The 57,021-nt window shown below is 67.7% G+C and carries 49 protein-coding genes; 34 read left to right on the forward strand and 15 right to left on the reverse strand.

Features of this window, described 5'->3' with window-relative positions; genetic code table 11:
* From AC1RQK_RS29560 to AC1RQK_RS29675, 24 genes are all read left to right on the forward strand, one after another.
* Nucleotides 1–498, forward strand: a 498-nt coding sequence (locus AC1RQK_RS29560) for an acyl-CoA dehydrogenase family protein (protein ID WP_492812821.1), incomplete at its 5' end; no start/stop codon positions are given.
* A 161-nt stretch (nt 499–659) separates the two neighbouring features.
* Nucleotides 660–2,504 carry a bifunctional isocitrate dehydrogenase kinase/phosphatase gene (gene aceK, locus AC1RQK_RS29565; protein WP_492812823.1) on the forward strand — a complete coding sequence of 615 codons (1,845 nt, stop codon included), beginning with the start codon at nt 660–662 and terminating at the stop codon, nt 2,502–2,504.
* Nucleotides 2,501–3,172: a carbonate dehydratase gene (gene can, locus AC1RQK_RS29570; protein ID WP_416050198.1), complete on the forward strand. Its 672-nt coding sequence runs from the start codon at nt 2,501–2,503 to the stop codon at nt 3,170–3,172. The genes aceK and can overlap by 4 nt, the downstream gene beginning before the upstream one ends.
* Before the next feature lie 92 nt (nt 3,173–3,264).
* The gene (locus AC1RQK_RS29575; RefSeq protein WP_492812825.1) at nt 3,265–4,461 is read left to right on the forward strand and encodes an acetyl-CoA C-acetyltransferase; all 1,197 of its coding nucleotides are present in this window, start codon (nt 3,265–3,267) and stop codon (nt 4,459–4,461) included.
* An 84-nt stretch (nt 4,462–4,545) separates the two neighbouring features.
* Nucleotides 4,546–5,226, forward strand: a complete 681-nt coding sequence (locus AC1RQK_RS29580) for an SDR family oxidoreductase (protein ID WP_416050200.1) — start codon at nt 4,546–4,548, stop codon at nt 5,224–5,226.
* Nucleotides 5,227–5,274: 48 nt separating this feature from the next.
* A complete protein-coding gene (locus AC1RQK_RS29585) occupies nt 5,275–6,405 on the forward strand; it encodes an acyl-CoA dehydrogenase family protein (RefSeq protein WP_492812827.1) in 1,131 nt (376 codons plus the stop codon).
* Nucleotides 6,406–6,502: 97 nt separating this feature from the next.
* Nucleotides 6,503–7,213 (forward strand): 2-hydroxychromene-2-carboxylate isomerase, encoded by a 711-nt coding sequence (locus AC1RQK_RS29590; RefSeq protein WP_492812829.1) that lies wholly within the window; start codon nt 6,503–6,505, stop codon nt 7,211–7,213.
* Nucleotides 7,210–7,899, forward strand: coding sequence for an HAD family hydrolase (locus AC1RQK_RS29595; protein ID WP_492812831.1), 690 nt, complete (start codon nt 7,210–7,212; stop codon nt 7,897–7,899). The genes AC1RQK_RS29590 and AC1RQK_RS29595 overlap by 4 nt, the downstream gene beginning before the upstream one ends.
* The gene (locus AC1RQK_RS29600; protein WP_492812833.1) at nt 7,896–8,321 is read left to right on the forward strand and encodes a YchJ family metal-binding protein; all 426 of its coding nucleotides are present in this window, start codon (nt 7,896–7,898) and stop codon (nt 8,319–8,321) included. The genes AC1RQK_RS29595 and AC1RQK_RS29600 overlap by 4 nt, the downstream gene beginning before the upstream one ends.
* Nucleotides 8,318–9,013 (forward strand): glutathione S-transferase family protein, encoded by a 696-nt coding sequence (locus AC1RQK_RS29605; RefSeq protein ID WP_492812835.1) that lies wholly within the window; start codon nt 8,318–8,320, stop codon nt 9,011–9,013. The genes AC1RQK_RS29600 and AC1RQK_RS29605 overlap by 4 nt, the downstream gene beginning before the upstream one ends.
* A gap of 62 nt (nt 9,014–9,075) precedes the next feature.
* On the forward strand, nt 9,076–9,978 hold the full coding sequence (locus tag AC1RQK_RS29610; protein ID WP_492812837.1) for a dienelactone hydrolase family protein: 903 nt from the start codon (nt 9,076–9,078) through the stop codon (nt 9,976–9,978).
* A gap of 273 nt (nt 9,979–10,251) precedes the next feature.
* On the forward strand, nt 10,252–11,739 hold the full coding sequence (gene bioA, locus AC1RQK_RS29615) for an adenosylmethionine--8-amino-7-oxononanoate transaminase (protein WP_492812839.1): 1,488 nt from the start codon (nt 10,252–10,254) through the stop codon (nt 11,737–11,739).
* The gene (bioF, locus tag AC1RQK_RS29620) at nt 11,729–12,946 is read left to right on the forward strand and encodes an 8-amino-7-oxononanoate synthase (RefSeq protein ID WP_492812841.1); all 1,218 of its coding nucleotides are present in this window, start codon (nt 11,729–11,731) and stop codon (nt 12,944–12,946) included. Before bioA ends, bioF begins: the two co-directional genes overlap by 11 nt.
* Entirely contained in the window at nt 12,943–13,665 is a 723-nt protein-coding gene (gene bioD, locus AC1RQK_RS29625) for a dethiobiotin synthase (protein ID WP_492812842.1), read from the forward strand. Before bioF ends, bioD begins: the two co-directional genes overlap by 4 nt.
* A 57-nt stretch (nt 13,666–13,722) precedes the next feature.
* A complete protein-coding gene (gene bioB / locus AC1RQK_RS29630; RefSeq protein ID WP_183032148.1) occupies nt 13,723–14,769 on the forward strand; it encodes a biotin synthase BioB in 1,047 nt (348 codons plus the stop codon).
* 97 nt (nt 14,770–14,866) lie between these two features.
* The gene (locus AC1RQK_RS29635) at nt 14,867–16,903 is read left to right on the forward strand and encodes an acetyl/propionyl/methylcrotonyl-CoA carboxylase subunit alpha (protein ID WP_492812844.1); all 2,037 of its coding nucleotides are present in this window, start codon (nt 14,867–14,869) and stop codon (nt 16,901–16,903) included.
* A gap of 95 nt (nt 16,904–16,998) precedes the next feature.
* Nucleotides 16,999–17,940 (forward strand): 2-hydroxyacid dehydrogenase, encoded by a 942-nt coding sequence (locus AC1RQK_RS29640; protein WP_492374279.1) that lies wholly within the window; start codon nt 16,999–17,001, stop codon nt 17,938–17,940.
* 117 nt (nt 17,941–18,057) lie between these two features.
* Nucleotides 18,058–18,993 carry a hydroxymethylglutaryl-CoA lyase gene (locus AC1RQK_RS29645; protein WP_492374280.1) on the forward strand — a complete coding sequence of 312 codons (936 nt, stop codon included), beginning with the start codon at nt 18,058–18,060 and terminating at the stop codon, nt 18,991–18,993.
* 25 nt (nt 18,994–19,018) lie between these two features.
* Complete coding sequence (locus tag AC1RQK_RS29650) at nt 19,019–19,546, forward strand: YbaK/EbsC family protein (protein WP_492812846.1); 528 nt, start codon at nt 19,019–19,021, stop codon at nt 19,544–19,546.
* Nucleotides 19,547–19,597: 51 nt separating this feature from the next.
* A complete protein-coding gene (locus tag AC1RQK_RS29655) occupies nt 19,598–19,846 on the forward strand; it encodes a DUF1289 domain-containing protein (RefSeq protein ID WP_492812848.1) in 249 nt (82 codons plus the stop codon).
* A gap of 33 nt (nt 19,847–19,879) precedes the next feature.
* Complete coding sequence (locus AC1RQK_RS29660) at nt 19,880–20,566, forward strand: 2-hydroxychromene-2-carboxylate isomerase (RefSeq protein WP_492812850.1); 687 nt, start codon at nt 19,880–19,882, stop codon at nt 20,564–20,566.
* Nucleotides 20,567–20,585: 19 nt separating this feature from the next.
* Nucleotides 20,586–21,518: an MBL fold metallo-hydrolase gene (locus AC1RQK_RS29665; protein ID WP_492374284.1), complete on the forward strand. Its 933-nt coding sequence runs from the start codon at nt 20,586–20,588 to the stop codon at nt 21,516–21,518.
* 72 nt (nt 21,519–21,590) lie between these two features.
* Nucleotides 21,591–22,187 carry a GatB/YqeY domain-containing protein gene (locus AC1RQK_RS29670; RefSeq protein WP_492374285.1) on the forward strand — a complete coding sequence of 199 codons (597 nt, stop codon included), beginning with the start codon at nt 21,591–21,593 and terminating at the stop codon, nt 22,185–22,187.
* Nucleotides 22,188–22,296: 109 nt separating this feature from the next.
* The gene (locus AC1RQK_RS29675) at nt 22,297–22,917 is read left to right on the forward strand and encodes a GNAT family N-acetyltransferase (RefSeq protein WP_492812852.1); all 621 of its coding nucleotides are present in this window, start codon (nt 22,297–22,299) and stop codon (nt 22,915–22,917) included.
* 10 nt (nt 22,918–22,927) lie between these two features.
* Here AC1RQK_RS29675 and AC1RQK_RS29680 read toward each other — a convergent pair whose 3' ends face one another.
* Nucleotides 22,928–23,665: a GntR family transcriptional regulator gene (locus AC1RQK_RS29680; protein ID WP_492374287.1), complete on the reverse strand. Its 738-nt coding sequence runs from the start codon at nt 23,663–23,665 to the stop codon at nt 22,928–22,930.
* Nucleotides 23,666–23,823: 158 nt separating this feature from the next.
* Between AC1RQK_RS29680 and AC1RQK_RS29685 the strand changes: the two genes are divergently transcribed.
* Nucleotides 23,824–25,353, forward strand: a complete 1,530-nt coding sequence (locus AC1RQK_RS29685; RefSeq protein ID WP_492374288.1) for an SLC13 family permease — start codon at nt 23,824–23,826, stop codon at nt 25,351–25,353.
* Between the two features lie 17 nt (nt 25,354–25,370).
* Nucleotides 25,371–27,779, forward strand: coding sequence for a hypothetical protein (locus AC1RQK_RS29690; protein WP_492812855.1), 2,409 nt, complete (start codon nt 25,371–25,373; stop codon nt 27,777–27,779).
* 68 nt (nt 27,780–27,847) lie between these two features.
* Here the strand turns inward: AC1RQK_RS29690 and AC1RQK_RS29695 are convergent, their stop codons facing one another.
* The gene (locus tag AC1RQK_RS29695; protein WP_492374290.1) at nt 27,848–29,434 is read right to left on the reverse strand and encodes an ABC transporter substrate-binding protein; all 1,587 of its coding nucleotides are present in this window, start codon (nt 29,432–29,434) and stop codon (nt 27,848–27,850) included.
* Between the two features lie 291 nt (nt 29,435–29,725).
* Here AC1RQK_RS29695 and AC1RQK_RS29700 point away from each other — a divergent pair, with 291 nt between their 5' ends.
* Nucleotides 29,726–30,355, forward strand: coding sequence for a glutathione S-transferase family protein (locus AC1RQK_RS29700; RefSeq protein ID WP_492374291.1), 630 nt, complete (start codon nt 29,726–29,728; stop codon nt 30,353–30,355).
* A 7-nt stretch (nt 30,356–30,362) separates the two neighbouring features.
* Here AC1RQK_RS29700 and AC1RQK_RS29705 read toward each other — a convergent pair whose 3' ends face one another.
* The 10 genes from AC1RQK_RS29705 to AC1RQK_RS29750 all read right to left on the reverse strand — a co-directional run bounded on the left by AC1RQK_RS29705 (nt 30,363) and on the right by AC1RQK_RS29750 (nt 47,965).
* Complete coding sequence (locus AC1RQK_RS29705) at nt 30,363–31,760, reverse strand: hypothetical protein (protein WP_492374292.1); 1,398 nt, start codon at nt 31,758–31,760, stop codon at nt 30,363–30,365.
* A complete protein-coding gene (locus AC1RQK_RS29710; protein WP_492812857.1) occupies nt 31,757–38,173 on the reverse strand; it encodes an AAA domain-containing protein in 6,417 nt (2,138 codons plus the stop codon). Before AC1RQK_RS29710 ends, AC1RQK_RS29705 begins: the two co-directional genes overlap by 4 nt.
* The gene (locus AC1RQK_RS29715; protein ID WP_492374294.1) at nt 38,170–38,859 is read right to left on the reverse strand and encodes a 4Fe-4S single cluster domain-containing protein; all 690 of its coding nucleotides are present in this window, start codon (nt 38,857–38,859) and stop codon (nt 38,170–38,172) included. Before AC1RQK_RS29715 ends, AC1RQK_RS29710 begins: the two co-directional genes overlap by 4 nt.
* Nucleotides 38,856–40,736, reverse strand: coding sequence for an AAA family ATPase (locus tag AC1RQK_RS29720; protein WP_492374295.1), 1,881 nt, complete (start codon nt 40,734–40,736; stop codon nt 38,856–38,858). Before AC1RQK_RS29720 ends, AC1RQK_RS29715 begins: the two co-directional genes overlap by 4 nt.
* 144 nt (nt 40,737–40,880) lie before the next feature.
* The gene (locus AC1RQK_RS29725) at nt 40,881–43,046 is read right to left on the reverse strand and encodes a TonB-dependent receptor (protein WP_492812860.1); all 2,166 of its coding nucleotides are present in this window, start codon (nt 43,044–43,046) and stop codon (nt 40,881–40,883) included.
* A 167-nt stretch (nt 43,047–43,213) separates the two neighbouring features.
* The gene (locus tag AC1RQK_RS29730; protein WP_492374297.1) at nt 43,214–43,681 is read right to left on the reverse strand and encodes a hypothetical protein; all 468 of its coding nucleotides are present in this window, start codon (nt 43,679–43,681) and stop codon (nt 43,214–43,216) included.
* The gene (gene zigA, locus AC1RQK_RS29735) at nt 43,671–44,966 is read right to left on the reverse strand and encodes a zinc metallochaperone GTPase ZigA (protein ID WP_492812862.1); all 1,296 of its coding nucleotides are present in this window, start codon (nt 44,964–44,966) and stop codon (nt 43,671–43,673) included. The genes AC1RQK_RS29730 and zigA overlap by 11 nt, the downstream gene beginning before the upstream one ends.
* Before the next feature lie 267 nt (nt 44,967–45,233).
* Nucleotides 45,234–45,653, reverse strand: a complete 420-nt coding sequence (gene dksA / locus AC1RQK_RS29740) for an RNA polymerase-binding protein DksA (RefSeq protein WP_006164034.1) — start codon at nt 45,651–45,653, stop codon at nt 45,234–45,236.
* Nucleotides 45,654–46,244: 591 nt separating this feature from the next.
* On the reverse strand, nt 46,245–47,342 hold the full coding sequence (locus tag AC1RQK_RS29745; RefSeq protein ID WP_492812865.1) for a CobW family GTP-binding protein: 1,098 nt from the start codon (nt 47,340–47,342) through the stop codon (nt 46,245–46,247).
* A gap of 101 nt (nt 47,343–47,443) precedes the next feature.
* Nucleotides 47,444–47,965 (reverse strand): Fur family transcriptional regulator, encoded by a 522-nt coding sequence (locus tag AC1RQK_RS29750; RefSeq protein ID WP_492374300.1) that lies wholly within the window; start codon nt 47,963–47,965, stop codon nt 47,444–47,446.
* 147 nt (nt 47,966–48,112) lie between these two features.
* Between AC1RQK_RS29750 and AC1RQK_RS29755 the strand changes: the two genes are divergently transcribed.
* The 4 genes from AC1RQK_RS29755 (at nt 48,113) to hslU (ending at nt 52,541) form a co-directional block, all read left to right on the forward strand.
* Complete coding sequence (locus AC1RQK_RS29755) at nt 48,113–49,012, forward strand: alpha/beta fold hydrolase (protein WP_492812867.1); 900 nt, start codon at nt 48,113–48,115, stop codon at nt 49,010–49,012.
* A 339-nt stretch (nt 49,013–49,351) separates the two neighbouring features.
* Nucleotides 49,352–50,338, forward strand: a complete 987-nt coding sequence (locus AC1RQK_RS29760; RefSeq protein ID WP_492374302.1) for a tripartite tricarboxylate transporter substrate-binding protein — start codon at nt 49,352–49,354, stop codon at nt 50,336–50,338.
* A 242-nt stretch (nt 50,339–50,580) separates the two neighbouring features.
* The gene (gene hslV / locus AC1RQK_RS29765) at nt 50,581–51,117 is read left to right on the forward strand and encodes an ATP-dependent protease subunit HslV (RefSeq protein WP_006162714.1); all 537 of its coding nucleotides are present in this window, start codon (nt 50,581–50,583) and stop codon (nt 51,115–51,117) included.
* Between the two features lie 92 nt (nt 51,118–51,209).
* Nucleotides 51,210–52,541: an ATP-dependent protease ATPase subunit HslU gene (hslU, locus tag AC1RQK_RS29770; protein WP_150989789.1), complete on the forward strand. Its 1,332-nt coding sequence runs from the start codon at nt 51,210–51,212 to the stop codon at nt 52,539–52,541.
* An 88-nt stretch (nt 52,542–52,629) separates the two neighbouring features.
* On the opposite strand, the gene AC1RQK_RS29775 is transcribed toward hslU, so the two are convergent.
* The gene (locus tag AC1RQK_RS29775; RefSeq protein WP_492812870.1) at nt 52,630–53,181 is read right to left on the reverse strand and encodes a YcnI family copper-binding membrane protein; all 552 of its coding nucleotides are present in this window, start codon (nt 53,179–53,181) and stop codon (nt 52,630–52,632) included.
* Nucleotides 53,182–53,436: 255 nt separating this feature from the next.
* Between AC1RQK_RS29775 and AC1RQK_RS29780 the strand changes: the two genes are divergently transcribed.
* The 3 genes from AC1RQK_RS29780 to AC1RQK_RS29790 all read left to right on the forward strand — a co-directional run bounded on the left by AC1RQK_RS29780 (nt 53,437) and on the right by AC1RQK_RS29790 (nt 54,779).
* A complete protein-coding gene (locus AC1RQK_RS29780; RefSeq protein WP_492374304.1) occupies nt 53,437–54,018 on the forward strand; it encodes a hypothetical protein in 582 nt (193 codons plus the stop codon).
* 88 nt (nt 54,019–54,106) lie between these two features.
* A complete protein-coding gene (locus AC1RQK_RS29785; RefSeq protein ID WP_150989795.1) occupies nt 54,107–54,310 on the forward strand; it encodes a CsbD family protein in 204 nt (67 codons plus the stop codon).
* A 172-nt stretch (nt 54,311–54,482) separates the two neighbouring features.
* Entirely contained in the window at nt 54,483–54,779 is a 297-nt protein-coding gene (locus AC1RQK_RS29790; protein ID WP_492374305.1) for a hypothetical protein, read from the forward strand.
* 23 nt (nt 54,780–54,802) lie between these two features.
* Here the strand turns inward: AC1RQK_RS29790 and AC1RQK_RS29795 are convergent, their stop codons facing one another.
* Nucleotides 54,803–55,426: a response regulator transcription factor gene (locus AC1RQK_RS29795; protein ID WP_492374306.1), complete on the reverse strand. Its 624-nt coding sequence runs from the start codon at nt 55,424–55,426 to the stop codon at nt 54,803–54,805.
* Nucleotides 55,423–56,826 carry an ATP-binding protein gene (locus tag AC1RQK_RS29800; protein WP_492812873.1) on the reverse strand — a complete coding sequence of 468 codons (1,404 nt, stop codon included), beginning with the start codon at nt 56,824–56,826 and terminating at the stop codon, nt 55,423–55,425. Before AC1RQK_RS29800 ends, AC1RQK_RS29795 begins: the two co-directional genes overlap by 4 nt.
* Nucleotides 56,827–57,021: the final 195 nt, after the last annotated feature.

A 57,021-nucleotide genomic window follows, 5' to 3' on the forward strand; every position in this document is an offset into this window, starting at 1 on the left:
AACATCCTCGGCGGCGAGAACCTGGGCGCCAAGGTGCTGATGAGCGGCCTGGACTATGAGCGCGCCGTGCTCTCCGGCGGCCCGGTGGGCATCATGCAAGCGTGCATGGATGTCATCACGCCCTACATCCACGACCGCAAGCAGTTCGGCCAGAGCATCGGCGAGTTCCAGCTGATCCAGGGCAAGGTGGCCGACATGTACACCACCTTGCAGGCAGCGCGCAGCTACCTGTACACGGTGGGCAAGAACCTGGATTCCCTGGGCAAGGAACACGTGCGCCAGGTGCGCAAGGACTGCGCCGCGGTGATTCTCTATACCGCCGAGAAGGCCACCTGGATGGCCGGCGAATCCGTGCAGATCCTGGGCGGCAACGGCTATATCAACGAATACCCGGTGGGCCGCCTGTGGCGCGACGCCAAGCTGTACGAGATCGGCGCGGGCACCTCGGAAATCCGCCGCATGCTGATCGGGCGCGAGCTGTTCTCGCAAACCATGTGATGCCGGCGCAGCACGCGGCCGGGCGCGGCGCCGCAAGGCGGCAGCGCCAGCCTAAGTGCCCCACCGCCCACGCCGAATTGACCGAAAGAGCACTCGCCCGGCCGCCGAACCAATTTACAATCTCCGGAAACCACCTCCAGCCTTAGTCACCGGTCTGCGACATGTCCCACTTCCCCAAGCTGCTGTCCTCGCAGATCGCCTACGACGTGGCCCGGACCATGCTGGACGGGTTTGACAAGCATTACCGGCTGTTCCGCGAAGTCAGCCACCTGGCCAAGCTGAAGTTCGAAGCGGCCGACTGGCTCGGCCTGCAGCAACTGCAGCGCGACCGCATCGACTTCTACAACGAGCGGGTGCGCGAAACCAGCGTGATCCTGGAAGACGAATACGACGCGGAAAATATCGAGGACGAGATCTGGCAGCAGATCAAGCTGCACTACATCGGGCTGCTGACCAACCATCACCAGCCGGAACTGGCCGAGACCTTCTTCAACTCGGTGTGCACGCGCATCCTGCACCGTTCGTACTTCAACAACGACTTCATCTTCGTGCGCCCGGCCATCTCGACCGAGTACATCGAGAACGAGGAGTCGCCCACCCGGCCGACCTTTCGCGCCTACTATCCGGGCAGCCGCAAGGGCATGGCGGCGTGCTTCGAACGCATCGTCCATAACTTCCAGCTCGAGCGGCCGTTTGACGATCTCACGCGCGATATCGGCTATGTGGTGCGCGCCGTCACCGAGTATTTCGGTGACTTCCGCATTGCGCCGAATTTCCAGATCCATGTGCTGTCGTCGCTGTTCTTCCGCAACAAGTCGGCGTTCATCATCGGCCGTATCCTGAATGCCGATCGCACCTTCCCGCTGGCGATTCCCATCGTGCACACGCCCGATGGCAAGCTGTCGCTCGATACGGTGCTGCTCAAGAAGGTGCAACTGCTGATCCTGTTCTCCTTCACGCACTCGTACTTCATGGTCGACATGGAGATCCCGTCGGCGTACGTGACCTTCCTGCGCGACATCATGCCGCGCAAGCCGCGCGCGGAGATCTATACCTCGCTGGGCTTGCAGAAGCAGGGCAAGAACCTGTTCTACCGGGACTTCCTGCATCACCTGCAGCATTCGTCGGACAAGTTCATCAGCGCACCCGGCATCAAGGGCCTGGTGATGCTGGTGTTCACGCTGCCGTCGTACCCTTACGTGTTCAAGGTGATCAAGGACTACTACCCGGCGCCGAAGGAGACCACGCGCGAGCTGGTCAAGTCGAAGTACCAGCTGGTCAAGCAGCACGACCGCGTCGGGCGCATGGCCGATACGCTGGAGTACTCCGACGTGGCCTTCCCGCTGTCTCGCTTCGACGATGCGCTGGTGCGCGAGCTGGAGCTGCATGCGCCGTCGATGATCGAATACCAGCGCGGCAAGGATGGTGGCGAGGAAATTGTCGTGCGCCACGTGTATATTGAGCGCCGCATGACGCCGCTGAACATCTGGCTGCAGGAAGGCTCGGATGCGCAGGTCGAGCACGGCATCGTCGAGTACGGCAACGCCATCAAGGAGCTGATCGCCGCCAATATCTTTCCCGGCGACATGCTCTACAAGAATTTCGGCGTGACGCGCCACGGGCGCGTGGTGTTCTACGACTACGACGAGATCGAGTACATGACGGACACCAATGTCCGCCACGTGCCGCAGCCGCGCAACGAGGAGGAGGAACTGTCGGGCGAGGTCTGGTACAGCGTCGGGCGGCACGACATCTTCCCCGAGACCTATCGCACCTTCCTGCTCGGCGACGCGCGCGTGCGTGCTGCCTTCCTGCGGCACCACGAAGATTTTTTCGATCCTGCCATGTGGCAGGCTCACAAGGACCGGCTGCTGGCCGGGCAAATCCATGATTTCTATGCCTATGATGTTTCTGAACGCTTTATCCATCGCTATGCCGCCGGCGGCGGCGACGCCGAAGCGCGCGCGCACGGCAACGATCCCGCACCCGCAAGGAGAGTCGCATGAGTGACGCTATCGCCCAGCTTTTCCGCAACAACCGCGAGTGGGTGGACCGCGTCAATGCGGAAGACCCGAGCTTCTTCATGCGCCTGGCCAACCAGCAGGCGCCCGAGTACCTGTGGATCGGCTGCTCGGATTCGCGCGTGCCGGCCAACCAGATCCTCGGGCTGGCACCGGGCGAGGTGTTCGTCCACCGCAATATCGCCAACGTCATCGCCCATAGCGACCTCAACGCGCTGTCCGTGATCCAGTTCGCGGTGGAAGTGCTCAAGGTGCGCCACATCACCGTGGTGGGCCATTATGGCTGCGGCGGCGTCAAGGTGGCGCTCAAGCGCCAGCGCATCGGCCTGGCCGACAACTGGCTGCGCCATGTGCGCGACGTGGCCGACAAGCACGGCGCCTACCTTGGCACCATCACCCGCGAGGAAGATGCGCATACGCGCCTGTGCGAGCTCAACGTGATCGAGCAGGTCAACAACGTGTGCCAGACCACGGTGCTGCAGGACGCGTGGGACCGCGGGCAGCCGGTCACGGTGCATGGCTGGGTCTACGGCGTGTCCGACGGCCTGCTGCGCGACCTGGGCATGGCCGCCAGCAGCAACGACGAGCTGCACGCACAGCTTGAGGCCGCCTACCGCCAGTTCGGCGATCCGCCGCAAGCGTCGATCCGCTGAACATCGGTCATCAGTCGTCGGCAAGTACAGAGAGATTCCCGGAAGAGCCAACAATCGCCGCCAGCCAGCGCCCCAATCATTGGAGACACACCATGCATGATCCCGTAGTCATCGTATCCGCCGCCCGCACCCCCATGGCGGCTTTCCAGGGCGAGTTCGCCACGCTGACGGCGCCGCAGCTCGGCGCCGCCGCCATCCGCGCGGCGGTCGAACGCGCGGGCCTCGCGCCGGAGCAGATTGAGGAAGTGGTGTTCGGCTGCGTGCTGCCCGCGGGCCTGGGCCAGGCGCCCGCCCGGCAGGCAGCGCTGGGCGCTGGCCTGCCGCTTGGCGTGGCTTGCACCACCGTCAACAAGATGTGCGGCTCCGGCATGCGCGCCGCCATGAATGTGCATGACGCGCTGATCGCGGGCGCGTTCGAGATCGGCATCGCGGGCGGCATGGAGAGCATGACCAATGCGCCGTACCTGGTGCCCAAGGGCCGCGGCGGCTACCGCATCGGCCACGGCATGATCTTCGACCACATGATGCTCGACGGTCTGGAAGACGCCTACATCAAGGACGAAAAAGGCGGTGGCCGCTCGATGGGCACCTTCGGCGAGGACTGCGCGGCCAAGTACGACTTCACCCGCGCGGCGCAGGACGAGTTCGCCATGGAGAGCGTGCGGCGCGCCCAGCAGGCCACCGAGCGTGGCGACTTCCGCTGGGAGATCGCGCCGGTGACGGTGCCGGGGCGTGGTGGCGACACCATCATCGATACCGACGAAGGCCCGCGCCGCATCAAGGTCGACAAGATCCCATCGCTCAAGCCCGCTTTTGCCAAGGACGGCACCATCACCGCCGCCTCGTCGTCATCGATCAACGACGGCGCCGCCGCGCTGGTGATGATGCGCGAATCCACCGCCAAGCGGCTCGGCCTGGAACCGCTGGCCCGCCTGCTCGGCCACACCTCGCATGCGCAGGCGCCCGGCTGGTTCACCACCGCGCCGGTGGAAGCGATGAACAAGCTCTACCGCAAGCTCGGCTGGACTACCGACAGCGTCGACCTGTTCGAGATCAACGAAGCGTTCGCCGTGGTGCCGATGGCCGCCATGCACGACCTTAAGATCCCGCGCGACAAGGTCAACATCCACGGCGGCGCCTGCGCGCTGGGCCACCCGATCGGCGCCTCGGGCGCGCGCATCATGGCTACGCTGATCGGTGCACTGCGCAAGACCGGCGGCAAGCGCGGCGTGGCCAGCCTGTGCATCGGCGGCGGCGAAGCCACCGCGGTGGGGCTGGAGATCGTCTGAACCCGCGGCATCGACCGCAACTGAGCAGCTGCCGCCACCGCGCGGCAGCCAGGCCGCAAACGATATAGAAGAAGGAGTACTGCCTTGCCAACCGCTCTCATCCTTGGTGCCTCGCGTGGCATCGGTCTCGAATTTGTGCGCCAGTACCGTGCCGATGGCTGGCGGGTGCTGGCCGTCGCGCGCAGCGATGACGGCATCAAGGCCATCGAAGCGCTTGGCGCGGAGGCGTTGCGCGCCGACCTGACCGACGCGGGCCAGGTCGCCGGGCTGGGTTGGAAGCTGGACGGCGAGTCCATCGACGTAGCGATCTACAACGCCGGCGTGATCGGCCCGCGCACCGAAGGCGCGCAGCCGGTCACCCGCGAAGACTTCGACAAGGTGATGCACGTCAATGTGCTGGGGCCGATGATGGCGCTGCCGTTGCTGCTGCCGCTGGTCGAGGCCGGGCGTTCGGGCAAGGGTGGCGTGCTGGCGGTGCTGGCTTCGCGCATGGGCAGCATCGGCACCATGGACAGCAACCGCAGCTGGCTCTACCGGGTCAGCAAGGCGGCGGCCAACGCGGCGCTCAAGGCCGCCTCGCTCGACGCGCGCCACGCTACCTGCCTGGCCTTCCACCCGGGCTGGGTGCAGACCGAGATGGGCGGCAAGGAAGCCGACCTCACGCCGCAGCAAAGCGTATCCGGCATGCGCGGCGTGATCGCCGGCGCGACGCGCCAGGATAACGGTGGTTTTCGCAACTACGATGGCAGCGTGATCCCGTGGTGAGCACGGCATTCATGGTTCCCGACTCCGCTACCACCTTGGTGAATTGACATGCTGCTCACGCCAGAACAGGAAATGATCCGCGATGCCGTGCGCCAGTTCGCGCGGCAGGAGATCGCGCCGCACGCCGCCGCGTGGGATCGCGACAAGACCTTCCCGCAGGCGGTGCACCGCGAGCTGGCCGCGCTCGGCGCCTACGGCGTGGCCGTGCCCGAGCAATACGGCGGCGCCGGGCTCGACTATCTCTCGCTGGCGCTGATCCTGGAAGAAATCGCCGCCGGCGATGGCGGCACCTCGACCGTCATCAGCGTCAACAACTGCCCGGTGTGCAGCATGTTGATGGCTTTCGCCAGCGAGGCGCAGAAGCAGCAGTGGCTGGTGCCTCTCGCGCGCGGCGAGATGCTCGGCGCTTTCTGCCTGACCGAGCCGCACGTGGGCTCGGATGCCGCCGCGCTGCGCACCAGCGCGGTGAGGGATGGCGACGACTACGTGCTCAATGGCGTCAAGCAGTTCATCACCAGCGGCAAGAACGCCGACGTGGCCATCGTGCTCGCGGTCACCGACAAGGCCGCGGGCAAGCGCGGCATCAGTGCCTTCCTGGTGCCCACCGCCACCCCCGGCTATATCGTCGCGCGGCTGGAGGAAAAACTCGGCCAGCATTCGTCGGACACCGCGCAGATCCTGTTCGAGGATTGCCGCGTGCCGGCGGCCAATATGCTGGGCGAGGAGGGCGCCGGCTACAAGATGGCGCTGTCCGGCCTGGAGGGCGGACGCATCGGCATCGCCTCGCAAAGCATCGGCATGGCACGCGCGGCGTTCGACGCGGCGCTGGCGTATGCCAAGGAACGCGAGAGCTTCGGCCAGCCGCTGTTCGCGCACCAGGCCGTGCAGTTCCGCCTGGCCGACATGGCGACCAAGATAGAGGTGGCGCGGCAGATGGTGTGGCATGCCGCGTCGCTCAAGGATGCGGGCCGGCCTTGCCTGAAGGAGGCCGCCATGGCTAAGCTGTATGCCAGCGAGATGGCCGAGGAGGTCTGCTCGGCCGCCATCCAGGTCTTTGGGGGCTACGGCTATGTCAGCGATTTCCCGGTCGAGCGCATCTACCGGGATGTGCGCGTCTGCCAGATCTACGAGGGCACCAGCGACATTCAGAAGATACTGATCGCTCGGGCGCTGGCCTGAGGGCGGCTCGCGCGCAGCACGGAACCAACCTGTTGGCGCATCATCGAATCACCGAAGCATTGAACCCAAACGGCCAGAAGCCAGGAGCCCCCAGACAATGACTGCTGCCATCGATTTCTACTTCGATTTTTCCTCGCCATACGGCTACTTCGCCAGCACGCGCATCGACGAGCTGGCGCAGAAGTACGGGCGCATCGTCGCCTGGCATCCGATCCTGCTCGGCGTGGTGTTCAAGACCACCGGCAGCTCGCCGCTGCCGCAGGTGCCGCTCAAGGGCGACTATTCCTGGCGCGATTTCGAGCGCACCGCGCGCTTCCACGATATCGAGTACAAGCGTCCGACGCACTTCCCGCTGCCCACCACGCAGGCCGCGCGCGCCGTGCTGTGGCTGCAGAACCATCACGGCGATGATATCGCCACCGCGTTTGCCAAGTCGGTCTATCACGCCCTGTTCGTGGATGACATCAACATCGCCGAGCCGGCCGAACTGGTGAAGCTGGCCGAGCCGCTCGGCATCGACGCGCATGCCATGGATGCCGGCGCGAGCAGCTTCCAGATCAAGGACCAGCTCAAGGCCGAGATCGACGTGGCGATGGCCAAGGGCGTGTTCGGCTCGCCTTTTGTGATCATCGACGGCGAGCCGTTCTGGGGCTTCGACCGCTTCGACCAGATCGAGGCACACCTCAAGAGCAAGCGCCCGATGGCGCTGCGTGCCGTGCCGGGCATGGACAACAACACAAGCAGCACGAGCAATACAAGCAACACAGATAACAGCACAGACAGCAGCAAGGAAAAGAAACCCGCATGAATGCCAGCATCAAGCCGATCCGCCATCCCCGTTTCGACTGCGTGATTTTCGATTGCGACGGCGTGCTCGTCGACAGCGAGCCCATCGTCAACCGCGTGCTCAACGAGATGCTCAACGAGCTTGGCATCCGCATCTCGATCGAGGAATCCACTAAGTGGTTTCTCGGCCGCGCGGTGCGCGAAGAGCTCGACAACATCGCCAGCCGGCGTGGCGCGCCGCTGCCGGAAAACTGGCTGTCGGAATGGTTCGTGCGTCGCAACGCAGTCCTTGAGGCGCAAGTGCAAGCGGTGCCGCATGTGCGTGAGGCGGTGCGCGCGATCGTCGCGACTGGCTTGCCGGTCTGCGTGGCCTCGGGCGCGGATCGCATCAAGGTCAAGCTGCAACTGACGCGCACCGGCCTGGTGGAGCTATTCCAGCAGGACGAGCGCGAGCATATCTTCTCGTCGACCGAGGTCGAGCGCAGCAAGCCGGCGCCCGACGTGTACCTGCTGGCGGCGCGCACCATGGATGTGGAGCCTGCGCGCTGCGTGGTGATCGAGGATAGTCCGACGGGCGTGACCGCAGGCGTTGCCGCGGGCATGACGGTGCTCGGCTACGCTGCGCGCAACGCGGCGCAATCGCTGCTGGCAGCCGGCGCAGTCACTACCTTCACCGATATGCGCGAGCTGCCGGGGCTGATCGGATGAAAGCGCGCGCGTCCGGCGCCGGCACCGGCGGCTGCCCATGCGGCGGGGGCGACTACGCCACCTGCTGCGGGCGCTTTCATCGCGGCGAGGCGCTGCCGTTCAACGCCGAGCAATTGATGCGCTCGCGCTATAGCGCCTATGTGCTGGGCGACGTGGACTGGCTGCGCCATACCTGGCATCCATCTACCTGCCCGGCCGACCTTGCCGCGGACACGGACACGCGCTGGCTCGGGCTGGCGGTCAAGGCGCATGCGCAGCAGGACGAGACGCATGCCCAGGTGGAGTTCGTGGCGCGCTACAAGGTGGGCGGGCGCGCCTGGCGGCTGCACGAGCGCAGCCGCTTTGTACGCGAGCCGCGCAGCGCCGGCGAGGCGCCGCGCTGGCTTTATGTCGATGGCGAAATGCTGGGGGAGACACCATGACGGAATCGATGGCTGCTGCTGCTGCTGCTGCGCGGGACACGGAGTACTTGCTGTATGGCTTCGCACAATCCGGCAACACCTACAAGGTGGCATTGCTGCTGGAAACCGTCGGCGTGCAGCGTGGCCGCACGCTGTGGACGCCGCGCTTCGTCGACTACTTCAACGGCGAGACGCATACGCTCGAGTATCGTGCCATCAACGAAATGGGCGAGGCGCCGGTGCTGGAGTTCGATGGACAGCGGTTGTCGCAATCGGGCGCGATCCTGGACCTGCTCGCGCAGCGCCTCGACATCTACGGGCCCGCCAGCGAGGCCGAACGCTCCGAGGTCTTGCGCTGGCTGCTGTTCGATAACCACAAGTTCACGTCGTACACCGCAACCTACCGCTTCCTGCGCACCTTCACCAAGGCGCCGGACCCGGCAGTGCTGCAGTTCCTGAGGCAGCGCTGCGAGAGCGCGTGGAACGTGCTCAACACGCATTTGTCCGGGCGAGCCTACGTGCTGGGCGAGCGCCTGAGCATTGCGGATTTTTCGCTGGCCGGCTACGTGTTCTACGACGACGAGATCGGCGTGCACTGGCGCAAGGAGTATCCGCAACTCCACGCCTGGACCGAGCGGTTGCGTGCGCTGCCTGGCTGGCGCCATCCGTACGACCTGCTGCCGGGGCATCCGTTGCCCAGGCGCACGGCCTGAGGCGGCGGGCAGCAGGCAAGCGGCGCCTCGCGCGGCAGGGGCAACCAAGGAGCAGGCAAATCATGAGGTGGATGCAACGACTGGCCCTGGCCCTGCTGCTGACCCTGCCATTCACCGGGCCGATGGCGCGCACGCCATCCGCGAATCAGGCCACGCAGGCACCAGGGGCGATCACCGCCATCATCCCCGGCTCGTCTGAGCAGGTCGCAATGGTTCCCAAGCCCGGCGTCATGTTCTCGCTGGAGCTGGAGACCACCATCTTCAAGCCACCCGGCGACGGCCCGTTTCCGCTGGTCGTGATCAATCACGGCAAGGCGCTGGGCAAGCCAGCTTTCCAGTCGCGCGCACGCTACCTCTTGCAGAGCGCGGAATTCGTCAAGCGCGGCTACGTTGTGGCGCTGCCGATGCGCCAGGGCTTTTCCAAATCCGGCGGCGCCTATATCGGCGGCGGCTGCAATGTCGAGAGCAACGGCCTGGTGCAGGCCGAAGACGTGGTGGCCACACTCGAATACATGATCAAGCAGCCCTATGTGGACAAGTCGCACATCGTCGTGATCGGCCAGTCGCATGGCGGGCTGACCACCATGGCATTCAGCACCATCGCCTATCCGGGCGTGCTGGGCGTGATCAATTTTGCCGGCGGACTGCGCGACGAGTCTTGCAGCCGCTGGGAATTCAACCTGGTGGACGCGTTCGGCGACTACGGCAAACAGGCGCGCTATCCCTCGCTGTGGCTGTACGGCGATAACGACAGCTACTGGCCGCAGCCCCTGCCGGCAAAATTCTTCGAGGCCTATACCGCGCGGGCGCATGGCCCTGCCGCTAACGCCCGCATGGTGGACTACGGCACATTCGCGGGCGACTCCCATACGCTGTTCGGCGCCCGCGCGGGCGTGCCGATCTGGCTGCCGGAGGTCGAGCGGTTCTTCAAGGAGATCGGGCTTTCGTTCGATCCGCAGCCATGATGCGTGATTTTTTTCGATAGACGGATGGAATCGCGCGCCGCATCCGGCTGCGCAGGGTGGAGATAGGCGCACGCAAGCATCGGGATACGAGGCGGTTAGGTGCTTCTTCGTGCTTTGTCGTTCAACGTGTCGTCAACGTGTAAATCCGGCGCTGTTTGCCAATTCACCAGGTAGCTCCCTACCATGACTCTCCCCAACCCGCACGCAAGTGCCGCCACGCCAGGCTTCGCCGGCCTGGGCCGGCCAGCGCGCGGTCAACAAAGGAGGGTTTCCTTGGAAGACCAGTCCAATTCCGCGTCCCTGGCGCCGAGCGCGCATCTTGCCCAGCCCACGCTCGGCGAGCGCAGCTTGCGCGCGGTATGGCATCCGTGCACGCCGCTGCGGCCCGATGCCGGCGAGCCGCCGCTCGCCATCGCCCGCGGCGAGGGCCCCTGGCTGCACGACACCGACGGCCAGCGCTATTTCGACGCCACCAGCTCCTGGTGGGTCAATCTGTTTGGCCACGCCAACCCGGACATCAACGCCGCGCTGCGCGAGCAGCTCGACATGCTTGAGCACGTGATGCTGGCCGGCTGCACGCACGCGCCGGCGGTAGAGCTTGCCGAGCGCCTGTCGGCGCTGACCGGCGGCGCGCTCGGCCATGCGTTCTATGCCAGCGACGGCGCGTCCGCCGTGGAGATTGCGCTGAAGATGAGCTTCCACTACTGGCGCAACACCGGCCTGGGCGGCAAGCGCGAATTCGTCTGCCTGCGCCACGGCTACCACGGCGAGACCGTGGGCGCGCTGGCGGTGACCGATGTGGCGATCTTCCGCGATGCCTACGATCCGATGCTGATGAGCTCGCACGTGGTGATGTCGCCGGATGCGCGCCAGGCCGCGCCGGGCGAGAGCGCCGCGCAGGTTGCGCAGCGCGCGCTGGATGCGCTGGAGGCGCTGCTGCAGGCGCGCGGCGGCCAGATTGCCGCGCTCATCATCGAGCCGCTGGTGCAGTGCGCCGCGGGCATGGCCATGCATGATCCGCTCTACCTGGAAGGCGTGCGCGCGCTGTGCGACCGCTACCGCGTGCATTTGATCGCCGACGAGATCGCGGTGGGGTGCGGGCGTACCGGCACCTTTTTCGCGTGGGAGCAGGCACGCGGCGCGGCCGAGCCCGGCGCACCGCTGCCGGCGCACCTGTGGCCGGATTTTCTGTGCTTGTCCAAAGGCATCAGCGGTGGCTACCTGCCGCTCTCGCTGGTGCTGTCGCGCAGCGCGATCCAGCAGGCCTTCGTGGCCGAGGCGCGCGACCCGGACCGCGCCCGCAGCTTCCTGCACTCGCATTCCTATACCGGCAACCCGCTGGCCTGCCGCGCCGCGCTGGCCACGCTCGACCTGTTCGCCAAGCAAGACGTGGTGGCGCAGAACCGCCAGCGCGCGCAGTGGCTCACGCAGGCCATGGCAGGGCTGGCGGCGGATGCCCGGCTGCATCACGTACGCCAGCGCGGCCTGATCTGGGCCGCCGATGTGCGCGAAGAATACGCGGCCGACGCGGGCGAGTTCGCCGCGCGCTTCCATCATGCCGCGCGCAAGCACGGCGTGCTGATCCGGCCGATCGGCCGCACGCTTTACATCATGCCCCCGTACGTGTTCGACGCGGCGCTTGCGCAATGGCTGGCAGGCCAGCTGCAAGCCACGCTCGACACGGTACTCGCCGGCATGGACCAGAACGACAGCGCTGGCAACGGTACCGGCGCACCCACGGAGATACGCGATGCTGCTTGAGCACTTGACCCTGGCCGCCGCCGAGCGCGACGAAAAGGCACTGACGCGGCGCCGCCGCACCGCGTACTCCGCCTGTGCGCCGCAGCAAGCCGTGAGCGATGCCTGCGGCGGCGAGATGCACTCGTTGCTGACGTTCTGCAGCAACGACTACCTGGGCCTGGCCAACCATCCCGCGCTGATCGCGGCCATGGCCGAGGGCGCGCGCCAGTTCGGCGCGGGCAGCGGGGCCTCCCACCTGGTGAGCGGCCATTCGCTGGCCCACCACCGGCTCGAAGGGGAACTGGCGGCGTGGTTCGCGCCGAACATTCCGCACGCGGCCGCGCTCTACTTCAGCACCGGCTATATGGCCAACATGGCGGTGCTGACCGCGCTAGGCAGCGCCGATGCCACGCTCTTCTGCGAAGCGCTCAACCATGCCTCGCTGATCGACGGCGCGCGCCTGGCGCGGGCCGAGGTCCGCCGCTACGCGCATCGCAACGTGGCCGAGCTCGAAGGCTTGCTGGCCGCCAGCACCAGCCCGCTCAAGCTGATCGTCACCGACAGCGTGTTCAGCATGGACGGCGACTTTGCGCCGCTGGCCGAGCTGCTGACGCTGGCCGAGCGGCACGATGCCTGGATCATCCTGGATGACGCACATGGCTTCGGCGTGCTGGGCGAGCAAGGCCACGGCGTGCTGGAGCACCTCGCGCTGACGTCGCCGCGCTTTATCTATATCGGCACGCTGGGCAAGGCCGCCGGCGTGGCGGGCGCGTTCGTGGCCGCGCACGAGACCATCATCGATCATCTCGTCAACACCGCGCGGCAGTACATCTACACCACGGCCTCGCCGCCGGCGGTGGCGCACGCCCTGTCCGCCAGCCTGGCGTTGATCGCCGGCGACGAAGGGCGGCTACGCCGCGCGCAGCTGGATAAGCTGATCCATACGCTGCGCAGCGGCCTGGCCGGCCTGACGCGGGCGGCTGGCTGGCGCCTGGGTGAGAGCTCGACGGCGATCCAGCCGGTGATCGTGGGCGACAACGTGGCGGCGCTGGCACTGTCCGCGGCGCTGGAGGCCGACGGCATCCGCGTCGGCGCGATCCGCCCGCCCACCGTGCCCGTTGGTACCGCGCGCCTGCGCATCACGCTGTCGGCCTCGCATACCGTGGCCGATGTCGAGCGCCTGCTGGCCAGCCTGGCCAGCGTGGTGCCGCGCAAGGAGGCGTCATGATCGCCTGTTTTGTCACGGGCACCGACACCGGCATCGGCAAGACGCACGCCAGCGCCACCTTGCTGCACGCGCTGCGCGCCGCCGGCCACCAGGCCGTTGGCATGAAGCCAGTGGCAAGCGGCAGCGAATGGCGCAACGGCTATTGGCACAACGATGACGTGGCGCAACTGCGCGCAGCCAGCGCGGTGGCCGTTGCGCAGGCGCAGACGTGCCCGTTTTTGCTGCGCACGCCGGCTTCGCCGCACCTGGCCGCCGCCATCGAGGGCACGCGCATCACGCGCGAGCCGATCCGCGCCGCGTTTGCCGCGCTGCAGGCGCGGGCCGGCGCGGTGGTGGTGGAAGGCGTCGGCGGCTTTTGCGTGCCACTGGACGGCGCGCCGCGCGACCAAGGCGGCTGGGACACGGCCGACCTTGCCGTGATGCTCGGCCTGCCGGTGGTGCTGGTGGTCGGCATCCGCCTGGGCTGCATCAGCCATGCGCTGCTTACCGCCGAAGCCGTGCGCGCGCGCGGCCTGCACTTGGCCGGCTGGATCGCCAACCGCATCGATCCCGGCATGCAGCTCGCCGACGAGAACATCGACACGCTGCGCGCGGCGCTGGGCGCGCCCTGGCTCGGCACGCTGCCGTGGCAGGTCGCGCCGGCCGAAGCCGCCAGCCAGCTCGCGCTGGCGCCGCTGCTTGCCGCTTGCCATGCCGCAGGCGATGGTGTCGCCGCCTGAGCGCGCACCGGACCAAGACTGAAAACACTGAACGAATTACCGGAACAGATCGCAAACATGACCGCAACCACCCACGCCGGCGAAACCGTCGCCACCATTTCCGCCGACACCCTGCGCCAGACCGCCCGCCGCTTTACCGAGTCTGCCCCCGCCACCAAGCCGGGCGACTGGACCGTCGCCGAGGTCGCCGCGCTGTACGCGCTGCCGTTCAACGATCTGCTGTTCCGCGCCCAGCAGGTGCACCGCGAGCATTTCGATGCCAACGCCGTGCAGCTCTCGACGCTGCTGTCGATCAAGACCGGCGGCTGCGAAGAGGATTGCGGCTATTGCCCGCAGAGCGCGCACCATGATGCCGGCGTCACCGCGGGCAAGCTGATGGCGCTCGACGAAGTGCTGGAAGCCGCGCGCGCCGCCAAGGCCAGCGGCGCTGGCCGCTTCTGCATGGGCGCCGCCTGGCGCAGCCCGAAGGACCGCCACCTTGAGCCAGTCATCGAAATGGTGAAAGAGGTCAAGGCCATGGGCCTGGAGACCTGCGTCACGCTGGGCATGCTGGAAGCCGAGCAGGCGCAGCGCCTGAAGGACGCGGGGCTGGACTACTACAACCACAACCTCGATACCTCGCCCGAGTTCTACGGCGAGATCATCGGCACCCGCACCTACCAGGACCGCCTGGACACCATTGGCCATGTGCGCGGGGCCGGCATCAACGTGTGCAGCGGCGGCATCGTCGGCATGGGCGAATCGCGCGAGGCGCGCGCCGGGCTGATCGCGCAGCTCGCCAACCTCGACCCGTATCCCGAGTCGGTGCCCATCAACAACCTGGTGGCGGTCAAGGGCACGCCGCTGGCCGACACCGCGCCGATCGACCCGTTCGAGTTCGTGCGCACCATCGCGGTGGCGCGCATCACCATGCCCAGCGCCATGGTGCGCCTGTCCGCCGGCCGCGAGACCATGGACGACGCGCTGCAGGCCCTGTGCTTCATGGCCGGCGCCAATTCCATCTTCTACGGCGACCGCCTGCTGACCACCGCCAACCCCCAGGCCGATCGCGATCGCGCGCTGCTGGCACGGCTGGATATCCGCACCGAGGGCTACGCAGGGTAAGCTGGCGGCAATGGCGGCGGCCAAGGGCCCATGGTCAATGGCCGCCGTCCCCGCAACCACACTGGCTGCGGGCAGAGGTTCATCAGGGGAGGGCGCCATGTTCAACAAGATCCTGATCGCCAATCGCGGCGAAATCGCCTGCCGCGTGGCAGCCACCTGCCGCCGCCTCGGCATCCGCACGGTAGCCGTCTACTCCGACGCCGACGCCAACGCGCGCCACGTGGCGTTGTGCGACGAGGCCGTGCATATCGGCGGCGCGGCAGCGCGCGACAGCTACCTGCGCGGCGACCACATCATCGAGATGGCCAAGGCCACCGGCGCGCAGGCCATCCATCCCGGCTACGGCTTCCTTTCCGAGAACGACGGCTTCGCAGAAGCTTGCGCAGAAGCCGGCCTCGTCTTTATCGGGCCGCCGGCATCCAGCATCCGCGCCATGGGCAGCAAGAGCGCGGCCAAGCGCCTGATGGAGGCGGCCGCGGTGCCGCTGGTGCCCGGCTACCACGGCGAGGATCAGGATGCCGCCCTGCTGCGCCGCGAGGCCGACCGCATCGGCTACCCCGTGCTGCTCAAGGCCAGCGCCGGCGGCGGCGGCAAGGGCATGCGCGTGGTGGAAGCCAGCGACGGCTTCGAAGCCGCGCTGGCGTCCGTGCAGCGCGAGGCCAGCGCCAGCTTCGGCGACGACCGCGTGCTGGTCGAGAAATACCTGACCCGCCCCCGCCATATCGAGATCCAGGTCTTTGCCGACACGCACGGCAACTGCGTCTACCTGTTCGAGCGCGACTGCTCCGTGCAGCGCCGCCACCAGAAGGTGCTGGAGGAAGCGCCGGCCCCTGGCATGAGCGAGGAACGCCGGCGCGCCATGGGCGAAGCCGCTGTTGCCGCCGCGCAGGCCGTGGGCTACGTCGGCGCTGGCACGGTGGAATTCATCGCCAACCAGGACGGCTCGTTCTACTTCATGGAGATGAACACCCGCCTGCAGGTAGAGCACCCGGTCACCGAGATGATCACCGGGCAGGACCTGGTGGAATGGCAACTGCGCGTAGCCTCGGGCGAGCCGCTGCCGCTGAAGCAGGAACAACTGCGCATCCACGGCCATGCACTGGAAGCCCGCGTCTACGCCGAAAACCCCGACAAGGGCTTCCTGCCCTCCACCGGCACGCTGCGCTACCTGCGCACACCGGCAGCGGTCACATTCGCGCTGGGCCAGGACGGCAACGGCCCGGCTGGCGTGCGCATCGACTCCGGCGTGCGCGAGGGCGACACCATCAGCCCGTACTATGACCCCATGATCGCCAAGCTGATCGTGTGGGGCCGCGACCGCGAGGAGGCATTGGCGCGCATGGCGCAGGCGCTGGCCGAATACCGTGTGGTGGGCCTGTCCACCAATGTGGCTTTCCTGCGGCGGCTGGTGACCTCGCAAGCGTTCCGCACGGCGGACCTCGACACCGGCCTGATCGAGCGCAACCAGGCGGCGTTGTTCCCGCCGCCCGCGCCGGTCGGCATGGAAGTGATCGCGCTGGCCGTAGCGGCGTTGCTGGATGCGCAAGCCCGCGCGCGCCGCGTGGACCCGGCCGACGCGCATTCGCCCTGGCAGCATGCGGGCGCATGGCGGTTGAATGGCGGGGAGCGGCGCGCCCTGCGCTTCTCGGTGGGTGGCCTGGCGGGCAGCCACATCGCCGACGTGACGCTCGCCACCGATGCGCGCGGCAGTACGCTGTTCTTCGCCGACCAGGCCGCGCCCTTCCGGGCGCAGTGCGCGGCGGACGATATCCGTGTCGATCTCGGCACGCGGCGCGCCCGTGGGCAGGTCCACGCGGAAGGTGATACCTTCCATGTATTCAGCGGCCACCGTCATGTGGCCCTCACCTGGATCGACCCGCTCGCGCATGCTGCCGAGGGCGAAGGCGAGGGCGGCAAGCTCACCGCGCCCATGCCCGGCAAGGTCATCGCGGTCATGGTCCAGGCCGGCAGCCGGGTTGCGCGCGGCGCGCCGTTGCTGGTGATGGAGGCCATGAAGATGGAGCACACCATCAGTGCGCCGGCCGACGGCGTGGTGGGCGAGGTGCTGTATGGCGTGGGCGAGCAGGTCGGCGAAGGCGCGCAATTGCTGTCCTTCGAAGCCGGCAACGGCTGAGCCGCCCCTTCAGGCGGCGCCCGCTGCAAGAAAACCGCAGGCCACGCCTATCCTCTGCGAAAATAGAAGAGAAAGAAGACCAGAGTGGAGATGAGATGAAGTTGCAGTTGTATGTACCGGACGGCCGTTACCAGCCCTGGATCGACGGCTTTGCCGAGGCCCTGCCCGAAGCGCAATGCCTGACCTGGGAAGACAGCAAGAACGAGCAGGTCGACTACGCCGTGGTGTGGCGCCCGCCGCTCGAGATGCTGCGCGGGCGTACCGACCTGAAAGCCGTGTTCAACCTGGGCGCCGGCGTGGACGGCATCTTGAGCCTGCGCGACACCGACCCGGACGCGCTGCCGGCCGGCGTGCCCATCGTGCGCCTGGACGATGCCGGCATGGCCGCGCAGATGATCGACTACGTGACGCACGCGGTACTGCGTTATTTCCGCCGCCTGGACGAGTACGCGCTGGCCCAGCAGGCCGGCACCTGGCGCTTTCTCAAGCCGCATCGCCGCGCCGATTTCACCGTGGGCGTGATGGGCGTGGGCACGCTCGGCGCGCAGATCGCGCAGGCGCTGGCCGGCTTCGGGTTCCCGGTGCGCGGCTGGAGCCGCACGGCGCGCGATATCGAAGGCGTGCAGGGCTTTGCCGGCGAGGCTGGCCAGGCGCCGTTCCTGGATGGCCTGCGCGTGCTGGTCAACGTGCTGCCGCTCACGCCGGAAACCGAGAACATCCTGGATGCCGGGCTGCTGGGCAAGCTCGCCAAGGGGGCCTACCTGGTCAACGTGGCGCGCGGCCCGCACCTGGTTGAGCAAGACCTGCTGGCCGCCGTGCAGTCGGGACAGATTGCCGGCGCCACGCTCGACGTGTTCCGCACTGAGCCGCTGCCCGCCGAGCATCCGTTCTGGGCCGAGCCGCGCATCACCATCACGCCGCATATCGCGGCACTGACGCTGCGCGAAGACAGCGTCGCCCAGATCGCGGCCAAGATCCGCGCGCTGGGCGCGGGCCAGCCGATCGCCGGCGTGGTCGACCTGCAACGCGGCTATTGAGCAAGCCGGGCGCCGGGGCGGAGCGTTTGCGCCGGGAGCCCGAGCCCAATGTCCGCACATTAGTTAAATCGCGCACGCTCCGACGCGTGCGCAGCAACCAGACAGCGAGGAGACATCGTGACCCTGCCCCACTATGTAAAAGTCGTAGAAGTTGGCCCGCGCGACGGCCTGCAAAACGAGAAGGCGATGGTGCCGACCGAGGTCAAGGTCGACCTGATCAACCGTCTCAGCGACGCCGGCTTCGTCAATATCGAGGCCGCCTCCTTCGTCTCGCCCAAATGGGTGCCACAGATGGCCGATGGCGCCGAGGTGATGGCGCGCATCCAGCGCCGGCCGGGCACGCTGTACTCCGTGCTCACGCCCAATATGAAGGGCTTCGAAGGCGCGGTGGCCGCGTCGGCGGACGAGGTCGTGATCTTCGGCGCCGCCAGCGAGGCGTTCTCGCAAAAGAACATCAACTGCTCCATCGCCGAATCCATCGAGCGCTTCGCGCCTGTCGCCGCCGCCGCCAAGGAAAAAGGCCTGCGCCTGCGCGCCAGCATCTCCTGCGCGCTGGGCTGCCCCTACCAGGGCGAGGTGCCGGTGCACGCGGTGGTGGACGTGGTGCGCCGCATGCGCGATCTCGGCTGCGACGAGATCGACATCGCCGACACCATCGGCGTGGGTACGCCGGGCCGGGTGCAGGAGGTGATGCACGCGGTCGCCGCCGAATTCCCCATCGACCGGCTCTCCGGCCATTTCCACGATACCTACGGCCAGGCGCTGTCCAATATCCTGGCCAGCCTGCAGGTCGGCATCTCGATCTTCCACGCCTCGGTGGCAGGACTCGGCGGCTGTCCTTACGCCAAGGGCGCCACCGGCAATGTGGCCACCGAAGACGTGCTGTACATGCTGCACGGCATGGGCATCCACACCGGGGTGGACCTGGAGCAGGTGGTGCGCGCGGGCGATTTCATCTCGCAGTCGATCGGCCGCGCCAACAGCTCGCGCGTGGGACGCGCGCTGCTGACCAAGTGGGGCGCCGCCGCGGACGCCGCGCCTGCCTGCGTATAAGGCCTTTCATCCGAACCCTATCGACATGAACGCTCACTCTCCCGACAACGCCAACGCCAACGACACCGCCGCGCTGCCCGAAGCGGCGCAGCGCGTGGCCGGCCTGCTGGCCGGCCTTGGCCACGACAAGCCCGTGGTCATGCTGCCCGCCACCGGCAAGACCTCGGCCGAGGCAGCGGCCGGCCTCGGCTGTTCGGTGGCCGAGATCGCCAAGTCCATCATCTTTCGCCGCGTCGCCGACGACGCACCGGTGCTGGTGATCGCCAGCGGCAGCAACCGCGTCGACGAAGCCAAGGTCGCCGCCGTGGTGGGCCCGCTCGGCAAGGCCGACGCCAGGTTCGTGCGCGAGAAGACGGGCTACGCCATTGGCGGCGTCTGCCCGATCGGCCACGCGGTGGCGCCCGTCATGCTGCTCGACAGCGACCTGTTCCGCTACGACAGCCTGTGGGCGGCCGCCGGCCATCCGCACGCCGTGTTCAACCTCACGCCCCAGGATCTGCAGCGCATGACCGGGGCCGAGGTGGCCGACGTGGCGCAGCGCCAATCGGCATGAAGCCGCTGCTTGCACGCGTCATGCGCGGCACCCGGGGCGAGGGCTGAGGCGATGTCGCAAGCCACCCGCCTCGCCGCCGAGCTCACGCGCGGCGCGCAAGCCGCCCAGCACGCGCAGCCCGTGCCGTCGCCGTGCCGCAACGTGTGCCGCATGGACGCCGCGAGCGGCTATTGCGAAGGCTGCCTGCGCACCATCGACGAGATCGCCGCATGGTCCGGCAGCGACGAGGCCGGGCGGCGCAGGATCTGGCTGCTGCTGCCGCAGCGCGCCGCGGCGTTGGCCGCAAGAGCGGCGCCATGATGCATCGCACCCACAACACAGCGTGACCCGGCCATGACAACCGCCATCGACTGGTACTTCGACCCGATCTCGCCGTTCGCCTACCTGGCGTTCGAGCGCTTGCCCCGGGCCTTGCCAGCCGATGTCTCGGTGCGCTACGTGCCGCTGCTGTTTGCCGGGCTGCTGCGCCATTGGGGCAACGTCGGCCCGGCGGAGATCGCGCCCAAGCGCCGCTTTACCTTCGAGCACGTTACCTGGATCGCGCACCGCGACGGCACGCCGCTCGCCATGCCCGCCGTGCACCTGTTCAATCCGCTGCCCTTGCTGCGCCTGGCGGTCGCGCTGGAGCTCGAAGGCCGGCTCTCGCACGCCACGCTGGCACCGGTTTTCCGCTTCGTCTGGCAGCAAGGCCACGTGCCCCAGCAGCAGGCCGAGTTCGACGCGCTATGCGGTGCGCTGGGCGTACCTACCGCTGCGCTGGCGCAAGATGCGGTCAAGGCGCGCCTGCGGGAAAACGGGGACGAAGCGCTGGCGCGCGGCGTGTTCGGCGTACCTACCGCTGCGCTGCAGGGGGATGCCGAGGGGCAGTTGTTCTGGGGCCTGGATGCGCTCGACATGCTCACCGCGCGGCTTGCCCAGGATCCTTTCTTTGCCTCGGACGCATTCCGTGCCGCCGCCGCATCGCCGGTTGGCGCGGGGCGAGCCGATGCACCGCCACCTCCCACGCCGCGCGCTGACTAGCTGATTTGCCGACACCCCAATGCCAACCACTTTCACGCCTCCAAACCTGCCCGGCACCATGCGCGTTTTCGAGCGCGGCTGGCTATCCGCCAACAACATCCTGTTTGTCGATGGCGACGACACCGCGCTGGTCGATTCCGGCTACGTCACGCATGCGCCACAGACGCTGGCGCTGGTCGAGGCCGGCCTTGGCGGGCGGGCGCTGCGGCGCCTGGTGAACACGCACCTGCACTCCGACCACTGCGGCGGCAACGCCACGCTGCAGCGCCGCTGGCAACCGCGCACGCTGATCCCCGCCGCGGAGGCCGAGGCGGTGCGCGCGTGGGACGTGGACGCCCTCAGCTACCGCGCCACCGGTCAGCAGTGCGACCGCTTCACCTTCGATGACGTGGTGCAGGACGGCGACACCTTGCGCCTGGGCGGGCTCGACTGGCAGGTGGTAGGCGCGCCCGGCCACGATCCCCATGCCGTGATGCTGTTCGCCCCGCAAGAAGGCATCCTGATCTCCGGCGATGCGCTGTGGGAGAACGGCTTTGGCGTGATCTTCCCGGAACTCGACGGTGAGAGCGGCTTCGCCGAGCAGGCGGCCGTGCTGGCGCGCATCGCCACGCTGGATGTGCGCGTGGTGATTCCCGGCCACGGGCGGCCCTTCACCAACGTAGCGGCCGCGCTTGACGTTGCTGATGGGCGGCTGGCTTACCTCAGCGCCGATGCCGGGCGTAATGCCACGCATGCCATCAAGGTGCTGGTGAAGTTCAAGCTGCTTGAGCAGCAGCGCATGCGACGCGACGCGCTGCTGGCGTGGATGGCGCAGGCGCCGCTGATGCAGCGCATCCATGCGCGCTTCATGCCCGCGCAGGACATGGCGGCCATCCTTGAGCGGATCCTGGCGTCGCTGGCCGCCGCCGGCGCGCTGGCGGAGGAAGGCGGCGAGGTGTACAACCGGGATTGAGCGGTAACGCTGGTAATGCGGGCGCCACCATGCCCTGGCGCCAGTCCCTGACCCTTTGCGAGGAAACCGTCCATGCCTGCCTTTCCCGTCGCACTGCTTCACCCCCTGGTCGCGCATCTCTGCGCCTCGACGATCCACGCGCACGGCGCCGACCTCGAGATAGAACTGGCGCCATTCGTGCTCGGCGGCGCGCCGGTGCGCACGGCGATCCGGCTCGACGGCATGGACCTGCCCACCTACAGCCTTGAACAACTGGCGGGCACGCGCCTTGTCTTCCCGCTCAACCCGGAGCCCGGCTACATCGACGGCTCGCTCTACCTCGACGGCCGCCATCATGCGGTCGACATCCGCGAGCTGCGCTTTGGCGAGATCGACCCGCAAGGCTTGCCTGTGATGATCGAGGGCTGCATTCATTTCGACGACGGCGCCCGCTTCGACGACACGGCACTGAGCCTGGCCGCCCGCATCGCCCGTCCGCTGTCCGACGCGGAGATCGACGCGCTGATCGACCGCGCCGCCGCCGATGCCGGCGCTGGCTCGATCCGGCAGTCCGGCAAGGTGATGGCCGCGCTGAGCCGCCACCCGAGCCTGCGCCATGCCGACATGGCGCTGCTGCATGCGCGCGTGCAGGCCAGGCTGCTGATTGGCGAAGCCATGAGGCCGAGATGAGGCGGCCTGGCCATGACGCTCGCCGCACTGGCATGCAGGCCGGGCGCGTCATGCCCCACGATGCGCACGCCGGCAAGTTCCCGCGCTGACCGAGTCCCAAGGACGCACCATGCAAGCCCTTCACGGCCAAGGCTTCCTCCTTCGCCCCTTCCGCTATCCCGACGTGCCCCAGTTCGTGGCCGCCGTGCACGAATCACTCGAGACCGTGGGCAAATGGCTGCCGTGGTGCCACGCGGGCTATAGCGTGCGCGATGCCGAGAACTGGGTCGACCTGTGCACGCAGAGCATGGCCATCGGCGAGGCCTACGACATCGGCGTATTCGCCCCGGACGGCAGGGAGCTGTATGGCGGCGTCTCCATCAACCAGATCAACCGCGACTACAACTTCGGCAACCTCGGCTACTGGATCCGCCAGACCCGGCAGCGGCAGGGACTGGGCGCGCGCGCGGCAGAGCTGATGGCGTGCTATGCCTTTCACCGCCTCGGGCTGACGCGCCTGGAAGTGGTCGCCGCCGAGCACAACATGGTCAGCCGCGCCGTCGCGCAGAAGATCGGCGCGCAGTTCGAATGCATCGCCCGCAACCGGCTGGTGCTGCACGGCGTGCCGTGCTCGGCGGCGATGTACTCGCTGGTGCCGCCGTGGTACGGCAATGCCGGCGCGTCCAGGGACAAGGACAAGGACAAGGGCAAGGACAAGGGCAAGGATCAAGACAAGGGGGAGGTGAGATGAAAGGAGCCACTCACGCCGGCACCCGCACGCCGCCCGCGCTATTGAGCGCGAACTCATACCGCTCCGACCGTATGGAAAACAGCGTGTGCTCGCACACCGTGCCATCCGCTGTGAACGATGTGCGTTCCAGTTCCAGCAGCGGATGCGTGCGCGAGGTCTGCAGCACGGCCGCCAGGTGCTGGCCCGCCGAGCGCGCGCGGATGACGAGGTCGGCCCGGTCGACCGGCATGCCCAGCAACTGGCCGATCAAGGTGTAGGACGGATTGCGCTCGGCATCTTCCCAGCCGGGCGTGGCATCGCAGGCAATGTGGGTCTCGGCGAGCGCAATCGGCTCGCCATCGAGACGATGCAGGCGCTGCAAGGCGATGCAGTGGCCGAGCGCGGCGGGAAAGATACCGCGCAGCCGGGCCGGCACGGCGATCCGCTCCAGCGCGACCAGTTGCATCTCTGGCGCGTGTCCCTGCAGCACCAGCGAATCGTAGAAGCCGCGCAGCGTATCCAGGCCATGGCGCAGCCGCTTGTCGACCACGAAGGTGCCTTTGCCTTGCTTGCGCTCGACCAGGCCAGCATCAACCAGCCGCGTGATCGCGAGGCGCACCGTGACCCGGCTCACCCCGAAACGCTCGCCCAGCTCGGCCTCGGAAGGTAGCTTTCCAGACGGGTCGAAGCGCCGCTTCTGGATTTCTTCGCGCAACAAATCTGCGATCTGCTCGTACAGTGAAATGGCGTTCTCACGCGCAACACTCATGTAAAACCCTGTTGTATCAAAGGCTTGTGAAAAACAGCATAACAATATGCCAATGCCTTCGTTGGACATCTTGTATTAAAACGTATTATTGCCTTCCAAGGCCGGACTGACCAGTGCGGCGTCTTACGTGCGTATCGGGAAACCGCCAAGGAGCCGCAGTGAACTCTCCCCTCAACCCGTCATCGGCGCATTCGCGCGCCGGTTGGCAAGCATACCTGCACAAGCCGCCGGCCTGGTTCCGGCCGGGTCCATTGCGCAAAGCGCAGCTGGGCTTCGTGGCCGCGTGGATCGCCTTTTTCGCCATCCTGTTCGTGCTCCCGCAGCCGGAGGGCTTGCCGCCCGCAGGCCGCGCCACGCTGGCGGTGGTGGCCTGGGCGAGCCTGGTCTGGATGAGCGAGGCCGTGCCGGTCGGCGTGAGCGGCATGCTGATCCCCGCCTTGCTGGTGCTGGCGCATGCGGTGACGCCGTTCTCCAAGGCGGCCAGCGGCTTTGCCACGCCCGTGGTGTTCCTGTGCCTGGCAGCGTTCATCTTCTCGGCCATCATGCAGGCGGCCGGGCTGGACCGGCGGATCGCCTTGTTCCTGCTCGACAAGCTGAAGACGCGTACCGCCAATGGCGTGATCTGGGTGATGTTCGTGGTCAACTTCGTGCTGGGCTTTCTCGTGCCGGCGGCCAATGCGCGCGCGGCTACGTTGCTGCCGGTCGTCAACGGCATCGTGGGCCTGTTTGGCGACTCGCCGCGTGAGCGCAGCGCGAAGAAGGCCATCGTGATTCAGTCGCTGGTGTATGGCTCGATGATCAGCGGCATGTGCATTCTCACCGCGCACCTGCCCAATATGGTGATCGTCGGCCTGCTGCAGAAGAACCTCGGCCTGCACATCTCCTATCTCGACTGGTTCAAGCTGCAATGGCCGTACCTGGGCATGTTCGTGCTGACCCAGTTGTGGGTGCAGTCCTACTTCAAGTCGCGCGCGGTCCGGCTGCCTGGCGGCCAGGCGGCGATTGCCGCCGAGCGTGCCGCGTTGCCGCCGGCAGGTGTGCAATCCAAAACGATCCTGGCGGTGTTTGCCGTGGTGGCCGTGCTGTGGGCGACCGAGTCGTGGCATGGCCTGCCTTCCGAAATCGTGGCCTTGCTCGGGCTGGCCGCGCTGTTCGTGCCCGGGTTGACGGGGCTGGGCTGGAGGGACATCCAGGCCCGCACGATCTGGGGCACGTTCTTCTTGCTGGCCGGCGCGCTGAGCCTGTCCTCCGCGATTGGCGAGACCGGCCTGGCGCCGTGGGTGGCCGACTGGCTGTACCGCTTCGCGGCGGGCCATCCGTGGTGGCTGGCGTTGCTGATCGTCATGCTCGGCACGCACGTGGCGCGCCTGGCCATGCTGTCCAACGTGGCCGCCGTGACGATGATCGCGCCGATCATGCTGGCGCTAGCACCCAAGCTCGGGCTGCATCCCGCCGCGTTCACCTTGCTGGTGTGCGACAGCGACAGCTTTGCCTACATCTTGCCCACGCAGATCACCGCGGCCGTGGTGGCCTATAGCAGCGGCACCTTCACCACGGCGGACTATGCCCGCGTGGGCGTGGTGTCGGTGCTGATCGGCATTGCCTACGGCCTGCTGGTCATGGCGCCCTGGTATGCCTACCTGGGCATCCCGGTGTGGGATGCCAGCGCGCCGTGGCCATTTCATTGACATCGGAGTTCCCCCCAATGACCGACAAGACAACACTGGCCGCGCGTTACGCCGCGCTGCGCGAGCGCCTGGGCACGCATCACGCGCCCGCCGGCCTGTACGAGCAGAACAAGGCGCTGCCGTTCGCCGGCCGGGTGAGCTGCTCCGTGAGCCGGCTGGAAGCGGGCGAATGGGCCGAGATCATCCTCGACTACGAGGTCGGTGCCTCCGGCGTGGCGGATGGCGCGTGGCTCAAGGCGACGTTCAAGTTCTACTCCGACTGGGCGCTGTTCCAGACCACCGACCCGGGCGGCGCCAATTACATCAGCGCCGAGTACCAGGCCGCGCCGCTTGTGCCTGGCCAGAGCCCCGCGAGCGTGCAATCGCTCAACGTGCGCTTCGAGCAGAAGGGGCATGAGCGCCCGTTCCAGAAAGCGATCATCGTCGATGTGGTCGATGGTTACCTGAATGCCGGCGATCACATCCTGATCCGCCTTGGCGACCGGCGCCGCGGCGGGCCCGGCACGCGCGTGCAGACCTTTATCGAAGACAGCTTTCGCTTCCGGCTCTATGTGGATCCGCTAGGCACTTCGCGCTTCGTGGCGGTGCCGGGCGATGCGGTGATCGATATCCACGCCGGGCAGCCGGCGCAGGTCCTGCTGCAGGCGCCGCGCTTTGCCCGGCCGGGCACGCCGTTGCCGCTCAGGGCTTCGCTGATGGACAGATGGGGCAATATCTGCGCTGCGGCAGGCGGCTCGATACGCCTTGCCGCGTGGCAAGGCATTGAGCTTGTCCACCAGCGCGATTATCCCGTGCCCCAGGCGGGCTGGGCATCGGTGGGCATCGACGACCTGCCCGCCAGCGCCGGCACGCTGCGCCTGGAAGCTTCCCTGACGGACGCGCCCCGCGTTGCCAAGGGCTCGGCGTGGCTGACGGTCTTCGACGCAGCCGATGCGCCGCGCGCCTTCTACGCCGACTTGCATGTGCATGCGCACGACACGGTCGGCACCAATAGCCCGGCCTACAACGTGGCCTATGCGCGCGACGTGGGCGGCATCGATGTGTTCGGCTACACCGTCAACGATTTCCAGATCACCGATGCCAACTGGCAGCTTGGGCTGGAAGCCGTGGAAACCTTCAACGAGCCCGGCCGCTTTGTCGCTTACCCGGTGCAGGAGTGGTGCGGCAGCTCCACGGCCGGCGGGGATCACAACGTCGTGTTCCTCGGCGACGACGCGCCGGATTTTCCCTACAACGCCCGCGGCGAACACAATCGTACGCTGGTCTGGAACGAGGACATGAAGGGCACGGCGGCCGAGCTGGGGCGCTGGCCAGTCGAGGAGCTATGGGACGCCTATGTCGGCGCGCCCGAGCAGCACCTGATCATGCCGCACGTGGGCGGGCGGCGCTACATCCCGGACTGGCATCATCCCGAGCTCGAGCGGCTGGTGGAGATCGCTTCCAGCTGGGGGCATTTCGACTGGCTCTACCGCGATGTGATGGCGCGCGGCTACCAGCTGGGCGTGGCAGCCAGCGGCGACGAGCACCGTGGCCGCCCTGGCGGCGGCTCGCCCGGCGTGCAGGTGTTCGGCGTGCGCGGCGGGCTGACCGGCGTGCTGGCCGAGCGGCTGGACCGGCAGGCGATCGGCCGCGCACTGCGCGCGCGCCACACCTGGGCCAGCACCGGCGAGCACACGGCGCTGCTGGTGCGCTGCGGCGACTTCGTGCAGGGCGACGCATTCTCGCTGCCGGCCTCGCATCGCGGTCCGGCCCGGCTCGACTATCGCTTCCTCGGCCAGACCGGCTGGGAGTACCTGGCGGCCTATGATCACAATGGCTTGATCTGGGAGCGCAACCTGCATCGGGAGGCGGGCTTCTCCGAGCGCCTGATCCGCGTGCGCTGGGGCGGCGCGCGGATCCGCGACCGCTATCGCTGGGCCGCCTGGCAAGGCCGCATCCGCATTCTCAATGGCACGATCAACCGCTTCGGCGGGCACGGCTTCGAGCATCAGGAAGAAGCCTGCTGGCGCGAAGGCGCGACCGACATCGGTTTTCGCAGCGATACCTATGGCGATGCGGACAGCGTGGAAATCGACGTGAGCAACCTCGCTGCCGCGCGCATCGTGATCGAAGGGCACATCGACAGCTTCATCAAGGTGGGAGATCCGCTGCAGCGCAACCCCTTCGCCCATGCGCCGGATTTTCGCTGGGAGGTCAGCGGCGCCGAACTGCTCGCCAATGACGGTCTGCGGCTGGAGCTGGGCGGCACGGAACTGTTTATCGCGCTGGAGCGGCTCACCGACAAGGCATTGCCGGTGGACGTGAGCGGCGTGGTCGACGTCGAGCCGGTGAACGGGCCCCATGGCCACCGCCCAGTGTACTTCCATGGCCGGGAACGAGACGACGGCAAGGTGTGGTCGTCGGCTCAGTTCATCACCTTCGCGTGAGGCATGGCGCGCGGCGATGGCGTGACCGGCGCGCTGGCGCGCCGGTCATCGAGGTGACGGGCTAACGCTCAGGAGCCTTTGGTGATGGCGAATGCGTAGGTACGCTCATCCTGGCGCGGCACCACCTTGTACCCCTTCTTCGCCGCCCATGCGTTGATCTGGAAATACAGCGGGATCACACCGTAATCCTTGATCCCGATCTCGGTCGCGTCCTGCAGCAACTTCTCGCGCGCGCGATCGTCGATGGTGGTCAGCGCCGTGGCCAGCTTGGCATCCAGCGCCGGATTGCTATAGCGGCCGCGATTGGATGCGCCCCAGCCCTTGGCCGGATCGTAGGTGGCCAGCAGCGACTTCAGCGACGAGCCAGCCTCGCCCGTGTCCGCGCCCCAGCCGGCGAGCATGAAGGAGAACTCCAGCTTGTTGGCGCGCGTGAAGAAGGTGGCGGACGGCATGGCTTCAACCCGGGTCTGGATGCCGACGCGTGCGAGCATGGAGGCAATCGCCTGCGCGACTTGTTCGTCGTTGACGTAGCGGTTGTTGGGCGCGTGCAGCGTGAGCGCGAAGCCGTCGGGATAGCCCGCGTCCGCCAGCAGCTTCTTGGCGCCTGCGGCGTCGAAGGTGTCAGGCTTGAGGCTCGGCACATGGCCGAACAACGTGGAGTTCACGAGCTGCCCGGTGGGCTCGGCGGCGCCTTCCATCACGCGGTCGACGATGGCCTGGCGCGAGATGGCGTGCGAGATGGCGGCGCGCACGCGCGCATCCTTGAGCGGGTTCCTGGCGAGCGGCTTGCCGGCCTTGTCGGTGACGAAGGGGGTGACGTCGCGGTTGCTGTCCAGGTGCAGGTACATCATGCGGAAGGTCGGCACCTTGAACACGCTCACGCCGGGATCGGCGGAGAGCTTGCGGATATCCGAGGTGGGCACGTTCTCGATGACCTGCACGTCGCCGGCGAGCAGCGCGGCCACGCGCGGCGCGTCGTTGGTGAGGATGCGCAGCGATACGGTGTCCCACTCCGGCTTGTTGCCCCAGTAGCTGTCGTTGCGCGTCAGCTCGATGCGGTCGCCCTTGCGGAAGCTGACGAACTTGTACGGGCCGGTGCCGACCATCGCGCGGCCGCTGTTGAAGTCGTCGCCGCTGGCGTTCTCCGCGACCTTCTTCGACAGCATGTAGATGGTGGAGAGGTCATTGGGCACCAGCGGATAAGGGCCGTGGGTTGTGATGCGCACGGTCAGCTTGTCGACCGCGGTGATGTCCTTGAAGCCCTTGGTGTAGATGGTGTACGGCGACGGGCTGTTCTTGACCGTGGCGGGGCGGTTCAGCGAGTAGACCACGTCGGCCGAGGTGAACTCGCTGCCGTCGTGGAACTTCACGCCGGGGCGCAGCTTGATTTCCCAGGTGGTGTCGTCGACCGGCTTCCACGAGAGCGCCAGCGCGGGCTTGAAGCGCATCTTCTCGTCCTTGGCGATCAGGGCCTCGAACATATGCTCGGCCACGTTCGCGTTGGGCGTGACGTTGTGATAGTGCGGGTCCAGCGAGGTGATGTCCCCCGACATGCCGATGGTGAGGCTGGCAGCAACAGCGGTTGGGGAGAGTGCGGCGCAGGCGAGGCTTGTGGCAAGTGCTGCGGCGCCAAGGGCGCGGCGGATGATCGTCATCGATGGGTCCCTGGTAGGCAAGATGCTGTGCAGGCATTGTCAGGAGATGCAGACATCCATGTCAAGGCGGGCAGACCCGCAGCGCCGGATGCACCGGGGTGAGGCGGCCGCGCACAGCGAGCGTGCGGTTTTGCGCAGTGCTTGCCCTGCCGCGTGGCACAAACTTCCGATTGCCCAACTCTCAAATGTCAACTGTCAGGCCGCAAATCGGCGCAACTGTGCCTGTGCGGCCTGACAGCCCGGCTTTATATTGGAAGCCATTCTCTTTGCGCCACGCGCGCCTCCCCGCCCATGCTGAAGATCCTCGGAAAGGCCTCCTCCATCAACGTCCGCAAGGTGCTCTGGTGCTGCGACGAACTCGGCTTGCCGTTCGTGCGCGAGGACTGGGGTTCGGGCTACCGCGCCACCGATACGGCAGAATTCCTCGCGCTGAATCCGAATGCGATGGTGCCGGTGCTCGATGACGACGGCTTTGTGTTGTGGGAGTCGAATTCCATCATCCGCTACCTGGCGTCGCAATATGGCGATGGCGATGGCGCCATCTACCCGGTTGCGGCGCGCGAGCGTGCGCGGGTGGACCAATGGATGGACTGGCAGGCGACGGAGCTGAACAATGCGTGGCGCTACGCGTTCATGGCACTGGTCAGGCAATCGCCTTTGCATCAGGATGCCGCGGCGCTTGCCGCGTCCGTCGGCGACTGGTCTCGGCATATCGGCATCCTGGAGCGGCAACTGTCAGGTACCGGTGGCTATGTGGCTGGCGATCGCTTCACGCTGGCGGATATCCCGATCGGCCTGTCGGTGAACCGCTGGTACGCCACGCCACAGCCGCATCCAGACTATCCTGCGGTAGCCGCCTATTTCGAGCGGCTTGGCGGCCGGGAGGGTTTCGTGCGCCACGGCCGCAACGGCATTCCCTGACGGGTGGCTACGCGCGTGGCAGCGTGCGCTGCAGCGGCGCAGCCGTCGCGGGGGCAGCCTGCGCGGGATCGTTCTCCAGCGTCGCGACCCGCAATGGCGCGGCGCCCACCGGCAGCGCGCGCTCGATCTCGATGCCTGCGCCACGCTGCGCCACCAGTGCCTGCAAACGGGTGAATTCGCCGCACCAGAGGGTCTCGATATCACGGTCGCGGCTGGTGTCGCGTGTCTCGGAGAAGGCCACGGCGCGCACTTGCAGCCGTGCGCTGTCGCCGGCGCCACCAAGTTCCACGCCATAGCCCGGCGTGGCAGTCTTGCGCAGCGCCACCTTGCCGTGCTCTGCCCATGCGGTCGCCATGCCTTCGCGCACCTCGTAGCCAAGGCTGGCCAGGCCTCCCAGCACGGCCTCGCGGCGGGCGAGCGCGGCTTGACGCTGGAGCAGGGTTTCGAGCATTGCTTCGCCGTGCTCGCATTGCGCACCGATGGTGGCTGCGTCCGCCGCCTGGCGCGCAATGTCGATGATTTTGCGCAGGGCGAGAGCGTCCTGATCCGGGGCGCCGGATCCCAACGTGCCAAGGCTGTCCAGGCGCGCCGCCAGCGTATCCAGGCGCAGCAGGCAGGCGGCACGCACCTGGCGCTCCCGCGCTGCCGCGGCAAGATCCAGCAACAGGCTGTCCAGCAGCATGCTGTGCCGTGCCGATGCCGTCTCGGCCTGGGCGTTGGCTGCGCGCGCGGCGAAGCCGGCGGCGGCGTCGTGGTCATCCAGCGCTTCCAGCATGCCGATGTGACGATCGATCTGGCGCAGGCGCGCATCGGTGGCGCCGGGCTGGCGCGCCTGCCATTGCGACAGCGTTTCGGTGGGCTCGCCAGCCGACAGGGCGTTGGCGAGCGCGCGCTGCGCATCGCTCAGCGCGGCTTGCTCTTCCGGCGGCGCCATCAGGGTGAAGCCGCGTGCAAGCGCAGCCTGCGCTTGCGGGCCATGCAGGGTGCCGTCTTCGATGGCCTGCAGCGCCGTCAGCAAATCCGCTGGCAAAGCCCGTTGCTGACCCCGCTGCTGATCCGCGCGGCGCAATGTGGCGGCGTTCTGCATCAACTGCCGCTGCTGCTGGCGGGCCTGTCCGGCTTGCTCCGCGCAACGCTGCCGGCATGCCTCGAGATCGCCCTGCAGGAAGGCAAGCTCAGCCGCGGCGCCGCGCTGCAGCGCCTCGAACCGATCGGCTTCCAGCAGCGCCTGCAGGCCGGCGCGGCGCTCGCGCGTGGCCGCCAGCGTGGCTTGGTCGAGCTGTCCCAGGCGCTGTCCTTCGTGGCTCCAGTTGGCGATGGCGTGGTCGAGTCGCGCGAGCTGGTCGCGCCCGCGTGCGATGCGCTCTTCCCGGGTGACTACCCGGACTACCTTGGGGCCGCTCATGGCGTCGCTCCTGTCGATGCCGCTTCGGCGGCGGCATGCGTGGCGGTTTCGCCCAGCGCTTCGTCCAGCTGCACCGCCGGGCGCGTGGCGGTTTCGATCGCTGCCTTCAGGCGTGCACGCTCGCTCTCGCCATCGTGGTACCAGCCGTGCGAGGAAACGCGGTGCATACGCGCGATGGCGCGCGCCAGGACCGAAGGGCGCCAGATCTCGCGGGCACGGGCGCGGGCCAGCAGCGCGTGGCGCGGCGCATCGCATTCGATGCCCAGCGCATACAGGCCGGTGCGCGGGTCCTCGATGGCATAGTCCAGCCCGAAGGCGTCGCCTTCGCTGGCCGGCGCGAGCTCCCATCCGAGGCTGCGGACATAGCTGGCTACCGCGGCCTTGAAACCGTCCTGGGGTGCATCGTCGACTTCGCTGCCGGCGCTGCGCGCGCTTTCCGCCCGTTCGCCTTGGAGCCTGCCGAGCAGGCCTTCGCAGGCGGGGAATTCACCGGCGGACAGCGTGCGGGCATACTCAAGATAGCTTTGCAGGAAGTCTCGCGGGATGGCCGGCGCGCGGCGCGTGGACAGCATGTCGGAAATATCGGAGATGGGCATCGAGGTCACCATTACCACCTTGCGGCGTGCCCGCGTGACGGCTACATTCAGGCGGCGCTCGCCGCCCTTCTGGCCGAGCACGCCGAAGTTGCGGCGAAAGCTCCCCTGGCCATTGCGGCCAAAGGTGGTGGAGAACACGATGATGTCGCGCTCGTCGCCCTGCACGTTTTCCACGTTCTTGACGAATACCGCCATGTCCTCGCCGCCTTCGCTGCGTTCGCGTTCCTCGCGGTAGGCGGCGCGGAAATCGCCGTCGCGCGAGGCGCGTGCCTCCAGCACTTCTTCGATCAGGTCGGCCTGCTTGCGGTTGAAGGTGACCACGCCCACCGAGGGCCGCTCGGCGAACGGCGCCTGCCATAGCGTGGCGAGCAGGTCTGCCACCTTCTCGGCTTCAGCGGGGTTGGTCTGGTTCTGGTAGAGGCCGTCCACGCGGATCAGCTCCACGGGCTTGTCCTGCAGGATGCGCGTGCGCGGATGGCGCACCGGCACGCTGAGCCGGCTGCCATAGAACGCAGCGTTGGAAAAGCCGATGAGTTCTCGGTAGGCCGAGCGGTAGTGGATCTGCAGCGTGGCGCTGGGCAAGGTGGTGCGGGCCAGTTGCAGCAGGTCGGGGCAATCCTTGATCTCGCGCCGGTTCCACTCCTCGTCAAAGGCGTCCTGCACGGCCTCGTCGGCGTTTTCGTCAGGGGCCTCGCCGTCGAACAGCTCGGCCTCGTCGCTCTCGATGCGGCTGGAGAAGAAGCTGGTCGGCGGCATCTGCTTCTCATCGCCGCTGACCACAGCGACGCGGCCGCGGAACAGGGTCGGCAACGCGTACTCGATGGGCATCTGCGAGGCTTCGTCGTAGATCACGGTGTCGAAGAGCCCTGCCTTGAGCGGCAGCACGCGGCTAGCCACGTCGGGGTTCATCAGCCACACCGGGCGCAGCGCCATGAGCCCCAGCGGCGCACCCAGCTCGATGAACTCCCGTAGCCTGCGCGCGCGCCGTCCGGTGAGGCGGGTGATGTCCTCCCATTCCTTGAGCGGGCGCACGCGGCTGCGCTCGATGCCATGAACCAGCAGTGCGCGGTTGAGCCGCCGCATCTCGACGTCGGCGGCGGCCAGCGCGCTCACGCGCGCCTCGGTTTCGCCGCGTTCGAGTTGCAGCGCCGGGTGATGCAGCTCAAGTTGCCGCTTCCAGGCGAGGCGCGCCTCCCGGTTGAGCAGGCGCCGCACCTCGGCCTCGAGCGTGTCGGCCGGTATCGCTTCGAGCGCTTGCTGCTTGTCGCGCAGCGTGGCGAACACGGCCAGCGCGTCAGGGCCGAGCTGGCTGGCGCGGCTGCGGAACCGCTGATAGGCCGGCAGCGTGGGCAATGCCGCCGCAAGCGGCGCCGTCAAAGGCGCGCTGTTCTTGTTGCCGCCAATTGCTTCATCACAGGCGGCAATCCAATCCGGCTCGCACCAGCCGGCCAGGCGTTGCAGCGCGGCGTGGCTGAGGCGGCGTGCTTCGCAGCGCGCGAAAGCCGCGTCGAATCCGGCCAGCAAGGCGACCACCGTCTCGCGCCGTCCGCTGGCGAGCGCGGCTTCGACCTGCTCGGCGCGAGGGGCTTGCGCGAGGCGATCGCACATTGCCGCTGCATCGTGCAGGCGGGCCTGCGCGTCGGCGCATAGCGCAGGGAGTGCCGGGCCGGCGTCGGTGGCGGGCGCGGGTAGCGAGAGGTGTTGCAGGATGTCGCGCAGGGCCTGGCGTGGCGCGCGCCATTGCTGTTCCAGCCGCGCTGCCATGGCCAGCGCCGTCAGCCGGCTGGAATCCGTCCCGGCCGCGGCATTGCCGCTGCAGCGTTGCAGCAAGGCCAGTTGCTTGCGCTGGCGCAGCCAGCGCGCCGGGCTAAGGCGGCCAAGCAGGCCGGCGGGCGTCGCCAGTTGCTCGGCGCGTGCGACCGCTGCGGCGAGTTCGCCTGCGTCGAGTGCGGCCAGCGCGGGCGACAGCACGGCATCATGCGCGTCCTGCGGGCAGTCGGCGAGCTGCTGTTGCACCTGCGCGAGCTGCGCCAGCAGTGCGGCGCCGCGCGTGGTCGCGCCAGAGGCCGTGCTGGCTGGCGCTGCGCCCAGCGCACGGAACAGTGGCAGCCAGCGTGCCAGGTCGGCGCGGCGCCCGTCGTCGAGCGCGAGCAACGCGTCGCCGTGGCTGGCGAGCCATGCGCGATGCGGGCCGGGATCTTCGACTTCGAATGCCGCGGGACGGTGCGCGAGCACATCGGCGCGCGCTTGTTCAGTTTGCACCAGGCGCTCGAAGTTCTCGCTGAAATCGGCGAGCGTGGCGCTGTCGGTGGCGAAGGGGCGCAGGCGCGCCAGCGGGCTGCCTTCGAAACGCGCGGGCAGCCAGTGCCGGGCCAGCGGTGCGCAGGCTTCTTCCAGCGCTGCAAGGCTGGCGGTGTCGAGCGGCTCCAGCCTGGCGCGCAGCGCCGGCACGTCCAGCGGTGGCCCGCCTTGTTCCAGCGCCACCAGTTCGCCCAGCAAGGCGCGGTAGCTCAGGCCAATGCGCGCATCGACCTGGTGCAGTGCTTGCTGGTGGCGGTCCAGTTCTCCCTCCAGCGCTTCGATGCGCGCGGCGACGCGCTCGCGTTGCGCGCGCCATGCGGGCGGACCGGCGTCAGGCGTCTTCAACAGCGCCTCGAGCTGCTCGCGCACGCCACGGATCACCGGCTCGCGGTCGCGGTTCACGTCGCTCAACATGACGATGCGCTGCTCCAGTCCTTCGGCAACCAGCCGCTTTCGCACCACGTCGAGCGCGGCCTGCTTCTGGCACACGATCAGCAGGCTGCGCTGGCGGCCGAGCGCATCGGCCACCATATTGACGATGGTCTGGCTCTTGCCGGTTCCGGGCGGGCCTTCGACCAGCAGGCCCGGCGCCCGCCGCGCCTGCAACACTGCCGCTTCCTGCGAGGGATCGCTCGCCACGGTGAAGTAGCGCTCGCGCTCTGGCGGCTGCGTGGCGTCGGTGGCGTCGGCCGCTTCGGTTGCAGCGTCGGCATCCGGCGCGGCAGCATGGCCCGCGCCCAGCCGCAACGCGGTCTCCAGCCCCGTGCCGCCGCCAGGCAGGGTCTTGAGCTGCCGCAGGTCCTCGCCGACCGCTTGGCCCATGAAGGTGACATGGAACAGCACTGCCGCGCACGACAGGGCGTCCTGATAAGGCTGCACCTGCGTGTCGAGTCCGGGCAGGCGCCCCAGCACACGCTCGCTCGCGCTGGCCAGCGTGCCGAAGGCGTCCATCACCTCGCCGGCCTTGAGCGCGGAGCGCCCCAGCAGCTCGTCGGCGGCGTCGCGCCAGCGGCGGCTGGCCTCCATGCCCAGCAGCGCTTCCAGCGCCGGGTTCAGGCGCACCTCTTCGCGCTCGCCGTCGAAGGCCAGCGCTGCCTGGCCCCGGCTGCCGACTTCCAGCAGCAGCTTGACCGGCCACAACAGCACTGGCGCGATGCGGGTCTTGGTGTTGCCGCGCGCGTCGCGCGTGAGTAGGAACGGAAAGCCGAGGTAGAGGCCGTCGATGCCGGTATCGCGACGGTAGAGCGTGCTGTGCCGGTACAGGCTCTGCAGGCGCAGCTCCAGCTCGGGGCGCTCGCCGAAGAGGGCGGGGTCCAGCGAGATCGGCTGCGCATTGCGCTGGAGCAAGTGGTCGAGCAACGCGCCGGCGGGACGGCGCGCGCTGTCGAGCTCGCGCAGGTCGATGCGCGCGGTAGTCTTGCCGATGCTCATGCGCACCAGCGGCCCGCGCAGCACGGCGGTGGCCACCTTCTTCTGGAAGAAGTCGAGGATGTCGGCCACGTATTGCTGCTTTTGCGGCGCGAGCCATTGCTCTGGCGGCACCGCCAGCAGCACCAGCGCCTGCGCCAGCGGCAGCCGCCGCTCCAGGCGGAACTGCGCGGCCCAGCCATCGACCGCGGCCACGCTGCTGCGCGCGAAGCCTTCCAGGCGCGCGTCCACCGCCTGCCAGATCACCTGCCGGCCCTGTTCGAGCCAGGCGCGCGCGGTGTTGTCGCTGAACGCGAGCACGTCCTCGCGCCGGGCCAGCGCCGCGGCTTGCTCGACGATCGCATCGATCGAGCGGAACTGGCCGGGCGCGGCGGACAGCAGCACGATCAGGTCTTCCTCGCCAATCAGCCGGCGCTCGGCCAGCGACAGCACGCCGGCATGGCTGCTGTCCGGTAGCAGTCGCCGGCGCGCCTCCCACAGCGCGGCGAGACGCGCGCGCGAGCTCGACAACAAGTGGATGCGCAGGCTGTCCTCGTCAAGCTCGATCTCCAGGCTGCGCGCGCGCTGGCGCACCTGGGCCGCGCGGATCTTGAGGCGGACCAGCCAGTGCTCGTTGTCGAAGCGGGACAGCAGGTCGGGCGCCAGGCCTGCGAGCAGCGCGTAGCCCTGCTGTGGATGCTGCAGCAGCCAGCCCGGCGTGACAATGTCGCCGCGCAGGATCAGCGGCATTTCCGGGTTGAGCAGCTTGAGGGCGAGCATCAGGCGGAAATCGTCTTCCAGGCCCTCGTTGCGCGCCACTTCGCGCAGGCCGGACAGGCGCTGCGCGGGCAGCGCGGCATCCTGCGCCCAGGTCACGATGACGCCGCGCCGCAGGTGGTCGCCGGCCTGGTCCCAGTTGCCGGCTTCCGCGGCGGCGAGTGCAAGCTGCGCCGGGCTGCGGTAGCGCCGGCCGCCCAGTTCGATGGCGCTGGCGGCGCTGCTGTCGTGCTCGGTGGCCTGCTCGCTGCTGTCGGCGGGGGTATCGACTGCCTCGCCATGCAGCCATGCCTGCACCTGCGGCCATTGCCAGCGCTGATTGCGGTCTCGCGCCAGCAGGCCGCGCAGCAGCAGGCGCAATTCGGGATCGAGGTCATCGGGCAGCGCCACACCGTTGGCCAGCACGTGGATCAGGAAGGCCTGCGGATGGATGTCCGCGAAGCAGGCGCCGCCGGTGACCTGCTCCAGCAGGATCATGCCCAGGCTCCACCAGTCGGAGGCGGCCGCGACGCCGCCGGCGATGGCTTCGGGCGCCATATAGCGCGAGGTCTCCAGCGGCGAGACGATGTCGAGGTCGAAGTCCGACAGCCGCGCCGAGCCGAAGCCGCTGACCACCAGGTCGAGCGGCTCGCGCTGGCGCACCAGCAGCGTGCCGGGGCGCAGGTCGCGGTGGCGCAGCCCGGCTTCCGAGAACACATGCAGCGCCTCGCCAAGCTCGCGCACGATATGGCGAATCCGCTCGAGGTCGCCGGCGACGATGCCAAGGTCGGCCAGCGTGCCGCCGCTGAGTTCCTCGGCCACTTCATAGGCACGCTCCTGCCAGCGCCCGGTGGCAAGGATCTCTGGCACGTGAGCGCGCGGCAGGCGTTGCAGCAGCGCGTAGACGGCCGGGTCGGGCTCGGCGCCGGCGCGGTAGAGCGTCAGCACGGCGTGGCGTTGCGTATCGACCTGCTGCGCGGCATATCGCTCGCGTACGCCGTCGGTGCTGGCGATGCGGTGCAGCAGGCGCCAGCCGGCGATGACGTTGGCTTCGGCGTTGGCTTCGGCGTTGGCGTTCAGCACATCGCCTGCCGGATCGGCTCCGCATTGCAGGCAGATCAGGTCGTCGGCGGCCATCGGGTGGCCATTGAGGCAGTGGCCTGGCACCACGCCGGACGCCTGCTGCGCGGCGGCAGGCGTAGCGGTGGTTGCCGTTGCCGCGGGGCGCCAGCCCGGCGCATGGATCGCTTCGCCAGACAGGTCCCAGCCGCAGGGCGCGTGGCCGAACAAGCCTTCACAGAAGATCTCCGCCAGTGAACGTTCGGTCTGGCAGTTGGGGCAAAAACGCATCATGGCTGGGAGTATCCGTTGGGTTCGGGCCGCCTGGCGGCGCGGTCCTCGGTGATGGTGATGGTGTGGCCCTGGGCCTGCAGCAGCGCGCGCAGCCGCCCGAGGTCGCCGCGCCGGGGGATGCCGGCCAGCCACACGGTACCGTCGTCGTCGAACATCAGGTCGAGCGCGCGATCGTGTGCGGCCAGCGGGCGCTCGAAGGCGCCGAAGCGCGCGCGGCCAAGCGGGGTGAGCAGGTGCAGGCGCTGGTTGTCGCTGCCGCGCAGCGCCAGCGTCTGCGGCGCGCGCAGCGCGAACGGGTCGGATATCAGCGCGTCGATCAGGCCGTCGGCGCGCGCCAGCACGGGTGCCAGCGCCTCGATGGGATGGCCGCTGTAGACCAGGATGTCGAGCGGGCAGGCCGCGCGCAGCGCATGCAGCAGCGCCATCAGGCCCTCCGGCTGCTCGAACGGCTCGCCGCCCGAGATGGTGACGCCCTCGGCCTGTGCCAGCCAGGGTGCCAGCGTCGCCATCAACGTTGTCACGCTCACGCTGCGCCCGCTACCGGCCTGCCAGGTGTCTGCCGAGATGCAGCCGGGGCAGCGGATCGAGCAGCCTTGCAGCCAGATGCCGACGCGCTGCCCTGGGCCGAGCGTCGTGACGGGGAAATGCAAGCGCGACAAATCCAGCGCTGCCTCGGCGCCGCTCACAGGCGTTGCAGGCTGAGCTGCGTGAAGGCGCCGGTTGTCAGGCCGGCGATCTCGAAGCGCTCGCCCGGCTGCGCGTCCTGGTCGAACAGCGCGCGCGCCAGCGGGTTTAGCAGGTGGGCTTCGACCTGGTTGCGGATGCCGCGCCCGCCGTTGGTGAGATCGGCCAGGCAGCGCTCGCGCAGCGCTTGCAATGCACCGGCGGCCAGCCTCAGGTGCAGGTCCTGGCGCGCCAGGTCGGCCAGCACGTTGTCCACCATCTGCGTGAAGATCTGCGCGGCGATATCGGCGCGGATGAAATCGAACACGATCACGTTCTCGCCGATGCGGTTGAGGATCTCCGGGCGATTCAGCTCCAGCTTGAAGTAGCGCTCGATCTCGCTGCGCACCTTGGCCTGTACCGCCTCGAAGGGCTCGGCCGGGTTGACGTTGGCCACCCGCTGGCCATCTGCGCCGGTGCGGTAGATGCCCAGGTTGGAGGTGAACACGATCAGCGCCTCGGAGAAATACACGCGGTCGCCGCGCCCCGAGGTCAGCACGCCGTCGTCCAGGATCTGCAGGAACTTGTCGAGGATGCGCGGATGGGCCTTCTCGATCTCGTCGAACAGCACCACCGCAAAGGGCTTTTCGCGGATCGCGTTGGTCAGCTCGCCGCCCACGTCATAGCCGACGTAGCCGGGCGGCGCGCCGATCAGGCGCTGGTCGGCGTGCTCGGCGCTGAACTCGGACATGTCGAAGCGGATGTAGGCGCTCTCGTCGCCGAACAGCAGGCTGGTGATGGTCTTGGCCAGCTCGGTCTTGCCCACGCCGGTGGGCCCGGCCAGGAAGGCCACGCCGCGCGGCCGTCCGCCGCGCCGCCCGCCGCCCACGCCGGTCATGGCGCGCTTGACGATATCGAGCATGTGCGTGGCCGCGTGGCCCTGGCCCTTGACCCGGCGGCTAATGAATTCGCTCGCGCCGCGGATGCGGTTGCGATCGATCTTCAGCCAGGGGTCCTCGGTGACGCCCACCTTGTAGCGGCGCACCGCGTCGGCCACCTGGGCCAGCGGCACGCCTTCTACGCGCGCCAGTTGCGCGATGGCGTTCAGATCGAGCAGCAGCATGCCCTCGGTGTCATCGACGAAAGCCTGCTGCGCCTGCTGGATGGCCTGCGCATCGGCGTCCTGCGCGCCCGCCAGGCCGCGCAGCAGCGCCGGTGCCAGCGCGCGGCGGGCGTGGTGATCGGGCTTGGCCACTGGGATATGGCGCAGGCGCGGGTTGCCCACCAGCAGCCAGTCGGGGAGGTCGCCTTCCTTGTCGACCACCCACAGGATGCTGTTGAAGAAGGGCTTGCGCGCCGTGCCGGCCGGGCGCGAGCGGACCTGGTGCGACAGCACCAGCGCGCGGGTGAACAACTGGTGTTCGGCGGGGCTGGGGTTGTCTGCGCGCGTGAGCAGCCGCGAAGCGAAATCCACAATCAGCGCCAGCGGCTCGCCGGGGTGCGCGGCGAAGCGCTCCAGCGTGGCGCCGAGCAGGTCGATGCCGGCATTGGCGCGGCCTTCGCTCACGGTCAGGCCGAATTGCTGCAGGATGGCCTCGGCCGGTTTGCTGTCTTCGCCGGGCGCGCACAGCGCCTGGAAGCCTGCTATCGGGTCGTAGAGAAAAACATGGGCGTAGCCCGCTTCGCGCAGGGCGCCATGCATGGCTAACGCGAAGGACTGCGGCGCGATGACGCCGGGCGCCACCTCGCAGGCCTGCAGGTCGCGTACGCTGCCCGACAGCACGAATTGGCTCTTGAGCGGCAGGAAGCGCAGCAGGTCGCGCAGCCAGCGCGGGCGGGTGAAGGCGGGGGCAGCGGCGGCTGCAGCCGCTGAAGCGTTTGCGGGTTCGGTACCGGACATGGGCGGGCTCGGGAAGATCCAGGAGCGCGCGGCCGTGTGCCGCGCGCGCACCATGCGGATTCTATCCCCCGTGCGCCATCATGCCGGCACCGATACCAGATTGTTACCACGCGGGGCGGGCAAGACCCGCCGCCGCGGTGCTGCTTAGAACGTTGTGCGCACGCCCAGCTTGACGCTGCGCCCTGCCAGCGGCGCAATGTCGCGCAGGATCGAGGTGGCGCTGCGGGCGTCCTGGTTGGTCAGGTTGTCGCCGCGCAGGTAGACCAGCGTCTGGGTGCCCGCCATCTTGAACTTGTACGTGATGGACACGCCCAGCAAGGTGTACGCATCGGTGGGCGTGTCGTTGGACGGCACGCGCGTCTGGCGGGCGGCGTAGGTCACGTCCGCGCGCGCGCCCCACGGGCCGGCGCCGTATACCACCGCGCCGCCCAGGCGCAGCGGGGACAGGCGCGGCAGCGGCTGGCCGGTGTTGCGGTTCTCGCCGTGCACGTAGTCCGCGCGGGCCTCCAGGTCCAGCGTGTCGCTGCCGGTCAGCAGCTTCTGCGCGACGCGCGCCTTGCCTTCGGCCTCGAAGCCGTACAGCGTGGCGGGCACGCCCATGTATTGCATCACGGGCAATGCGCCGGCGCTGCCGGGCGCGACGAAATCGCCTTCCGCGTCGCGCGCGCTCCCGGTGTTGGTGAGCGCCAGGTAGTTCGCGAAGCGGCTGTAGTAGCCCGACAGGCCGGCGCTGTGCGGGCCCGACTTGAAGCGCACGCCCAGGTCCAGCGAGGTGGCGCGTTCCTTGTTGGCGTTGGGGTCGCCTTGCTCCCACGAACCGGTAGCCACGTGGGGGCCATTGGCGTACAGCTCGTAGAAGGTCGGGGCGCGCTCCGTGTAGGCCAGGTTGGTGGTCAGCGACCAGGCCGGCGCCAGCTTGTAGAGCAGGCCGGCCGAGGCGCTGCCGGCGTTGAAGCTGCGGCTGGCGTCGGAGAAGCGGTCGTTGCCGTTGGCCTGCGCCTTGACGCTGGTGTGGTCCATGCGGCCGCCCAGGTTGAGCTTGAGGTCGCCGCTGGCGGTCAGCGGCATTTCCTCGAAGATGAACAGCGCGGCGTTGTCGGTGTCGGTGCTCGGCACGAAGGCCTCCTCGCCAAGCGCCGAGAAGCGGGTCGAGCCGAACTGGGTGCCGATCACGCCAGTCATGTTGCCGATGCGCGCGTGCTTGGCCTCGAAGCGTGCGTCCCAGCCGTTGTTCTTGAAGATGGTGCCGGTCTGCCCCGCGTCGATTTCCTTGTGCTCGTAGTCGGTGTAGCTGAACTTGCCTTTGACCGACTCGATGAAGCCGCCGGTGTTGCCGGCCAGGTTGCGCGCCTCGCCTTCGAGCGCGAAGCGTTGCTGGCGCATCTGCAGCCGCACCGTGTCTTCGGCGGGTGTGCCGTATTCGTTGTGGTACTCGCTGTAGTTGGCGCCGACGAAGCCGTCGGCCCAGGTGTAGGCGCCGCCCAGCGAGCCGCCCGACTGCTGCGCGTTGCTGTTGGGCAGGCGGCCGTAGGCCTCGCTTTCGCCCTCCGGCAGCGGCTGGCTGTTGCGCACGCTGGCGCTGCGCGCGTAGCCGGGGATGCGCAGGTTGCTGGTCTTGCGGGCGAAGGCGTCGGCATGGATGGCGATCTGGCCATTGCCGGCCTCGAGCAGGCCGCTGGCGTTGCGCGCGCTGTCGCCGCCGGCGGTGGCGCTGGCGTCCACCGCGCCGCCGATGCCCTGGATTGGCTCCTTCGGGATGCGGTTGTCGATCACGTTGACCACGCCGCCGATGGCGTTGCCACCGTACATCAGCGCGGCGGGGCCGCGCACCACTTCAATGCGCTCTGCCACCAGCGGATCAATTGGCACGGCGTGGTCGTTGGACAGGGTGGAGGCGTCGACCGTGGTGCCGCCGTTCTGCAGCACCTTGATGCGGTCGCCGTCCAGGCCTCGGATGATCGGGCGGCTGGCGTTCGGGCCGAAGTAGCTGGAGGACACACCCGGCAGCTTGTCCAGGGTGTCGCCCAGCGTGCTGCCCTGGCGCACGGCAAGGGCATCGCCGCTGAGGGTGGAGACCGGCGCCACCAGGTCGGTGAGCTCGCTGCCCAGCGGGTTGGCTGTGATGACCACCTCGCGCAGCGTGGTCGGGGCGGAGGGTGCTGCCGGCGCGGCTGCTGCCGCAGCCGTCGATGCAGCCGGGGCGCTTTGCGCGAACACGCCTGTGGAAACGGAGGCGGAGGCGATCAGGGCCGCCACGGCGGCGAGCGGCGTGCGCCGCAGGATATGGGTTTGTTGGAGGCGGAAAGACATGGCTCGCATTGTTCTTGGGTGCTTTCGAGCGCGTGACGCCAGCGTCCGGATGCCGGCCGCACGCCGTCCGGCGCTAAATGCGCGGGACGGCGGCGGGCAGCAAGATTCAGGAGCGCGGCGCGATGCGACAGGCGGCGGGCGGCGGCTTGGCAACCGCGGCCCGGGTTTCAGGCGAGAGCGTGAACGGCCGGAGGGGCGCGCGAGCGGAAAGGCTGGGGATGTTGCAGGTCGGGCCGGCGCCAGCCCACGCTGAACGGCACCGGCGACTGCAGGTGCGTGAGCGCCGGCATGGCCGGCGTGCCGCAATGGCTGGCGGCCACGGTGGCGCCGTCGAACAAGACGCAGAAGTGCCCCGCCAGCTTGAGCGAGAGCGGCAGGTCGGGATCTGCCCGGGCGCTATCGGTGACCTGGATCTCGTTGTCGTTGGCGCCGGTAACAGGCAGGGCAGCCTCGCCATTGCCGGCGGCGGCCTGTAGCGTCGGGCTGAACAGCCCACCGTGATGAATACGGTGTGTCAGTCCGGCATGCTGGGCCAGCAGCAGGCACAGCGCCAGCCAGAGCGCCGGCCACAGGCCGAGGCCGCGCTCGCGCCGGCGCTGCAGGCGCTGCCAGGGCCGAACGGCCTCAGTGGCCATGGCCGCCGTGATCGTGGCCAGGGTCATCGCAACCGCAGTCGTCGCCATGCTCGTGGCCGTCATCGTCCAGGCCGTCGTCCCAGCTCGGGAACGGGTCGGCGTACTGCGCCCAGGCATCCGGGCCAGCAGCCATTTCCGCGTCGGTCAGCAGGCAGGCGTCCAGCAGCGCTTCGAGCGTGGGGCGGTCAAGGTCCTGGCCGATCAGCACCAGTTCCTGGCGCCGGTCGCCAAATGGCGCGGGTTTGCCATCCACCGTCATATCGGCTTCGAGCTCGGCGCGGCCTGCTTCGTCTTCCGGCCATTCGGACGAATCCAGCGCGGCCCACCAGGCGCCGGCGCCGCCGTGGCGGCACACGCCGCCTGCCTGGCCCCAGGTGCCGGCTGCGTGCATGCGCGTGGCCAGCCAGAAGAAGCCCTTGGAGCGCAGCACATTGCCATGCTCGCGCAGCCACTCGGTGTGGATCAGCTCGGCGAAGCGCTGCGGATGGAAGGGGCGGCGGCGGCGGTAGACGAAGCTGCCGATGCCGTAGGCCTCGCTCTCCGGCACGTGTTCGCCGCGCAGTTCCGCCAGCCAGCCCGGGGCGGCGGCGGCGGCGTCGAAGTCGAAGCGGCCGGTGTCGAGGATGCTGTCCAGCGGTACCTTGCCAAAGCTGGCCGGCACGATGGCCGCGCGCGGGTTGAGCGAATGCAGGATGCCGGCGAGGCGCTCACACTCGGCCTCGCTGACGAGGTCGAGCTTGTTGAGCACGATCACGTCGCAGAACTCGACCTGCTCGATCAGCAGGTCGACCACCGTGCGGTCGTCGTCCTCGTCGCGCGCCTGGCCACGGTCCTGGAGGAAGTCGGCTTCGTTGAAGTCTTGCAGGAAGTGCGCGGCATCGACGACCGTCACCATGGTATCCAGGCGGGCGACGGTGTCCAGCGCCACGCCTTGCTCATCCTCGAAGGTAAAGGTCTCCGCGATGGGCAGCGGCTCGGCGACCCCGGTCGACTCGACCAGCAGGTAATCGAAGCGGCCCTCGCGCGCCAGCTTGCCGATCTCGGTCAGCAGATCCTCGCGCAGCGTGCAGCAGATGCAGCCATTGGTCAGCTCGATCAGGCGCTCGCCAGCCTGCGCCAACATGCCATCGCCAAGCAGGCGGGCGTCGATGTTGACGTCGGCCAGGTCGTTGACGATCACGGCCACCCGCTTGCCTTCGCGGTTGGCCAGGACATGATTGAGCAGGGTTGTCTTGCCGGCACCGAGGAATCCGGACAGCACGGTGACGGGCAGGCGATCGGCCATGGCATCGAGTCGCGCCGGGGTTGGGGCGCGTGTTATTGCAACAAAGTTGCGACTGTATCAGAAAGCAAGGGGGAAAGCAGGCAATTCGGGGCGCGCGATGGCCGCACGAATCCCGCCGTTCCTAATGATAGGCCCGTGCCTGTGACACCACAAAGGCGAATGATGAATGGCAGGCGATGCCTGCCGGTGTCGTGCCGCTCAAACAAAACGGCCCGGAGAACCGGGCCGTCTGGCGCGCGGGGCGACAAGCCCCGGGCAGTCGCGGAATCAGTCGCCGAACAGCTTCTGGCGCAGTTCGCGGCGTTGCTGGGCTTCCAGCGACAGCGTGGCGGTGGGCCGGGCCAGCAGGCGCGGCACGCCGATCGGCTCGCCGGTTTCCTCGCACCAGCCGTAGTCGCCGGACTCGATGCGGGCCAGCGATTGCTCGACCTTCTTGAGCAGCTTGCGCTCGCGGTCGCGCGTGCGCAGTTCCAGCGCGTGCTCTTCCTCGATGGTGGCGCGGTCCGCCGGATCCGGCACGATGACCGTTTCGCGCAGGTGCTCGGTGGTCTGGTCGGCGTTTTTCAGGATATCGTCGCGCAGCTGCTCAAGGCGATGTTTGAAGAAGCCAAGCTGCGCTTCGTTCATGTAATCCTTGTCGCCCATCTTCAGGATTTCAGCTTCAGTCAGAAGTTTATTGCTGCTCATGGTTGCTGCTGATTCTCTTGTTGGTGCGACCGGCGGCGTCTTGGTCCGCTCGGGTGCAGTGTCCGGCCGCTTGCGCGGCGCGGAGGTTTCGCTCTGGCTGGCTGCAGACTGGCTGCTGTGCGTGCCTCCCTTGGCCTCGCCCGCACCGGCGTGCGCCGTACTGCCGCGGGGAGCAGGCGCAGCCTCCATGGACTGCGCCTTCAGCGTCTCGGCCGCAGCGCTGCTGCTTTTGCTGCGGCTTTGTTTCGTTTTCGTTGCGGCTACCATGGGACACCTCTCTCTCGCGTCGATCGATGACGGCGCGTGACGGGTGCCCCAAGCGGAGGGCGGTCTCCGCATAAAGCACTGCGACCGCACCTGCCGGCAGCCCGCCTCATGCTGACGACGACCGCCGCCCTGCATTGCGGGCACCATCGCCAAATGACCAAATGGCCAAAAGACAAAAGGCTACGTTACCCGCACTAAATCCAGCCTATTGTACTTGAACAAAAAATTTGGAGATATGGGAGAAAAGCGGGGAGTTTTCCCTGATATCCCGGCCCCCCTCCGACGAGGGGGGGGCGGCAGGGCGGGCGGCGCTGCCTGCCGGCTTCAGGCCAGGCAGGTGGCCAGGCCCTTCAGGATGGCGTCCTTGGGCAGGTCCACGCCAATGAAGACCATCTTGGTGCCGGGGGTTTCATCGCCCCATTTTGCGCCAATATCGCTGCCCATCAGCTGATGCACGCCCTGGAAGACCACTTTCCGGTCCACCGCGTCCATATAGAGTACGCCTTTGTAGCGCAGCAGGTTTTCCCCGTAGACCGACAGGATGCCAGACAGGAATTCCTCCAGCTTGGCGTAATTGAAGGGTTTTTCGCTACGGAAGACGAACGAGCCGATGCGGTCGGTGTGGTGGTGGTGATGGTGGTGGTCGTGCTTGTGATCATGGCCGTGACCGTGCTGGTCATGATGATCGTGGCCGCAGTCATCGGCGCAGTGGTCGCCGTGAGCGTGCTCGTGCGCATGGTCGTGATCATGCTCTTCGGCCTCGGCACGCAGGAAATCCGGGTCGATTTCCAGCTTTTCGTTCAGGTTGAAGCCCCGAAGGTCAAAGATTGTGTCGATCGGCGCTTCGCCGAAATGCGCCGTGCGCACGGGCGCGCGCGGGTTCATGTGCAGCAGGCGGTGGCGCAGGTCGGCGATCTCGCCTTCCGGCACCAGGTCGGCCTTGGTGACGAAGATGGCGTCGGCAAAGCCCACCTGGCGCTGCGCTTCTTCCTGCTTGTCGAGCTGATGGTTGGCGTGCTTGGCGTCCACCAGGGTGATCACGGCGTCCAGCAGGTAGCGCTGGGCGATCTCGTCGTCCATGAAGAAGGTCTGGGCCACCGGGCCCGGATTGGCCACGCCCGTGGTTTCGATCACGACGCGGTCGAAATCGATCTCGCCGGCGTCGCGGCGGGTCATCAGCTGGGACAGCGCCGCCACCAGGTCGCCGCGGATGGTGCAGCAGATGCAGCCGTTGCTCATCTGCACGATCTGCTCGCGGCCATCCTGCACCAGGATCTCGTTGTCGATGTTCTCTTCGCCGAACTCGTTTTCGATCACGGCGATCTTCATGCCGTGCTGCTCGCTCAGGATGCGCTTGAGCAGGGTGGTCTTGCCGCTGCCGAGGAAGCCGGTCAGGATCGTGACCGGGATCAGTTTGGACATTGTTTTCTCCGGGAAGGGATGCCGCTTTGGCCTGTCGTGCGCGGGGTAAGTCGGGTTTGGGTAACTTGTTCGTTTATCTAGCGAGCGGGCGGTGACGCCGCTCAGCCATGCTTGCCAGGGGTGCGTGCGCCGCATTCGGCGCAAACGCCGTTCACGGTCAGCTCCACATGCTCCACGGCAAAGCCGCTCGGCACCTTGGGCGCGGCTTGCGCCGGCGCGCTGACGCCGTCCAGGCAGAAGGTGCGGTCGCAGCGGTTGCAATGGAAGTGGCTGTGCTGCCGGTGCACCTGCGCGCGCGCGGCCTCATGCTCGACCAGGCTGAAGCGGAAGACCCGGTCGTGGCCGGCCCGTTTCTGGGCCAGCCCTTGCTCGACCAGCCAGTCGAGCACGCGGTACACGGTCACGCGGTCGATCGCTTCGCCATCGGCCGGCATGCGGTCGATCACGGCCTGGTGGGTCAGCGGCTCGTGGCTTTCCATCAGGCAGGCCAGGATGCCAAGGCGCGGTTGGGTCACACGCGCACCCAGCTCGCGCAGGCGTTCGTGGGCTGCGTCCAGGGTGGCCGGCGCGGGGGGCATGGCGGATCCAGGCATGGCCTGGGTGGGGGAGGGGCTGCTGCTCATGGACCGATTTAACCATAGCGCCCCGGGTGATGCAATTCAGTTGCGTCAACTCGGCACCCTGGCGGCCGTCCTCGGCCCGCGCGCCGTCGCGCCAGCGGTTTGCGTCTATCATCGCCAGCAGGCCCCCGAGACCCGAGGAGACACTACATGCAGAACGACGCCAGCGCCCTGCTGTTCCCCAATTTCGAGCCCTTTCGCCTGCACATCGGCGACCTGGAGATCGCCGGCGTGCGCGGCGGCTCCGGGCCGCCGCTGTTGCTGCTGCATGGCCATCCCCAGAGCCACCTGATCTGGCACAAGGCGGCACCCGCGCTGGCCGACCACTTCACCGTGATCGCCACCGACCTGCGCGGCTATGGGAGCAGCAGCGCGCCGCCGGGCAAGGCCGGCTTTGAAACCTACAGCAAGCGCGCGATGGCGCAGGACCAGGTGGCGGTGATGGCGCAGCTGGGTTTCGACCACTTTGCGCTATGCGCCCACGACCGCGGCGCGCGCGTGGCGCATAGGCTGATCGCGGACCATCCCGGCCGGGTCACGCGCGCCATGCTGCTGGACATTGCTCCCACGCTGGCCATGTACGAACGCACCAGCATGGCATTTGCCGCCGCCTACTGGCACTGGTTCTTCCTGATCCAGCCGGCGCCATTCCCGGAAACGCTGATCAACGCGGAGCCCGAGTTCTATCTCAACAAGCTGATGGGCCTGCGCCACGCCGGGCTGAGCCCGTTCGCGCCCGAGGCGATGGCCGCCTACACCGCCGCCATGCGCGATCCGGCCCACGTGCACGCCATGTGCGAGGACTACCGCGCGGCAGCCACCATCGACCTGGACCATGACCGGGCGGACCGCGCCGATGGCCGCCGGCTGGATTGCCCGCTGCGCGTGCTGTGGGGCGAGCATGGCGTGGTGGCGCGTTGTTTCGAGCCATTGTCGCTGTGGCAGGAGGTGGCGGGCGAGGTCAGCGGCCGCGCGGTGCCCTGCGGGCATTACATCCCGGAGGAGGCGCCGGGGGTGCTGCAGGAGGAAATGCTCGGCTTCTTCCGTTGATCTTCTGTTGATCTTCTGTTGAGCTTCCGTTGGTCTCCTGTGGTTCTCCCGTTGCGCACCGATTCCCGCAGGCTGCGTCGAGTTCGATACATTTAGCGCACCTTTGCGAAGAAATGTCTTAGCGGGTTATTCCGGATATTTGCCACTTTTCGACATTGATAGCATTGCGCTCCGGTCGCGCGGCCCAAGCCGCCGCGGCCGTATGCGCTGTGCCCGCGTCATGGTCGGCGCTGCCGCCCGGATCGGGCCGGCAGCGCAGGAATGGCAGCGCCCGACAGGGCGCGCCACTCCGGCCGGGGCAGTGTCGGGACGGGAATAGCAGGGTATCCAGGAGATAGCATGAAACGAGTTGCACAGTTTGTGGCTGCCGCGCTGACGGTCGGCGTGATGGGAGTGCATGCGGGCGCGCAAGCAGAGGAATTCCCCGGCAGCAAGCCGGTATCGGTGGTGGTGCCTTTTGCCGCGGGCGGCCCAACCGACAAGGTCTCGCGCGAGCTGGTCATGATCATGTCCAAGCACCTGGGTACCACGATGGTGATCGAGAATCTGGGCGGCGCTGGCGGCACCATCGGTGCCAAGAAGGTTGCGCAGGCCAAGGGTGATGGCTACACCATCCTGATCCACCATATCGGCATGTCCACCGCGCCGGCGCTGTACCGCAACCTCGGCTTCGATCCGCTCAAGGACTTCGAAACCGTGGGCGAGATCGCCGACGTGCCGATGGTGATGATTGGCAACAAGAACCTGCCGCCCGCCAGCTTCAAGGAACTGCTGCCCTATATCAAAGCCAATGCCAGCAAGCTGTCGCTGGCCAACGCTGGCATCGGCTCGGCCTCGCACCTGTGCGGCCTGCTGTTCCTGAGCGCGATCCAGACCGACCTGACCACGGTGCCCTACAAGGGCACGGCGCCGGCGCTGACCGATATCCTGGGCGGCCAGGTCAACCTGATGTGCGACCAGACCACCAATATCGCCGGCCAGCTCAAGGCGGGCGCGCTCAAGCCGTACGCCGCCATGCAGAGCCGCCGCGTGGAAGCCTTCAAGGACATCCCGACGGCCGCCGAGCAAGGCCTGCCGGGCGTCGAAGTGAAGATCTGGCACGCCATGTACGCGCCCAAGGGCACGCCCAAGCCGGTGGTGGACAAGCTCTCGGCAGCGCTGCAAAAAGCAGTGACGGACCCCAACTTCCGCGCCAAGATGGCTGAGCTGGGCGCCGAAGCCGTGCCCGCGCAGCGCGCCACGCCGGAATCGCTGAAGGTCTTCCTGGCCGGGGAAATCGGCAAGTGGAGCCCGGTGATCAAGAAGGCCGGCGTCTACGCAGACTGACCAGACGCAAGATCCGGTTCGTCCGCCGGCACCCGCCCGCGGATGGTGAAAAGGCCACGCGCAATGCGTGGCCTTTTGTCTTCCAGCGGCGTTGGCCGCGCGCAGCCAACGCCGCCTCGTCTATATTGTTCTGGTTGCCTTCGGTGCGGCAACGGATGCGCACGCAGAGCCGCTTGCGCCGGCCCTTGAATTCACCGCAGCCGTCGCCACCTACCTCCCTGACACATTCTCGCGAAGCCATCATGGAACAGTATCACGGCACTACCATCGTCAGCGTCCGGCGCGGCAACCAGGTTGCAGTCGGCGGTGACGGCCAGGTCACACTCGGCAATATTGTGATGAAGGGCACGGCACGCAAGGTCCGCCGCATCTACAACGGCAAGGTACTGGTTGGCTTCGCCGGCAGCACTGCCGATGCCTTCTCGCTGCTTGACCGCTTCGAAGCCAAGCTGGAGAAGTACCAGGGCAACCTGACCCGCGCCGCCGTCGACCTCGCCAAGGACTGGCGCTCGGACCGCGCGCTGCGCCGGCTCGAGGCCATGCTGATCACCGCCGACCGCGACACCACGCTGGTGATCACCGGCAACGGCGATGTGCTCGACCCCGAAGGCGGCGTGGCCGCGATCGGCTCGGGCGGCGCTTATGCCCAGTCGGCCGCCAAGGCGCTGGTGGAGAACACCGAGCTTTCGCCCAAGGACATCGTCGAGAAGTCGCTGGGCATTGCCGGCGAGCTCTGCATCTACACCAACACCAATTTCGTCATCGAGACGCTGGAATGAGCGTCGGCCGGCCGCGCAATGACCTGTTGCGTGGCCGCCTGGGCCCGGATGCCGCACCGCTCCGGTCCGTCGTCTTCCTCTGAACGGATACCATGTCGCATACCATGACCCCGTCGGAAATTGTTTCCGAACTCGACAAGCACATCATCGGCCAGAACAAGGCCAAGAAGGCGGTAGCGGTTGCGCTGCGCAATCGCTGGCGCCGCCAGCAGGTGGAAGAACCCCTGCGCCAGGAAATCACGCCCAAGAACATCCTGATGATCGGGCCGACCGGCGTCGGCAAGACCGAGATCGCTCGCCGCCTGGCCAAGCTGGCCGATGCGCCGTTCATCAAGATCGAGGCCACCAAGTTTACCGAGGTGGGCTACGTGGGCCGCGACGTGGACACCATCGTGCGCGACCTCGCGGAGATGGCGGTCAAGCAGGCGCGCGAATCCGAAATGAAGAAGGTGCGCGCCAAGGCCGAGGAAGCCGCCGAGGACCGCCTGCTCGACGTGCTGCTGCCGCCGCCGCGCGATATCGGCTTCAATCAGCCCGAGGAAAAGGATTCCAATACGCGCCAGGTCTTCCGCAAGAAGCTGCGCGAAGGCCAGCTCGACGACAAGGAGATCGAGCTTGAGGTTGCCGCCGGCTCGCCGAACATGGACATCATGGGTCCTCCGGGCATGGAAGACATGACCGAGCAGATCCGCACCATGTTTGCCGGCCTGGGCCAGGGCAAGAAGGCACGCCGCAAGATGAAGGTACACGAAGCCTTCAAGCTGTTGATCGACGAGGAAGCCGCCAAGCTGCTCAATGACGAAGAGGTCAAGCACAAGGCTGTCGCCAACGTCGAGCAGAACGGCATCGTGTTCCTGGACGAGATCGACAAGATCGCCAGCCGCAGCGACGTGGGCGGTGCGGAAGTGTCGCGCCAGGGCGTGCAGCGCGACCTGCTGCCGCTGGTCGAGGGCACCACGGTGAACACCAAGTACGGCATGATCAAGACCGATCACATCCTGTTCATTGCCTCGGGCGCCTTCCACTTGTCCAAGCCGAGCGACCTGATCCCCGAGCTGCAAGGCCGCTTCCCGATTCGCGTCGAGCTGGAATCGCTGTCGGTCTCCGACTTCGAGGCCATCCTGACGCAGACCGACGCCAGCCTGACCAAGCAATACCAGGCGCTGCTGAACACCGAGCAGGTGCAGCTGGTGTTCGCGCCGGATGGCATCCGCCGCCTGGCCGAGATCGCTTTCTCGGTCAACGAGAAGGTCGAGAACATCGGCGCACGCCGCTTGTACACGGTGATGGAGCGGCTGCTGGAGGACCTGTCCTTCCATGCCACCAAGTCATCGGGCGAGACGGTCACCATCGACGCGGCCTATGTGGATGAGCGCCTGGGCGACCTGGCCGGCAACGAAGACCTGTCGCGCTACGTGCTGTAAGCCTTAGCCCGGTTCAGCGGCATCCAGACGATCCAGACGACAAAGGGCGCACTTCGGTGCGCCCTTTGTCGTTTTGCAATACGCCCGCTCAGTGCGCGTGCGCATGCCCCGCCGGCATCGGCGCGGTCAGCTCCAGCGCTGCCGCCGGCGTCTTCAGCTCGCGCAGGCTCTGGCCATCCGCGGGGATCTGCGTCCATTCGGTGCGCCCGTCCTCGCATTCCTGCACCACCGGGAAATACAGCTTGCCGGCCTGCTCGGGCAGCTTCATCAGCATCACGAACTCATCGAAATGCGCGTCGGCCAGCGAGCCGGCAAACCAGCGCAGCGTGCGCACGTCCTCGCTCACGGTCTTGCCGTGCGAGGTGTAGGGCTTGGCCAGCGGCGCGCGTTTCACTTCCAGTTGCCAGCCTGCCTTGGGCTGCGGATGGGCGCCTTGCACGCCTTCCGGGATGGTCACGGTGATGGCGCGGGTGGCGCTGCCGTTGCAGCCATGCCCCACCATCAGCGCGCCTTTGAAGTAGCTGCCTGCCGTCGCGGCCTTTTGCTCGAACACGATGTGCGCGAACGCGGCGGGCGTCCAGCTTGCGCCAAGCGAGGCCAGCGCGATGGTCACTGCGGGCAGCAGGCGGGATGCGGTCATGTGGATTCTCCTGGAAAGCGCGTCAGTCTAGCGCCGAAGGACGCCTGCGGCCCTGCGGCGCAGGGCCGCAGGCGTCGTGTGCCCCGGAAATCATGTCGGAATTGTCTTACGCGGCTTTCGGAGCGTCACGCCTGATTGTCGGAGGCGCCCATGCGTACTCTGTACTTACGGTGTGGGCAAACGCGGATCGCACCCGGCATAGGCCAAGAGCGAGACTGCCCTCCACAATATCCGCCACTGAAAAAGGAGCACGACATGATGAAGAAATGGCTGAGCGCAGCAGTGTGTTCGATGATGTTTGCCGGCCCTGCGGCCTTCACGCTGGCGCATGCCGCACCCGCGGGTTCCAAAGCGGACTACGACGCGGCCGTGAAGACCGCCAGCGCCAACTACAAGGCCGCGCGCGCCCAGTGCGACAGCCTCAAGGACAACGCCAAGGACGTGTGCGTGAAGGAAGCCAAGCGCGACGAGGACGTGGCCAAGGCTAACGCCGAAGCGACCCGCGATGGCACCGCCAAGGCGCGCGCCAAGGCGGACAAGGTCAAGGCCGATGCCGACTACAGCGTGGCCAAGGAAAAATGCGACGACGCCAAGGGCAATGACAAGGATGTGTGCGTGAAGGAAGCCAAGCTTGCCCACGAGCGGGCCTTGGGTTCGGCCAAGGTCGAGAAGGCTGCCGCCACCGGCACCAGCACCGACGTCGCCGAAGCGCGCGCCGACGCCAAGAAGGACACCATGGACGCCGCCTACAAGGCTGACAAGCAAAAGTGCGATGCACTGTCCGGCGACGCCAAGGACAAGTGCCTGGCTGACGTGAAGACCAAGTACGCCAAGTAACTGGCCTGCGCGCTGGCTCAGCAGGTTGAGCCAGCACGCCAAGTCGGCACGTCACCCATCCACGACATCCACGATAGAGGAAGCGACCATGAATTGGGATCAAATCGCAGGCAAATGGGACCAGGCCAAGGGCAAGGTCAAGGAAAAGTGGGGTCAGCTCACAGACGACGACCTTACCCAGATCCAGGGCAAGCGCGATCAGCTTGCCGGCCGGATCCAGGAGCGCTATGGCTACACCAAGGAGCGCGTGGAAGAGGAAATGAAAGCGTGGGAGCGTGATTCACGCTGGTAAGAGACCCGGATAAGACACGCTGGTAAAGAGAAGCGTAAGACAGGTAAGCATTCGTAAGCACGCTGGTGCGTGTTGCGATGCAATGCCAAAGTGGCGGCCGGCACGATCGAAGGATCGTAGCCGGCCGATTAGCACCCGCATCCCCAACCACCAACCTGGCAGGAGAAACGAAATGAAACGCGAGCTACTGTCCTCGTTCGGCGTACTTTGCGGCCTTGCCGCGGCCACTGTCTTTCTCTGCGTGCGCCCGGAGGCCGCGCCCGTACATCGCCAGGCGAGCGCGCCAGTGGTGGCGAAGCCCGCCGTGTTGGCCGGCACCACGCCGCAAGCCGCGGTGGAACTGGCCGTGCAGGCCGGCGATCTCGGCTCGCGTGCCGACCGCCATGCCAGCGACGCGCTGCGCATTGCCGAGCAAGCCGCCGGGCAGGAAGAGGACCTGGACTGGGACTACGTGCAGTTGCGCCTCTGAGCTTGCGGATTCGCGGCGAACGCCTAGCGCGATACCGGCCGCTTGCCCAGTTTGCGCTGCAGCGTGCGCCGATGCATATTGAGCGCGCGCGCGGTGGCCGAGATGTTGCCCTCGTGTTCGGACAGCACCCGCTGGATGTGCTCCCACTCCAGCCGGGCCACCGATAGCGGCACCGGCTCTTCCATGGCGGCTTCGGCCGCGTCTTCCGATACCCCGGCCATCAGCGCCGTCAGGATCGAATCCACATTGGCCGGCTTGGCCAGGTACTCATCAGCACCGTGCTTGACCGCGGCCACCGCGGTGGCAATGCTCGCATAGCCCGTCAGCACCAGGATGCGCGCATCGGGCAACGCCGCGCGCAGCGGCGCGACCAGTTGCAGGCCAGACTCGGCTGGCGCGGTGCTGCCGGCTTCCGGCGGCGCGCTCAGGTGCAGGTCCAGCGTGATGTAGTCAAACGGCGTTTGTGCCGCCAGCGCCAGCGCCTGCTGGCGGTTATGGGCGATCTGCACGGCGTAGCCGCGGCGCGTCAGCGCGCGTGCCAGGGCGCCCGCGAACACGGCATCGTCGTCGACGACCAGGAAGGGAGCGGCATCGCTGGCGCCGGGCTGTGCGCCGGCGGCGGCGGGATCGTGGGGGGCGTCGGTCATCGCGGGCTCGTTGTCAGGGGTGAGGCAAACGGTGAGGCGGCCGGTAAGGCTGCCAGGGAAGGCGCGGGCAGGCGCAGCTCGGCCACGGTGCCGCCCTCGTGGTGGTCATGCCAGGCCAGCCGGCCGCCCATCTGCTGGGCCGCGCTTTGCGCCAGGTACACGCCAATGCCCTGGCCGCCGTGCATGCTGGTCATCGGTGCTTCGCCCAGGCGCGCGCGCTGGGATTTTGGGATGCCCAGGCCGCGGTCGGTGACGCGGAAGATCAGCGTCGGCAGCGCGCGGGTGTTCTCCAGCGCGATGGCCAGGCGCAGCGGAATCTGCTCGTGCCCCGCGGCCAGCTGGCTGCGCGCGGCGTTGTCCAGCAGGATCGTCAGGATCTGCCCCACGCGCGCGGCCTCCACCGGCAGGGCCGCGGCTTCGCCAATGGCATTGGCTTCCAGCCGGGCATGGGGGTGGCGCAACTGCCAGCGTTCCACGTAGCCGTCCAGCCACGCATCGATGCGCTGCGGCGCTGCGGTCTCGTGGTCGTCGCGCAGGCGGGCCAGGATCGATTTGCACAGCTCGAGCTGTTGTTCCATGGTCTGCAGGTCCGGCAGGTAGGCGGACACTTGCGTGGTGGCCAGGCGCGGGTCCGCCGCATCGGCGCGCAGCTCGCCGGCGATGACCGCCAGCGTGGCCAGCGGCGTGCCGATCTCGTGGGCGACCGCCGCGGCCTGGTCGTTCAGCGCTTCGATGCGCGCGTCGCGCAGCAACTGTTCGCGTGCCAGGTTGAGCTCCGCGTCGCGCTGGCGCAGCACGCCGGACAGGCGCGCCACGAAGACCGCGATCATGGTCGCGCTGGCGACAAAGTTGAGCCACATGCCGGCCAGGTGATAGTTGATGGCGTTGTCCGGGTTGTGCAGGTTCAGCGGCACATACTCGATCAGCATCAGGCTGTAGCAGGCCATCGCGTAGGCGGCGAGCGCGATCACGTTGCGCCACGGCAGGATCGCGGCGGCGATCGCCAGGCCCGGCAGGTAGAACGAGACAAAAGGGTTGGTCGCGCCGCCAGTGAAGAACAGGTTGGCCGACAGCGCCGTCAGGTCGACCATCAGCTGGCCCATCAGCTCGGCGTCGCTCGGCATGCCGCCGCGGCTGGTGTGCATGCGCAGGCGCAGGCCGGTGAGCAGGTTGAACACCGCTTGCAGGGACAGGATCGCCAGCAGGGGGCTGTATGGCAGGATCACGCCGGCCACGGCCTCGCACGAAACCAGCAGCACCGCTTGCCCGCCCATCAGCGCCCAGCGCAGCCAGAACAGGCGGCGCAGGCTCATCAGGTTGTGACGGACCGGGATGATGCTCGTGGCGGAGCCGGGGCGGGAGGGGGCCGTGTCTGGCGGCACGGCTGCGATGGTATCCATGCCGCGAGTTTAACAACGACCGGCGCCCGGCCTGCCGCGTGCGACACCGTGCCGCATTGGTTGGCGCCGGGGCCGCTGCCAGACTGAACGGTTCGCTGCCGGGTAGCCAACCGGCCGGTTCCTCGATTTGCGCCGCCTGGCTCACGTCGCCAGGGACGCCATGGTCTAATGTTCTCTTTGTGCAGTCCTTTGAAT

It is taken from the genome of Cupriavidus sp. GW822-FHT02D05, assembly GCF_058802485.1.

What these genes read in the sequence shown, in the direction of transcription:
- aceK (WP_492812823.1), top strand. Translation starts at nt 660, where the DNA reads ATGTCCCACTTCCCCAAGCTGCTGTCCTCGCAGATCGCCTACGACGTG.
- can (WP_416050198.1), top strand. Translation starts at nt 2,501, where the DNA reads ATGAGTGACGCTATCGCCCAGCTTTTCCGCAACAACCGCGAGTGGGTG.
- AC1RQK_RS29575 (WP_492812825.1), top strand. Translation starts at nt 3,265, where the DNA reads ATGCATGATCCCGTAGTCATCGTATCCGCCGCCCGCACCCCCATGGCG.
- AC1RQK_RS29585 (WP_492812827.1), top strand. Translation starts at nt 5,275, where the DNA reads ATGCTGCTCACGCCAGAACAGGAAATGATCCGCGATGCCGTGCGCCAG.
- AC1RQK_RS29590 (WP_492812829.1), top strand. Translation starts at nt 6,503, where the DNA reads ATGACTGCTGCCATCGATTTCTACTTCGATTTTTCCTCGCCATACGGC.
- AC1RQK_RS29595 (WP_492812831.1), top strand. Translation starts at nt 7,210, where the DNA reads ATGAATGCCAGCATCAAGCCGATCCGCCATCCCCGTTTCGACTGCGTG.
- AC1RQK_RS29600 (WP_492812833.1), top strand. Translation starts at nt 7,896, where the DNA reads ATGAAAGCGCGCGCGTCCGGCGCCGGCACCGGCGGCTGCCCATGCGGC.
- AC1RQK_RS29605 (WP_492812835.1), top strand. Translation starts at nt 8,318, where the DNA reads ATGACGGAATCGATGGCTGCTGCTGCTGCTGCTGCGCGGGACACGGAG.
- AC1RQK_RS29610 (WP_492812837.1), top strand. Translation starts at nt 9,076, where the DNA reads ATGAGGTGGATGCAACGACTGGCCCTGGCCCTGCTGCTGACCCTGCCA.
- bioF (WP_492812841.1), top strand. Translation starts at nt 11,729, where the DNA reads ATGCTGCTTGAGCACTTGACCCTGGCCGCCGCCGAGCGCGACGAAAAG.
- bioD (WP_492812842.1), top strand. Translation starts at nt 12,943, where the DNA reads ATGATCGCCTGTTTTGTCACGGGCACCGACACCGGCATCGGCAAGACG.
- bioB (WP_183032148.1), top strand. Translation starts at nt 13,723, where the DNA reads ATGACCGCAACCACCCACGCCGGCGAAACCGTCGCCACCATTTCCGCC.
- AC1RQK_RS29635 (WP_492812844.1), top strand. Translation starts at nt 14,867, where the DNA reads ATGTTCAACAAGATCCTGATCGCCAATCGCGGCGAAATCGCCTGCCGC.
- AC1RQK_RS29640 (WP_492374279.1), top strand. Translation starts at nt 16,999, where the DNA reads ATGAAGTTGCAGTTGTATGTACCGGACGGCCGTTACCAGCCCTGGATC.
- AC1RQK_RS29650 (WP_492812846.1), top strand. Translation starts at nt 19,019, where the DNA reads ATGAACGCTCACTCTCCCGACAACGCCAACGCCAACGACACCGCCGCG.
- AC1RQK_RS29655 (WP_492812848.1), top strand. Translation starts at nt 19,598, where the DNA reads ATGTCGCAAGCCACCCGCCTCGCCGCCGAGCTCACGCGCGGCGCGCAA.
- AC1RQK_RS29660 (WP_492812850.1), top strand. Translation starts at nt 19,880, where the DNA reads ATGACAACCGCCATCGACTGGTACTTCGACCCGATCTCGCCGTTCGCC.
- AC1RQK_RS29665 (WP_492374284.1), top strand. Translation starts at nt 20,586, where the DNA reads ATGCCAACCACTTTCACGCCTCCAAACCTGCCCGGCACCATGCGCGTT.
- AC1RQK_RS29670 (WP_492374285.1), top strand. Translation starts at nt 21,591, where the DNA reads ATGCCTGCCTTTCCCGTCGCACTGCTTCACCCCCTGGTCGCGCATCTC.
- AC1RQK_RS29675 (WP_492812852.1), top strand. Translation starts at nt 22,297, where the DNA reads ATGCAAGCCCTTCACGGCCAAGGCTTCCTCCTTCGCCCCTTCCGCTAT.
- AC1RQK_RS29680 (WP_492374287.1), bottom strand. Translation starts at nt 23,665, where the DNA reads ATGAGTGTTGCGCGTGAGAACGCCATTTCACTGTACGAGCAGATCGCA.
- AC1RQK_RS29690 (WP_492812855.1), top strand. Translation starts at nt 25,371, where the DNA reads ATGACCGACAAGACAACACTGGCCGCGCGTTACGCCGCGCTGCGCGAG.
- AC1RQK_RS29695 (WP_492374290.1), bottom strand. Translation starts at nt 29,434, where the DNA reads ATGACGATCATCCGCCGCGCCCTTGGCGCCGCAGCACTTGCCACAAGC.
- AC1RQK_RS29700 (WP_492374291.1), top strand. Translation starts at nt 29,726, where the DNA reads ATGCTGAAGATCCTCGGAAAGGCCTCCTCCATCAACGTCCGCAAGGTG.
- AC1RQK_RS29705 (WP_492374292.1), bottom strand. Translation starts at nt 31,760, where the DNA reads ATGAGCGGCCCCAAGGTAGTCCGGGTAGTCACCCGGGAAGAGCGCATC.
- AC1RQK_RS29710 (WP_492812857.1), bottom strand. Translation starts at nt 38,173, where the DNA reads ATGATGCGTTTTTGCCCCAACTGCCAGACCGAACGTTCACTGGCGGAG.
- AC1RQK_RS29720 (WP_492374295.1), bottom strand. Translation starts at nt 40,736, where the DNA reads ATGTCCGGTACCGAACCCGCAAACGCTTCAGCGGCTGCAGCCGCCGCT.
- AC1RQK_RS29725 (WP_492812860.1), bottom strand. Translation starts at nt 43,046, where the DNA reads ATGTCTTTCCGCCTCCAACAAACCCATATCCTGCGGCGCACGCCGCTC.
- AC1RQK_RS29730 (WP_492374297.1), bottom strand. Translation starts at nt 43,681, where the DNA reads ATGGCCACTGAGGCCGTTCGGCCCTGGCAGCGCCTGCAGCGCCGGCGC.
- zigA (WP_492812862.1), bottom strand. Translation starts at nt 44,966, where the DNA reads ATGGCCGATCGCCTGCCCGTCACCGTGCTGTCCGGATTCCTCGGTGCC.
- dksA (WP_006164034.1), bottom strand. Translation starts at nt 45,653, where the DNA reads ATGAGCAGCAATAAACTTCTGACTGAAGCTGAAATCCTGAAGATGGGC.
- AC1RQK_RS29745 (WP_492812865.1), bottom strand. Translation starts at nt 47,342, where the DNA reads ATGTCCAAACTGATCCCGGTCACGATCCTGACCGGCTTCCTCGGCAGC.
- AC1RQK_RS29750 (WP_492374300.1), bottom strand. Translation starts at nt 47,965, where the DNA reads ATGAGCAGCAGCCCCTCCCCCACCCAGGCCATGCCTGGATCCGCCATG.
- AC1RQK_RS29755 (WP_492812867.1), top strand. Translation starts at nt 48,113, where the DNA reads ATGCAGAACGACGCCAGCGCCCTGCTGTTCCCCAATTTCGAGCCCTTT.
- AC1RQK_RS29760 (WP_492374302.1), top strand. Translation starts at nt 49,352, where the DNA reads ATGAAACGAGTTGCACAGTTTGTGGCTGCCGCGCTGACGGTCGGCGTG.
- hslV (WP_006162714.1), top strand. Translation starts at nt 50,581, where the DNA reads ATGGAACAGTATCACGGCACTACCATCGTCAGCGTCCGGCGCGGCAAC.
- hslU (WP_150989789.1), top strand. Translation starts at nt 51,210, where the DNA reads ATGTCGCATACCATGACCCCGTCGGAAATTGTTTCCGAACTCGACAAG.
- AC1RQK_RS29775 (WP_492812870.1), bottom strand. Translation starts at nt 53,181, where the DNA reads ATGACCGCATCCCGCCTGCTGCCCGCAGTGACCATCGCGCTGGCCTCG.
- AC1RQK_RS29780 (WP_492374304.1), top strand. Translation starts at nt 53,437, where the DNA reads ATGATGAAGAAATGGCTGAGCGCAGCAGTGTGTTCGATGATGTTTGCC.
- AC1RQK_RS29785 (WP_150989795.1), top strand. Translation starts at nt 54,107, where the DNA reads ATGAATTGGGATCAAATCGCAGGCAAATGGGACCAGGCCAAGGGCAAG.
- AC1RQK_RS29790 (WP_492374305.1), top strand. Translation starts at nt 54,483, where the DNA reads ATGAAACGCGAGCTACTGTCCTCGTTCGGCGTACTTTGCGGCCTTGCC.
- AC1RQK_RS29795 (WP_492374306.1), bottom strand. Translation starts at nt 55,426, where the DNA reads ATGACCGACGCCCCCCACGATCCCGCCGCCGCCGGCGCACAGCCCGGC.
- AC1RQK_RS29800 (WP_492812873.1), bottom strand. Translation starts at nt 56,826, where the DNA reads ATGGATACCATCGCAGCCGTGCCGCCAGACACGGCCCCCTCCCGCCCC.